This window comes from Foetidibacter luteolus (genome assembly GCF_009650435.1).
In the GTDB taxonomy this organism is placed as follows: domain Bacteria; phylum Bacteroidota; class Bacteroidia; order Chitinophagales; family Chitinophagaceae; genus Foetidibacter; species Foetidibacter luteolus.
On record NZ_VVIP01000089.1, the window covers coordinates 1 to 57,671 of the forward strand.

Here is a 57,671-nt window from a genome sequence, read left to right on the forward strand (position 1 = left end):
ACCGTTAGGTGCAAGCAAAGCCACAGTCAGATTTCCTTGTTTTGCCCCAACTCTTAGACTGACCTTATGACAGAAAAAGATTTTATAGACGTAGTAGAATCAACTAACTGGAAAGCATTTAGAGGACCAGAATATTTTAACCCAGACAGTGTCGCTCCAGCGTTATCAAGCCTTATTCACTTGAGACAGGACAATGATAAATGGAAAGTCTATAATAACGTCTTATTTGCCATCGGAAATAATCATGGAGGAACATATTACCCAGCAGTTTTGTCTGCCCTTCCGCTACTTGTGCGACTATTGAAAACTACCGAAAATGAAGTAACTCGAAACTGCATTTTTGAAATATTCAGTGAATGGTATTACAGTTTCGACCCTGAAATAGGAACATACAAACTCATGACAGAGATTCAATTGGAGAGTTATGTCAGGACAAATATTAAAAGCTGTATAGCTGGGAATGTATGGAATGAGAGTGAAAGAAATATGATACTTATTGCTGACTTCCTTAACTACTTCAACGAAGAAGCAAGCACCTAACATTGGGCTTTACGCAAGTTAGGCAAGACATTTTAAAATCAGCTAATTGCAAATCCAGGCTGTAGTTCGTGCAGGACAAACACTTTCAACTTTACTTCTTAAATTCAACTTTATATTTTCAATCAGCAGCGGTTGTGGGCAGACGGAATGCTAATTCCCAACCTGCATAAAGCCCTGTTCGTTGTGTGATATTTTATGACCAATCCCGAACTTCTAAAGAATATTAAAGCAGCTGTTAAAAACAGCGGATACTCCCTTGAACAAAAGGCAGGACATCTTCTTCAGAAAAGAGGATGGATTCCCTTTTATTCAACCAATTATATTGACCCAAGTTTTGGCAAAGAACGAGAGTTAGATATTTTGGCATATAAAATTATTAATCAACGTCGGGTTGAATTGCGAATTTCTTGCAAACGTAGCAATACAAAGCCGTGGATATTATTTACTGAAGACTCTTCAAGATATGTTGAACATTCAAGTATCTTAAAAATCACACCTGTTGTATCTAATCAACACCAAAAGAGAAAAATCCTATACGCTTTACGACCATTGCCATTTTTTTCTCATAAAAGAAGAGCAATAAATTACACATCATTTACCAAAGCTGAATTTAATAATGAAGCTCGCAGTTTAATAAAGGATGGAATATTTTCTGCCTTGAATAGTATCTACCATAGAATCTTCCCAGGACAACTATTATTTGACACAAGAGGTACAATATATTTTTTCATTACACTATTTGAAGGAAATCTTTTTGAATCATATTATGACCCGTCGTTAGATGATGATGTAGTGAATGAAATTGATTATGGCATTTATGATACAAGGTTGACACTTCTTACAGAAAGACAAACTATTTCAAACGAACACGGTGCTCCAGTTCAACTATCTGACGTGATGTATTGGTTTTCCGACTGGTTTAGACTTGAAATAATTACTTGGAAAGCTTTTGACAATTATTTATCAACACTTGACAAAACTTTCAATGAAATTAGTCAAGAAGATATAACATGTTTTGGGAAATCATGGAGCGAAGAGAATTTTCCCAAAATAATTGGTGAAGCACCCAAAATATAAAAACATCACACAACATTGGTATTGCCAATAGTGGGGCTGGACATTGGAACAATCAGCAGCGATAATTCTGTTGTACTGCGGTTCGGGGCTCGACGAATAAAGCCCAGCTTTAGTTCTTAATATTTAACTTTATCAAAAAGCCAGGCAGCGGTTCCGGCGGACGAATATAAAATTCCCCACCATCGGCAATACCTGCTCGTTGTGCGTAATTATGGGACTTGATTACAGATACATAACAATTATTGAAAAATCTAACAGAGAAAGATTAATAACCAAACTTTCTATCGACGCAACAGAACATAAGAGTAAGTTTGGAAATTGTACCGTTATTCACTTTAAGTTGGACAAGGATATATTACATTACTTAAAACGCGAGATACAGCAAAATGAAAGACTAGGATACTGGAAAAATCTGTTTTTTCGAAAGTCTCGATTTAATGATTATTTCTTGGGTGACAAGGTCAAAATTGGTTGCATTTATATCGAAGAGGAAAACCTATCCGATTTCGATTACCTAATTGTGTCTTTCAAGGCCGCAAGCACATCCATGAGTATTTTATTCCAAAATTCTAGATCGATCAAAGAATGGTTTGTTGATTTAAGTAAAGAAGTGAATGCTGCGGTTACTTTTTTAGATATGGAAGATGATGGTTACAGGATTATTTATAAAAATGGGATGGAAATGGAAATGACATTTCCTGAGGATGCTGAGAAGATTTTAGACGAACAAAAATTCTATTTGAAAATATTCGAAGATTTTGGTAGGGCCAGGAATGTCTAGAGCAACTACTACCCATAATTACGCACAACATCGGCCTCTGCGGAATACGGGCTGACGAATATATCCTGATCGACATTAACACGGATGAGCTGCAGTTCAGGCGACAGGAACACGGATCGGCTATTGGAATTTAACGTCGACGACATAACTTTACTCAGCTGACGGTCCCGGCAGCCGGAACATGAAATTCCCGTACTGCGCAAGGCCGTGGGCGTTGTAGGCAACCTTAAATGACACTACCAGACAGTATGGATTTACAAAAGTTTATTGAAATCGATGAAACGAAGGAAAGCATAATTGCTAAGTTGGAGTATCTTAAAAGAGAAGGACTTCACGACTATTTGCAGTTTGGTATTTTTGAAATGGGGTTAAAACGATTACCAACAAAAAAGAGCGACCAGATTTTAGAGCAAATCATAGCTAAATCACCTAATGACTTAAATGTAAAAGTCAAAAACGCGGAACATTACAAAGCCCACCTTTGCTGTATTAAGCATGTGTTAGAAGAGATGTTCTTGAATGAACCTTTTTTGGAGAACCTTAGAAAGTATAAGGTTGAAGAAGAAAAGGATATGGTTGTTTACAATTATTACAACCTTCTTCGTGAGATTTTATTTGACATGGCTTTATTGATACAGGACTACAATCAAACTATCAAAGGAGTTGCACCGACGAAATTTTCACTGGGGAAAAACCTTTATCAAAGAGATTTTACGCTTTATCAGCTATTGCCGCAAGTTATCTTTGGACAAGCATCTTTCCATTCATTCATTGAAAGAGAACCAAACGTTTCAATTGCGATTATTAGACAGGTCATTGAATTAAGGATTAGGAAGGCATTTGGAATTATGGGCACGTACGACAAAGTGAAAGACAGTTTTGAACCTTTGCCGCTTGGACAAGTGTTTGACGAAATAAAAAAACATCAGAAAGAAATTGACTTTGCAATTCCACTTGCCAATATTGTTCGCATTAACGGCTGGTCAAATATTTTCATGCATTCAGGAATGAAAGACTACACATGGACTTTGATTTTTGTTTATCGCTATTTGCATGAATTCGCCAAAGGTAGAAAAGATGGAAAGTCATGGAGTTCAAATTCCGGCATCCGATTAAAACAGGAAACTTTAGATAAAATTGTCAACGGATTAGAACAGACATTGAAAAGCTACAATGCCAATTTAGAATTGTTTAAAACGAAGCCAGACGTTTATATTACGACATAGAAAGACTGCCTACAACATGGGTATTGCTACAACTTGGGCTGGACATTATAAACATCGGCAGCAGTAATAAATTCATCTTCGGTTCCGGCTTGATATTATAAACTTGGCTATTGAACAAAACATCAACAAAAGTTCAGCTATCAACAGCAGTTCCGGCGTGACGAATTCAAATGCCCAAACTGCAGCAATACCTGTTCGTTATGTGCCATACTGCCCAACAGTTTCACCAGCGTTGGGGCGACAGTAAAAATGTTCTTTATCATTTAGTTTTGACTTGACCCAAAGCCCACATCAGCTTGACGTTCTTTGTTCATCTTTTGTACATTTTTTGTTCTTTTGTTTTTCAATTTAGCATTTGTATCGGGTGGACTTTGGCTCAAGTCATAAGCAAGCGGACACAGTACACGGTTTAACAATCACTGCAACCTTGACAAAAACTATTGAGCAGCACGACACATAACATTTGAAAAAGCAAACAGCTATGCCATCTTACGCACCAAGGACGGAGCCAGTCAAAAAACAGGAAGAATTAGCAAAGAGAGGAATAGAGTTAATATTAGGGATTAGAAAAAATGTTGAGGCTGACAAATTATTAAAGCTTGTTGACAAATACAGAAAAGCTCAATTATCAATGCTCAAAGCTAAAGTTCATACGTTTAAAGAAAATGAATTTCAGAAAAAGCCAAACAATGTAACGTTTGAAAAGTTAGAGAAATTGACAACAGAGTGGACAGACAAAACCAATGACGACATTATTAAAGAAGTAAAAAAATCCAACAATCTTTAATGTTGCAGTTTTCGGTGGACACAGAAGCGTTTGACAACTCTGAAAATATTACAAGCTTTGGTAGCGACAGTTTTTAAAACAAAAAGTTCTTTACAAAATCAAGCACCTAATTCCAGACACGAAGAAGTACGGCACATAACAGGCGGTTTGGCAATATGGCGGGGCGACGAAAATATTCTCAACTTTTTGTTCGCTAATCGGCTTCAGTTCCAGCAGACGAATAACACCGAGCAAAAGAATAAACAATGAACTTTTAGTTATAAATTTAGCAGCGGTTTCGGGCTGACGATTTTCAAATACCGCCACATCGCCAAGCCGTGTCCGTTGTGCGCAACATAAAACCAGCCTGACCCGTTTTTGATTTATGCTGAAACTGTTAATTACTCTCGTATCATTTCTTTTTACCACCAGTTTTCTTCATTTCAGAAGATAACTGACTCCCTACAAATTGAAATAAGAGTTAAGAAAGAATATTTAGCGACTCATGACAAAAAGTATTACGAAGTGATATATCGATACGAAAACTTCGACATTACCAAGGACACTGTTGCTGAAAAAAGATTTGATATTGATTTGACAATTAAGAATACTGCAACAAATTCAATATTTATTTGGTTAATGTCTTGTTCATGGGAAGACAATTTTTTAGTAAATAATAACTACATTTTTATAGCAGGACACGATTGCGACAAAAACATTCCGACAATTGTTGAAATTAAGCCGGGTGAAAGTAGACGATATAACATTACTCTTATTAAATCTATCAAGTTTGACTATCCGTGTCGAAATTGCATTTACGGTCGACAAGTTGAAGAAACAAAGCTTGGACTCATTTTAATCAGTGATATAACCAAACGAGACTATATTGATTATCTCTTGAACATGGAAGATAGAAGCAAGTGGATAATTGTTTGGAGTAATTCAATATCCTTACTCGGAAAACAACCAGAACCTAAAACGATTAATATTTACAAAAACTGAAGAGCTGCGCACAACAGCCGCATTTGTGCTATTGGGGTGCGACGCAAAGCGTCGTTCAACAGCAGTAACGCTGTTCAGCTTTTTGTCCCAGCTTGACTTTTAAAATTAAGCAACAGAATATGTTTTGTACTTTAGTTCATCGTTCGGCAGCCGTCGCCGGGGGCGACGAATAGATGAAGTCCCCAACAGCACAAATGCCTTACGTTGTAGGCAACCCGAACCTTAAACATTGCACAATTTCGTATCGACAATTCGCAATATGAACGGCAAAGCAGTCCTTATTACTTTACTGATTGGCTTAACAACATTTATAGCTGGTTGGTATTTAAGTACTAGGCTTCGATTAAATGAAGAAGACGTTAGGTCTCAAAGAAATCAAAGTATTGTTGGTAAGGTATCCCGAGTCGAAACTACCTCTAGTAATAACCTTTCTAGCTCTATTTCTGGACGTTTTGTTTTAGCCGAATCTGGCTGTGCTGGATTAAACTTTATCAGTCACGATTTGGTGCTTTGGACAAACGAAATTTCATGTGACGATCCGGACACTCTGAAAATTCGTTGGTTGAACGACTCAAGTTTTATGACTCGGAATATTTTACGAATCAACAAGGATTGTCCCCCAAGAGTTGATATCTATAATGTTGTTTCATTCGACGGAAAGCAATTAATATTGCGAGATATTTGGACAGGGTGGAATGATTCGAAAGACGAAATTTTTGAATTTTTTAGACAACCTGATTAATCATGGGTTGCCTACAACATCGGCCTGGCGCAATACGGGCTGACGAATAAGTCCTGATCGACATCAACACGGATAAGCTGCAGTTCCGGGCGACAGGAACACGGATCAGCTTTGGAATATAACATCGACAATATATCTTTACTCAGCTGACGGTCCGGGCAGACGGAACCTGAATTCCCGTACTGCGCAAGGCCGTGGGCGTTAGGCGCAACTTGAACAACAGTGATTTGATATGCCAAACCAATTAAGCAATTCATTTAGTGGTGCACTTAGAACGTTCGCCTATTTTATGGCGAGTGGAACACAAAATACTTTAGAAGGTGTTGACTACCTCTCTCTTTATGGGAACGAGCCAAGTGCAATTGAACAGGTATTTGCCATTTATGTCAATGTCATCCAACTTGACGAAGAAGGGACGGTTTTAAATTCAAAGTATGCCGAGAAAAGAGCGACAGATTATTTGAGGGCTTATTGCGACCCAACCTTTGAGGTAACGCCGGCTTATGAGGATTGGGAAGTCGCCTTACATGCTCCGCCACCCTTGCAAGACTTAATCTGACAATAAAACTTCATGACCGATACACAAAAGCGTTTTCAAGAAACGTTCGATAGGCTCATCGCCCTTTCCACCCAAGACAAAAAGTTGTTTTTAGAGTTGCTTCTTTTTTCTTTCACGATATCAGCACGAGGGATATGGTCGGATGAGTTGCCATCCGACAGGGACAAGGTCGAAGCGTTAAAGTGGTTGAATGAACTTAATCATCGGATTTGGAACATAAGATTTGAACTGGAGGAAGGAGTTGACAGCGACAGTATTAGCCGCCTCTACGAGAACTTAAACTTTTACGGTGAGCAATCTGCTTTATTACGACAGCATGTTATGCCGACACTTTTATCTGCATTTGAACTGTTCAAAAACATTAGTGCGACAGCATAATGCGCCTAACATTCAGTTTTCCGTCAGCAGGGGGCGACGAATAAATTCTCATCGTTAGTGCTACTATCAGCTACATATCAGGCTGACCGAACGCAGATGAGCAGCAGAATATGTTTTCAACTTTTGTAACTTCGGTCGGCCACAGTTCCGGGCTGGACGTTTTCCAAATGCCCTGCCGGACGCAAAGCTGTGGCCGTTAGGCGCAATCACAACAGCTTACCGTTTTTGACAATGAAGAACATAGTGACCATAGCTTTTATAATATCAGCAGTAAATGTTTTTAGTCAGAAGAATATTTCGGGAATATATTATCACAACTTCGGTCATACTCTTATTCTAAAGAGTGACAGTACCTAGGACTTCAAAACTGGTTTTGATTTATCCTCCTCATGGTCACAAGGGCATTGGTCTTTACAGAGAGACACTGTCTATTTATTTTATGTCCCAATACTTGACACTCTCAAAGTGGGAAAAGAACGTGACACACTTGTTCTTTCGTCAGACCCAAAATCAGAACGCATTGACAGCTTAACATACATTGCTACGCTTTTATCTGGTGGCGGACAAAACAGAACACCGCACCCTCAGAAGCTATTGGTAAAGAAAAATACTTTATTGATAATAGACCCAAACGGTAAAGTTGTTGCGAAGGACTTATATGATCCGATGAGACAAAAATACTTTTCGACAAAATTTTACAAATCCAAAGACTGACGAATGCGCCTAACAAAAGTATTGCTAGCAAATGGGGCAGACGGAAGAACAATCAGCAGCAATACGCTATTGTACTGCATCTCGGCTTGACGGAATTCTCCTGATCTATTAGTCGTAAACTTGTGCATTTAATTCATTATTCTGCTGCAGTTGCGGGCAGACTCAGCATCAAATATCCCATCTGCAGCAATACTCTGTCCGTTATGCGTAACCATACAACGACATACAACAATGTTCGGACTATTTAAAAAGACAAACTGGAAAATTGAAGGAAAGCCACTTATTTTTTTCCGACAAGTTTTTTCGCAATTACCTGCCGACTTCAAATTTTTAGCAGACGGGCTTGACAAAGGGCTTTATAGAAGATTTTCTGTAAATCACGCAATGAAAGGGCACTTTTATTCAATCGGTTTTGACCCATCACAGTCCGACAAATCAATGACTAAGGGGAAGCAATTTGAGTTAGAAAACATAATAATTAAACAAGATGGACAAGCATTCAGGCTGAACATCACAATTTACGACGGACTTTGGATAGGCTTCGAAATTGAAAAAGACATTTTGGAGTTCCACAATTATCAAGTTGACTTGTCATCATTTAAGAAAAGTAAAAGCAAGTTTGCCGCAGACTCAAAAATTGAAAACCTTGTCAGCGGACTAATCTGTGAACATCTTGATTTGACAAATCTTAGCGAATTTGATGTTGACGGCAAAACCTACTATCAAATAAAGGACCTTGAAGATGGCAACTACATAGCAATTGACAATAAAGGAAAGGTATTCGGATTAATTCACGACCCATATAAAATCGAACTAATCAACAAATCTGTCAAGCAATTCGTAGACGACATTAACAATAGAAAGTTTGATTTTGACAAATACCTTAATGGGACGAATGGCTACGCATAACATGGGGTTTTCTGCTATGCTGGCTGACGAATGAATACTGATCGTCCCGTTCGCTTATCATCTGCAGTCCGGGCTGGACGAATAAAGCCGGGCGACAGAATGTAATATCATCTTCATTAACTTTACTCAACTTCGGTTCCGGGCTGACGAATCATGGAATATCAGCACAGCAGAAAGCCCTGGACGTCAGACTGTGAAAAAACTTCAAAATGCCTAAAATTTGGCTAATAGCATTTCACTGTAAGGCAATAGAGCTTATTTTAAGCGGCCTTTAAAAAGGGAGAAGAGCAGTGAGTGTTAGAAAAGGTTTGTTTAATCGGCATGTATAAAGCGCTGATAAGCCGCTTTTTTGCAGAACAAACTACCTTATCGTAGTTTGGTTTCCAGTTTTGGATCTGTTTGAGCATTTTACTAAACCCTAATATATTCTTTGTGCGCATAAAGTTGTAGCAGAACATGATCAGGTTCATTTCCCCATTTACCTTTTGCAGGCCTTTGAGTAAAGTATGAGTATACCCCCAATGTCGCTTAATGCTTCCAAATGGATGCTCACAGATGGCCTGACGTCTTTTATAGTATTGTGGATTTTGCTTTATGTTATTATCATTAATATCTACCGCATTCTGGTATTCACTTCGCTGTATGATTCGTTTGGGAAGCTTGGTGCATTGGTCTTTTAATTTACAGGTTTTACAGGCATCTGTACGATAGGTTTTAAAGCGGTAGCTGGTCTCATTGGCTTCTCCCTTTTTATGATGCCAGGTTCCCAGTGTAGTAAGTACAGCTCCCGCCGGACAGCTATAAGTATCGGTCAATTGGTTGTATTCAAAACTTTCTGCAAGGAACGCTTTGTCTATATGCTTTACTGTGGGTTGCTCTTTGTAAGCTACATGTGTTATCATGTTTTCCTGCTGGCATAGGTGCAGTTCGGCTCCTGTGTGATAGCCTTTGTCTGCAAGCAGCGTAAGATTGTCCTGCTTTTGTAACTGCAGGTTCTCTTTGGCCTGTATCGCTGCTTTGTATAAAGCTTTGCCATCATTGGTATTGGTTGCCTGTGTATGCACAATCAGGTTATGTTTGTCATCCACTGCATTTTGTGTGTTGTAAGCAACCTCCACTATGTTCTTAACAATGATGATGCTACGGCTGTCCGCATCAGTGGTGCTGATTTGTTTGTCGTTTGTATTGTTTAGCTGTTGCTGAAGGTTGTCATATTTAATGCTACGTTCTTTTAATTTGGCAAGGCCTTCGGTGATCTTTTCTTTTTTATCTGGAGGTCATCATTATCAGCAGCTGTATTTTCCTGTTTATCCAGTTCGTCCAGTTCCTGTAAATACCGGGTTGTTTTTTCCTCGATAAACTACAGGTGCTTATCAATCTTTTTCTGATTGTAATTATTCTTACTGCTGTTCACAGCTTTGAACTTGCTGCCATCAACACCTATGGTTGTTTTGCCCAACAGGCCTGCATCGCCGAGAAATTGCACGTAGAGCTTAAACATAAATTGTAAAGGCTTTACATGAACCTTGCGAAAGTCAGCTATAGTATGATAATTTGGCTGCAATTGTTGAATTAACCATTGCAATTCAATATTGCGAAGGCATTCTTTTTCCAGTTTACGGCTACTGCGTATTTTATGGAAATAGCCATAGAGATAAAGCTTTAAAAGCACACCTGGATGATACGGGGGGCGGCCTTCACTGTGGTGGCTTGTTTTGGTGAAGCCGAGTTTTTCCAGTTCCAGCTTATCTACAAAGGCGTCTATAAGCCTTACAGGATTATCTGGCGATAATTGATCATCCAGCGTAGCAAAATAAGTTTGATGACGGTTGGTGCCTTGTATAAATTGCATAAAGGTATCAAGCAAAAATCATACGCCATTTAGCTTATTCACAACCTGTGTATATTTGATTGGCAAACTGGTTTTTTCACAAACTGCCGTTAGGTGCAATTCAAGGCGCAGCACACTTTATTGGAAAAGATGATTGAACGCTTATTATATGATTTAGGAGAATCTCAGCTGGAAATTTTTCATTTTGCTGAGATGACAACTCTAGAAGTAACAGGCTTGTTAAATGACAAAATCAAAATTAATTCTGCTAAGATTGTCACATACCATAAGAACGACTATTTAGGTGAAGACGTCATTGACAATTTTAAAACTATAGAAGAATTTAATCGGTTCTTTATTGATAATCGAAAATACTATTTGCATGACTGTGACTTTGCTTGGAAGACAATATGAAAATAAATAGTCATGACGATGGTGAAGTTAGTATCTACATGCCAATAGGACATAAAGACCGAGAATTAATTAGAAGTATCTTTCGTATGAAGGGTTTGACAGAGACACTCATTGGGGAAATAATGAAAATGCCTGGATATTATTTTTCAATCACGGACGACGGCAGGATTGAATCAGTTCATAAAACTTTTGACGATTACCTAAATCGAGGGAAATGAACTGCACCTAACAGGGGGGGGGTCTGCTATGCTGGCTGAAGAATATATACTGATCGTCCCGTTCGCTTATCATCTGCAGTCCGGGCTGAACGAATAAGACCAAGCAACAGAATACATTGTCAACTGTATTAACTTTACTCAGCAGCAGTTCGGGCTGACGAATCACAGAATATCAGCACAGCAGAAAGCCCTGAACGTTACATACCACTTTATGCAAACAGCCTACTAATGGCATCAGTTTGAAAAAAACATGAATAAGACTACTTTCATTGCGACACTTTTTCTTTTATTTGTTTGTTCAGACGGAAGCTGTGTTTAAACTTTTGTTTTTCAATTTGGCTTCATATCCGGCAGACGAATAACTATTTAGCGATGTACAAATCATCAACTTTTATTTATGAATTTAGCTTCAGGTAGCCGGGGTGGACGTAAGTCTATTTCCCAGCCTTCGCAAATACCTGTTCGTTATGTGCCATACTGCCCAACAGTTTCACCAGCGTTGGGGCGACAATCACGGAATACCAGCACGGCAGAAGGCCCTGGCCGTTGGCTGAAACCGTATTGGGACACAGCGTTCATAAAATAGAAAATGAAAACTACCACACTAACGCTTATTTTGACCTTGAGCTTTTTTTCAAGTTGTCAGTCTCAAACCCAAGCGACACAAAACCCGAATGACTTGGAGCAAATCAATTCCATCTTTGACCGAATTGAAGTACAAGGGGTAGACACAAAGCAAAATCTTTTGTACGGCTATTTCTTTTTTGACAAAGACAAATCAAAATTGGAGAAACTGAAAACCGATTTGGTTGCCCAATCCTATCGGTTCGTTGAACTCGGTAAGAAAGAAAACGTCGAGTATATGCTCCATGTTGAAAAGATAGAAAAGCACACAAGACAAAGTTTGCAAAAGCGGGAAGAGGACTTACGAGTATTAGCAGGAAAGCATAACATTTCCTCATTTAACGGCTTTGACGTTGGCAATGCAGACCCGACTAAACCTTTGGTGTCTAACGAGGGCTTTGCAAGGTTTATGGCAACAAAAAATGGTAACGACCTTTTTGACTTGGGAATAAAGCTGTATGACCTTGAAATCAACGACAAAGCGGAACTTGTGTTCAGAGAATGTTTGAAGCAAAGCGTAAAGCCCGATACTTCTGCTTACAAACTTGGCAACACGCTGATAAATGAAAATAGAGTACAAGAAGGAATAAATCACCTGGTGCAGGCGACAAATTACAATCCGAACTACTTGAGTGCATTTTTTAATCTCGGAGCAACGTGTTACGACAATGGACAATTTCAAAAATCAATTGACTATTACCACCAAGCAGACAAACTAAAGCCAAACGACGACCGAATAATCTACGGAATGGCAGCTTCACAATATGCTATTCAACAGTATGATAAATCATTGGCGAATTGCAAGAAAGCATTGCAACTTAATAAAGACAATGATAACGCAAAGCAGCTACTCCAAATGCTTAATGGCAAAACCAAGTGACAAAAAACGGCTACAGCCAACAAAAGTATTTGCAAAAGTTTGGCAGACGGAAAAACAATCGACTAAAAATCGCTACTGTACTGCGTCCGGGTTGGACGGAATTCTGCTGAACAGTTGCTGCTAACTTTTTCTTTTAATCTTTATTCAACATCAGTTCCGGGCCGGATTATCAACAATTCCCTGCCTTCGCAAATACTCGAACGTCAGTTTGTGAAAAAACTACCTTTTGAAGCTGAAAAATTCGGGTACCTGATGGAGGTACATTTCATATAAGCGATTCTAAGCGTCTTCGTTTTAGTTTTTTCACAGTCTGACGTTAGCGGTAATTCTTATGGAAGCCCCTTTCTCTGATATAACATTGTATGCCCCGACACCTCATGCTGTCGGAACAGCTGGATATTGGGAAGACACTTCGCTTAAAAATTTTGTTAGTGATCTGTATGTTCAAAGAATGAATGGCTATAAGCCTCCGAACACAACCAGAATAACGCTTGAACCATCTTTTCATAAGATTTGGAATCGAACATGGAAGGATGGCTCTCTCGTATCGATAGCCCCTTTTTTTAGCTATGACGAGTATGCTTCGCTTGACAAGAAAGGAAAGTATAAATATGTTCTTGATGTTATTCATACGGCAGTACTTCAATTGAGTGACGAGTATAAATGGGACAGAACTGTTTTTGAAAAAGCCTATAAAGAAATAATCGAAAGTGATTTTGAATTTAAAATCATATATCCAACAAAAATGTCGAGAGATAAAAAGAAGGTTGGACAAGTATTGATTGAAAAGACCCAAAAAGTAACGACATTAAATTTACTATTTACTATTGGCAATGATATAAAGAAGGTTACACTTTTCGAGAACAGGAACTGGTTCTGGTATGATATCGCATATGAGATAGCAAAAAATTCGAAATGGCTCGACAATAACACATTCGGAGTTTATTCAAAGAAAAGTGATAGGTACGGCTACTATTCACTTCTTGACGATGTTGTAATTGGAAAATTGGACTTTAAAGAAGACGAATTCATAATCTAAATAAAAAACTACCGCTAATATGGGGTTTTCTGCTATGCTGGCTGACGAATATGTACTGATTGTCCCGTTCGCTTATCAGCTGTAGTCCGGGCTGGACGAATAAAGCCGAGCAACAGAATATAACATCATCTGCATAACTTTACTCAGCTTCGGTTCCCGGCTGACGAATTACGGAATATCAGCACAGCAGAATGCCCTGGACGTTAGCGGTCAGGCTTAGGCAATCACTCCTACATTATGAGAAGAATAATCACGGTCATACTTTCTGCATTTTTGCTATCTAATTGCGGTGACATCAAGAAAGTCGACACTTCTGAAAACAATAGCCGTGAACTTGTTCCTGAGCCGGACAAGGCTGAACGATTAAGGTATGAAGCATTACAAAGATTGCGGACCTCGGGTTGCGAATTTTTAAATCCAGATACTTCAATATTGCCAATAAAAATCAGAGATGCCAAAAGCGGCAAGAACTTCATTGGAAATGAAAAGCCTGGAAGTGGAGACGAGTATCGTTTCTATTCAAACAATTTCCAGCAGTTATTATCACTAACGCAACATTCAGGTGACGGGCAATACCAAATAAGCATTTTCAAAGTTGGCTACGCAAAAAAGGAGGACTACCGATACAAAAGGCTTGATGTTGACACCATCAAAACGGAAAAGGGAATAAGACTTGGAATGTCAAAAGCGGATGTTGTTAGCCGATTGGGCAACTGCTACGCAGCTCTTGACAGTTCAAAAAATTACATCGAGCTATATTACAGAATAGAAACTCCGAAGGACACAAAAACTAATCTACTTGGTCGTCATAACATGCCCATTTATTATGCATCATACAAAATCAGGAATGGTGGACTTGAAGCGTTTGAATTTGGTTTCGACTACCCTTAAAACCGTAGCCCGAACCGCTAACCTCGGTTTGCTGCTATACCGGCAGACACAAAGCGGGATCAACTTTTTATTCGTTTGTCAGCAGCAGTTCCGGCTGACTGAACGCAGGTGAACAACAGAATATATTTTGTACTTTGGTTTTTCAATCGGCTTTTGTTCCAGGCTGACGAATATAAAATCCCGTTACAGCAGCAAGCCGTTAACCGTTGGTGGCAATTAAATTTGACGCACCCTAATATGCAAAGTGGGATAAGACAGCACCACTACAGAAAATGCTCATATACTCCAACTTCAGGCTGTGCAAAACTTCAACGTTTAATATATAACATAGGGAAAATGAAATTTGAATGCAGAAAAATATCAGTATTTGATGACGAATTTGGCTGCACCGTTACCCTATCAGAAAATGAAGATAAGTGGTCATCGGTACTGGACATAAAAGCTGTCAGCGTAATGGCTTCAGTGGAACAGTATGTTTTGCTCCAACGGACTTTTTCAGAAGACGAATTTGAGAGTGATTATTATTACATCGAAACAAATGACCCTGAGATATCAGGTGAGCTTACAATATTTAGTATCTACTTATATCGTACACATTTATCAATGACTTATGGAAATGAGCTGATTGAAATCAGTTTTAATGTAAACGACAGCGAATTTGAAAGTTTGAAGAAAGGGTTAAAGAAATTTACTGGTGGCATTGGTCACTTAATTTTTCCTGAACAATGAAAAATACTATCAAATGTTTTTTTCGGATATAGGCATTAAGCTTAAAGTAAACGCGTTTTTGCTATTGGATATTGCCTCTATAAGGCCGTAAAACCAATTAGTGCATTGACCTACACTTTGATCAAATCATATTTCAAATTTCATAATCCGATGGTTATTGACGTCAATTGATTTTCCCATAAACTGAGAGTTCATTTCGGGAAACATCCGATTGACAACTTTTTACCGTAGACCGCTGTCTTTGCATTAAGCAAAACTCTGAGAAGGTATGCAGGATAACCACCAAGTCGACAACAATGCTCACCTGTCGTTTCTACTAATATTTCCCAATCCCTTCACTCCAAGCGATTCCGGGGATGGATACAACCCAGGCATTAGAAAAATAATGTTTAAATCTCCGTAGCGTCAGGGGTAACTGATTTTAGTTCCAATATCTTTTTACTTACATTCTAAAGTCTTAATGCACAATGTATATCCGATAAAACAACGTTATTCAGAGTTTTCAATGGTAGGTACTGTTGTGGATACAAGTAAGGTGGCGGAAAAATAAGCGTACCTTTGTACAGATATGCTATTCTTTGTAAAGGTTTATAAGGAACAAGGTGAAAATCAATTTCTGTTCGGCGAAAAATTCGACCAAAAATATAGGTAATTGATTTGCAATAAGATAGATTCTTGTAAGTTATCCCTCTGGAACATATTAGACCTTAAACGGCTATTCTACCCACAATATGTTCCTCAGGAACATAACAAGCGCCTGCGATTATTCTACTTGATTCTATCTTAAAACCTTATTACCACATTGCCGTTTACCGGGTAACCCTGGCAGGTTAATACCCGGCCTGCGGCCACTTCATCATCGGTAAGAATTTCGTTGTAAGCCATCCACACCTGCCCGCGGGTACATGTGGCGGCACAACTGCCGCAGCGCCCAGCCTGGCAACTATAGGGCAATTGTATTTGCTGCTTTTTGGCGGCGGAAAGTATATTATCAGGATATTGAACAGTTAGAATGTGCACCCTGTTGTTAATGTGAATTTCCGCTTCATGCGGGGCTGTATCCGGCGGTTTGGGTTTATGAATACGGGGCAGCATGCTAAAGTCTTCCTTGTGCAGGTGCTGTGGCGGTACAGATTCCGTAAGCAGCGTAATCATTATCATTTGCATATACACAAACGGCCCGCACATGTAAAAAAGGGTGTGCTTCCTGTCAACATTGTACTCCTGCAGTAATTGCAATAGCAACCAGTTGCTCAGCCTGCTTTTGTACACGTCACGGATGTTACTGAACAGGTAACGTACCTTAAAACGGCCGGTAAATTCTTTTTCCATTTGCTGCAAACGCTCGTAAAAAATGGCATCCTGCGGGCTGCGGTTGCTGTACACCAATACAATGGGCAACTGGGTTGTATGCAATGCCGTTTTTACCAGGGAAAATACAGGCGTTATACCACTGCCTGCCGCGAAAAAGAAAAGGCAACTGGTACCACTAAAATTTTCCGGCAGCCTGAAGTACCCGGAAATGCCTGACGTGGTAAGGATATCGCCTGGCTGCAAATGGTTCAGCATGTGGCGTGAGTATGCGCCGTTTTCAACCCGCTTTACCGTCACCTGCATGGCTTCCTGCAGCGCCGGCGACGAAGAGAAGGAATAGGAACGCCTGTCCTGTCCGTTGGCTTTTTCAAAAACAAACGTTATGAACTGCCCCGGCGAATATGCCGGCTGCCACCCGTGCATGGGCAATAACTCAAATGTTTTGGCATCGTTTGTTTCCTCGATTATTTTGGTAATGGCTACCTGTTGGTATATAGATGTATCGCCGCTCATAGCAGCCTAAAAATAAACGGTTTTATTTATTCCATCCTGCGTGTAATTAACTTCCAGCGGAAAATGCTGCGCTTTCTTATCGCTCATAAACCATACCCGTTCTTCGGGCACAGTTATAAAAAGGCCATGCTCATCGCCGAGGGCGTTAAAGTTTTCATGGTTACCTTTCCAAAAAGGTATTTGCAGCGTTTGTGTTATGTAACTATAAGTGGTGGCGTAATCTTTTGCCACTACGCCTGTTTCACTTATTTCAAGAAAAGAGCCAGGGTTAAAATCTTCTGCAGAAGTGTTGCCAAGGTTATGCCTCGCAATCAGCTCAACAAGATTGCCGGCCGGGTCATAAAAATACATGGCATGGGCGTTCCAGTCTGTAAAGTCAAGTATTTCATTGCTGGTACCTGGTTCTGTTAGCAGGGTGATATTCTTTTGCTTTAACCAGTCCGCGGCCTGCAAGTACCGGTTCTCAGGAATGTTCCAGGCAAAGTGATAGAAAGGGTGGCCGGTATCAGTAACCTCAAAACGTAAGGTGCTTGCGCCGGTAAGCAGCTCAAAAGAGCGGTCATCCCTATAGTGAATGTACAAGCCCAGCACATTGCTGTAAAATTCATGCAGCTCTGTTAACCTGCTTGTTTGCAGGGTTATTTTTTGAAAACGCATAAGGCTTATTTTATCAGCCAAGTTATGGTTTATCCCGCGTTGCTGCCTATGGCGGCAACAGATTATCTACCCGGGGCTGAAAAGCCGCCCAAGGGACCAACCGATGAAAGGATTGCGACGCAACGAAGTTCCCACAAGGATATATCGCTGGTACCATGATCGTGAATGGTGAATGGTGAGTGGTGAATGGTGAGTGGGGGCAAAGTTGTCACGTCCAACATCTTACATTCCAAAGTACTTCGTACTTCGTAACTCGTACTTGCTCACATCTACCCCTTTATTTGGCGCCCATTTTTGTGTTATAAATCTCGTCTGTAAGCCCATCTGAGGAAGCGTCATCGCCCAGTTGCCAAAACATTATGCCGTTGAGGCCTTTGTCGATGGCATATTGTGTTTTTAAACGGATGGAATGCTTGTCATCAAAACTGGCCAGTTCTTTTTTAGCCGCGTTAAACATAAAAGGCGCCTGGGCCACTTCGTCCCAATGATATGTGAAACCATTGGCAGGGCTTAATTTGGTAACGAACTCTTTATAGGACACACCATAGATGAATTTTCCCGGGCGGTATAAGCCGTTATTAACGGTATCGTTGGCCTGGTAAACACGGGCATACATAGCTGCGCCAACCACCAGTTTGTTTTTGGGTACCCCCATAGATTCCAATATGGTTACACAATGGTCTGTTGACTCAACCTGCTGCGGCGATGAATACAGGGGCGTATGGTGACCTGTAACAGTAGTATAGCCATTCACCAGGTCGTACGTCATCAGGTTAACTTTATCAATCAGTGGCATTACCTTATCCCACTCAATAGATTCCTGCAAAAATTTGGTAAAGCCGCCTGCCGCAAAACTAATTTCATGCTTAGGGCCTAGTGATGAACGCAAAGCCTGCACCAGCTTTGTAAAACTGGGCTTGTCTTCCGGCAGGTACTGGTGACCAGGATGGCCTTCAATTGCGGGATATTCCCAGTCCAGGTCTATGCCATCCGTACCAAAGTAATCGTTGACTTCTTTGGTGGATTGTGCAAATTCTGTTCTGCCCTCTTCGGTATTAAAAACAGCCGAACATTCCTTGCAACCGCCCCAGCCACCAAGGGAAAGGATTACTTTAAGCGAAGGGTTTCTTTTTTTAAGCCCTACCAGGTGTTTGATGGTAACTGTATCACGGGCATTATCTACATTAAGGCGGTTACCTTTTAAATGGCAAAAGCTGTAAATGATATGCGTAAGCTTTTCAACAGGGTAAGCATCTATGCGCTTATCATCTCCATCGTAATAAGCAATAACACAGATGTTCTTGTTTTTCTGGGCTAAACAGAAAAAAGGCGTAGCGAAAATGAACAAAGCCAGTAAAAGCTTTGGGTTAGCAAATATTTTCATGAAGGAAATTTTTTGCGAAAATAACGCAGTGCAGTTTAGGGCTGCATATTTTTTTAAGCAAGGTATATACAACATAACCAACCTGTTATACCGGCAGCCGGGCACAGGTTGTTTTACAATACATGCGGTAAAAAACACAGCCCAAAACATTTTTACATCATTTCGGTCAGGCCGTGGCGTGTTCGCCTTAAGGCGATGCTACTTTTGTACTTTAATCATTGTGCGCATGATTGAGGCCGCAGTACCAGCAGCAACCAAAAAAACCAAAACTGCACCATTCAATCCCTGCACTTTAAAAAAATTATCATGAAAAAGATTTTATTGCTAACGTTATTCTGTAGCATTGGCACACTGCTGCACCACGAGGCGCAGGCACAAGGCTTCTTAAAAAAGCTGAAAGACAAAGCCAACAAAGCGGTTGACAAAGCCCTGGACAAAAAAGTAGAAGAAAAAACAGGCATCCCTTCTGACGACTCTACCGACAACACCAACCCCTCCTCCCCTTCTTCAAGAAAAGGCAAGCCCACCAACAGAACTGGTGAGGGCTTAAAAAATTCCACACCGCCTGATGTGCAGGCACAGATTACTGATGCTGAAAAAGCCCATACAGAAGGCAACTTCAGCGATGCACGCTACGCCATTCAGCAGGCCTTGCTGGGCGTTGAAATACAGATTGGCAGGGAGATACTTGCTTCGCTGCCGGCTACCATTAACGGCATGGCCAAAGACACCATGGAAAACCGTGTGGTAAGCACTCAATGGGGCTGGAGCAACCTTACCATACAAAGCGCTTACAAAAAGGGCGAAGACCAGCAACTGAACATTTCCATAGGCAACAACAGCTTTTACTCAGGCCTGGTTAATGTGTACTTCAACAACACTTACATACAGGGCAATGGCGAACAACAGAACGTAAAACAGGTAAAGGTAAAAGGCTATAAATCATTGATACAGTTTGACGAAAGCAAGGGCTACACCTTACTGGTGCCCCTGGGCCAGACATCTTTGATAGCTTTTGAATGCATCAACTTTGCCAACGAGCAGGAAGTAATGACCGCGGCCAGCGCTTTTGATATTGACGGCATCAAAAAAATGCTGGGGGAACAGTAAAACAGCCGCGAGCCTTTAGCCACGAGCTATGAGCTACGAGCTACCGGTTACAGGTTTTGGCTCATAGCTCGCAACTCATAGCTCATAACTCACAGCTCATCATCAACCATACAAACTTATTCAACATGAAACGCATTATAATAGCAACAATAACCATGCTGGCCACTTATACAGTACAGGCGCAGCAGGATTTTAAAACCTATGTATCCACGGCAAAAACATCTTACAGCGCAGGCAAGCTGGAAGATGCCCACTTTGCCCTTCAGCAAATGCTGCAGGATGTGGAGGTAACCATTGGCAAAGAAGTAATTAAATTATTGCCCGCTAAAATGGACACGCTTGAAACTGATGCCCGTGAAGACCGGGTTACCGGCAACGTTAGTTTTGTTGGCGCTACCATACACCGCACTTATGGCAAATTTGATAAAAGGGCAGAGCTGGATATTGTAAACAACTCCCCGCTGCTGGGTTCTCTCAACGCTTTTTTAACCTCGCCTATGCTGGGCGGCCTGATGAACGATGGCAAATCTAAAACCGTAAAAGTGCAGGGTTACAAGGCCAGGCTGGAAAAAGAAGACAATGGCGACGGGCAGTTACCTTCCTACAAACTTGAAATTCCGTTCAACAATGCTTTGGTAACTTTCCGCATTGACAAAAGTTCTGAAACGGAAATACTCCACCTTGCCAACACCATTCCTTTACCGCAAATTGCCAAGCTGATACAGTAAACAACAATGGGGGGATTAAATATAAAAAGCCGCACGATTTAATCAAGTGCGGCTTTTTTATTTTTTACCAGTTAAGGTTTTTTATCCTGCGGTTGTTTTTGCGGTGGCTTTTGTTGTGGTGGCCGTTGTTGAGGCGGACGCTGCTGCTGCGGGGGCCGTTGCTGTTGTGGCGGCCGCTGCCCCTGGGGCTGATTGGATTTTTGTTGTTGTGGTGGCCTTTGCTGTTGCGGGGGCTTTTGTTGTGGTGGCCGCTGCTGGCCGCGTTGGTTATTGCCGCCTCCGCCCTGCCGCTGCTCCCGGCTTTCGCGGTTATCGCCGCCACGTTGCTCACGCCCTTCATTGCCAGTGCCACGTTGTTCCCTTTCACGGTCTTTTCTTTTTTTGCTGCCCCTTTCCAGGCTGCGCAGGCTTATTTGCCCAACCAGTTCTACAAACTGGTGTTCCACTTCTTTGGTTTTACTGCTTACCAGCTCTACCGGTTGTAAAGCTTCTACCTTTATTCCCTGGGCGTTCTGGCGTTTAATTTCCTTTACGCGGGATATACTTAATGGGTACTGCTTATTGCTTTCCGGCAAAATATACCACATCAGGTTTTTAAAAATATCCTTCTTTATCAGCGTGGCATTGCCTTTTATGGTTTCCAGAGATTCTGCGTTGTCAGGAAAATGCTGCAGCGCATCCAGGTAAGTATCCAGCTCGTAGTTAAGGCAGCATTTTAAACGGCCGCACTGTCCGCTTAATTTAGTTTGGTTGATAGACAGGTTCTGATACCTGGCGGCAGTAGTGGTAACGCTCTTAAAATCGCTTAACCAGGTGCTGCAGCAAAGCTCCCTGCCGCAACTGCCAATGCCGCCCACTTTGGCTGCCTCCTGGCGTATGCCAATCTGTTTCATTTCCACTTTCACCTTAAACTCCGAAGCGAAAATTTTAATCATTTCCCTAAAATCAACCCTGTCTTCGGCGGTATAAAAGAAAGTAGCTTTTTTGCCATCGGCCTGAAACTCCACTTCAATCAGTTTCATTTCCAGCTTTAACTGCCGGGCAATGGCACGGCTGCGCATCAACGCTTCCTGTTCCCTGCTTTTATTGTAACGGTAAAACTCAAGGTCTTTATCGCCGCTGCGGCGCAATATTTTTTTAATCTCGTTGTTAAATTCGTCAACGCCTTTTTTCTTCATTTGCAGGCGCACCAGTTCACCCGTAAGCGATACTTCTCCCACATCAAAACCGCTTACGCCTTCAACGGTAACATATTCTCCCTTATCAAATTGCTGTAAACTAACATTCCTGAAAAATTCCTTTCTGCTGCCGCGGCTAAAGCTTACTTCCACAATCTTGCAACTGCTTTCCGCATCGCCAATAGGCAGGTTCCTTAGCCAGTCGTGTACATTCATCCTGTTGCAACTGCCTGTACTGCAGCCGCCATTGCTCTTGCATCCGTTAGGTTTGCCCGTTCCGCAACTACCACATCCCATAACTATCCTGTTTTTGAGATTCGCTGATTCAATAATAATTGTTCCGTTACGTGGAGAATATTTATGAGACGGACGGCAGTGCTGCTATTGGACTTCGTTGTGTCACTCACTTGTACGCCTTGTCCTTTCCTGAACAGGAAGAACACCTGGCTACGGTTTGCATTAACAGGTAATGCTATAATGTTTTAATATTCAATATTCATTAGATGAACGCGGGGCTGCTGCCACGGGTTCAATCAGTACAAGAGTGCGACGCAAGGAACGATGCCATGCGCACAAAAGCCGGGTTCCAAAAAATCTCTCTCCACTTATATATGTTGAAAGCCCGTTATAGCCTATAAGTTTCAGAAACTTATGTGGCCAGGCAGGGCCTAATCTGCCAAAATTAGGGCTTTATCCTGAATGATATGGTACAATTTAATGGTAAGGGCATGAAAGAGCATTTTGGCGTTGGCATTGCGCTCTATGTAGTAGGCGGCCTTGTCAATTTCCTCAATCATTACCTGTTGCTGGCTAACGGCTGCTATTTTGTTAAGCCGGGCGGCAAAATCCTTTTCATTGTCGGGCATTTGAACGCGTTCAGGCCCCATTACCCTAAGCCTGATGCTTTGCTCCAGCAAATGGTTAAAATAACGCAGGAACTGTTTTTGCTTTTCGCGGCCGAGCTTGCTTACATCATCAATCCATTTTACCTGAGCCACGGGCCCACCTTTTAGTGTAGCATTCAACCAGTCACGCAACAGACCCTGCCAATCCTCTTCCGCATGCTGCAACATTTGCAGTGCATCATGGTAATTACCTTCGGCAATACCTGCTACCTGCCGGGCTTTATCTGGCGGCGTACTATTGCGGGTTATCAGCGCCTCTTCAATATCTTTCGCATATAGCAGCGGCACTTTTACCAACTGGCACCGGCTTAAAATGGTGGGCAGAATCTGCTCCTCGTTTTCAGCCACCAATATGAACAAGGTATTCGCCGGCGGCTCTTCAATTAATTTTAACAGCTTGTTGCCTTCCTTACCCAGGTATTCCGGCATCCACAGCACCAGTATTTTGTATTCGCTTTCAAAACTTTTAAGGCTAAGTTTACGGATGATGTCGGCACATTCTTCAGAAGTAATGTTGCCCTGCTTGTTTTCTGCGCCAATAAACTGCAGCCAGTCGAAGGCATTACCGTAAGGATATAGTTTTATAAACTCCCTCCATTCGCTGATGTAATCTGTGCTGGTAGGCTTGTCGCCGCTTTTTTTGGGTATAACAGGATATGCGTAGTGGATATCCGGGTGTACCATGCCCTGCGCTTTAATGAATGCCGTTTGTTGCTGCATCCAGCCATCGGCAGCCTGGGGTGTGGCAGGCAGCACTACCTCAGCCGCGGCATCATCACCAAACAGAGATGCGCCGGCAGGTTTGGCTGCAGCAGCCCCCGCAGGATTTAAACTTACATAACTGGCAAAAGCCAGGGCCAGCGGTAAGGCGCCGGTGCCTTCTTTACCCAAAAACAGCAGGGCATGGCTTAGCCTGTTCTGGTTAACCATTTCTACCAGGTGCTGCTTAACTTCCTGCTGGCCTACAATATTTTGAAAAAGCACGAATAATTTGTTTTAGAATGCATAGATAGGGAATTTGTTTTTGTTGCCACGGAGGCACGGAAAAATTATTTGCGGAGTAAGAGATGGCGCCAAGCGCAAAGGAATGCACTTTGAAAATACGATGCCAGTGAGGAGTAAGGTAATCTTTGCTCTCTTTACTTGAACTGAAAAGATTAAACTTAGAGGCTTTTACAACTTTTACATCATCCGTTTACCTGAAAACCATGACAAAAATTAACCTGGACTATTTTCCATTAAAAAAAGAAACAGAGCTTATCATCCGTACCGGAATTGAAATACACAAAACTCTTGGCTTTGGGTTTCTTGAAATTGTTTACAAAGACGCGTTTGAATATGAATTTACACTGGAAGGGTACCCTTATGAAAGAGAAAAACGATTTGAAGTAGCTTACAAGGGTATTCTATTACCACATCCTTTTAATGCAGACTTTGTAGTATTTGATTCGGTAATACTTGAAGTAAAGTCGAAAGAAGGTATAGCCAACGAAGACCTTGCACAAACAATAAATTACCTGAAATGCTCCGGTTGCAAAGTTGGCCTGATTTTAAATTTTGGACGCACCAAACTTGATATCAAGCGGATGGTTTTATAAGCAGAAGACAATTTCCAATAAGAATGCCACAAAAGCTTGGTTCTCTGTGGCATTCTTCAATTCTGTGCCTCCGTGGCATACCATTCTACTTCAGGTACTTCAATATATCTTCGCTGTCTGGTGTTACCTTGCTGTCAAAATGCGCCAGCAGGTTACCGTTTTCATCAATCATGAATTTGTTGAAGTTCCAGGAAATGGTGGCATCCAACACACCGTTTTCTGATTTGTTGCAGAGGTATTTGTAAACGGGTGTTGTATTATCCCCCTTCACATCAACCCTTGTGGTTAGCGGGAACTTTACACCAAAATTTTTCTGGCAGAATTCCTGTATCTCCCCATCATTTTGGTATTCCTGGCCGCCAAAATTGTCTGAAGGAAAACCTACAATCACCAGTTTGTCTTTATGGTCTTCGTACAGTTTCTCAAGGCCGGCATACTGCTTGGTAAAGCCGCATTTGGAAGCCGTATTTACTATCAGTATCTTTTTGCCTTTATATTTCGAAAAGTCAATGGTACCACCATCCAGCGCTTTGATTTTAAAAGAGTAAATATTCTTTTTGGCTACCGGCCTGAAAGCGATGGCTGCTATGGAAAATATCGCAACGGCCGCTACGAGTAAGTATTTCATGATTTAATTTTTACGGTTAACAACCTTTACATTACGGGTAAAGTTATCGCATTTAACCACATTCATCATCACGGCTTTTGGTAAAAAAAGAAAGACACGCCTTTTTGGCGGTGCTAACTTTTTAAATAGTGTAAGCTACAGTAGCGATGCTAAGTTTTACACCCGGCGTTTGCAACATGGCCTGGCCGCAGGCCTCAAGGGTTGCGCCTGTGGTTATAATATCATCCACCAGCAAAACATGTTTCCCCTCAATAAGCAAAGGCTGCGAAACGGAAAACACTGCTTCCATGGTTTGCCAACGGCTAACCCGGGTTTTATGTGTTTGGGTATCAGTAAAAATGTTCCGGATAACAGCATTGCTAATAACAGGCCTGCTCCATACCTCAGCAATACCCTTTGCAATTTCTTCTGCCTGGTTGTACCCCCTTTTTCTTTGCTTTTTTGGGTTCAGAGGCAAGGGGACAATAACATCCACTTCTTCAAAACGCCGGCAACTCTGCAGCCTCTTACCCAGCAATCGTCCCAGGTATTGGCCCATAGCTTTGTTGCCTTTGTATTTAAGCTCTACTGCCAGTTTTTGTACCAGTGAGTCTTTGGTAAAGTAAAAGGCACTGCCTGCTTTTTGTACCGGTAGCCTACCGTAGAAAATCTTCTCTATGGTGTTGCCATCAACGCCTATAAACCCGGTTTCGGGAAGCTGCAAAAAACATTTTGGACATAATAAACTTTCATCATTTAATGAATCTGAACCACAACCTGCGCATAGATGGGGAAAGAACAAATGGGAAAAATCTTGAAGTACGGACAGGATTTTATTCATAGTGCTGTACAGATTATAAAACACTAAGATACTGGGATATAAAAAGAAATACGAAGTATTGCCAAGCCTGTAATTAAATTACCGGGCAATACTTCGTACCAGTATTATGAACAGATTAGATATCTATTGCTTCGCCGTAGGCAACTGCCGTAGCTTCTTTTACAGCTTCGCTCATGGTTGGGTGCGGGTGCACGGCAGCCAGTATTTCATGCGCTGTTGTTTCCAGCTTGCGGGCAACAGATACTTCCGCAATCATTTCGGTAACATTGCTGCCAATCATGTGCGCCCCCAGGAACTCACCGTACTTGGCATCAAAAACCACTTTCACAAAACCTTCCATAGCTCCGGCCGCGCTGGCTTTACCACTGGCTATAAAAGGAAATTTACCCACTTTAACTTCATAGCCCGCGTCTTTGGCAGCTTTTTCAGTAAGGCCAATGCTGGCAATTTCCGGGCTGCAGAAAGTACAGCCTGGGATATTGGAATAGTCCAGTGGCTCTGGCTGGTGGTGAAATTTCTTTTCCAGGTAACCAATGTATTCAGCAGCGTTAATACCTTCTTTGGTGGCTTTGTGCGCCAGTGCCTGGTTAGGTGTGCAATCGCCTATAGCGAATATGCCGGGCACATTGGTTTGAAAATATTTGTCAGTTATTACTTTACCTTTTTCGGTCTTAACGCCCAGTTGCTCCAGGCCAATGTTTTCAATATTAGCTACCACACCAACGGCGCTCAACACTATATCGGCTTCAAGGGTAACTGTGCTGCCATCCTGCTTCTTAACAAATGCTTTTACACCATTGCCGCCGGTATCAACACTTTCCACGGTTGAGTTGGTCATTACATCAATACCCTGTTTCTTAAATTGCTTTTCCAGCTCTTTGGAAATATCCTCATCTTCAACAGGTACAATACGTGGCAAAAACTCAACTATGGTAACTTTTGTGCCCAGGCTGTTGTAAAAATAACCGAACTCCACACCAATGGCCCCACTGCCTACTATGATCATGCTCTTGGGCTGCTGCGGCAAAGACATGGCTTCGCGGTAACCAATTACCTTTTTACCGTCTATTTTAAGGTTAGGCAATTCTTTTGCACGGCCACCGGTAGCAACAACAATGTATTTACCCTCTACCACCTGTGTTTTGCCATCAGCGCCGGTTACTTCAACCTGGCCTTTTGCTTTTAATTTGCCGTAACCCATAATCACATCAATCTTGTTCTTCTTCATCAAAAAGGTTACGCCCTTATTCATTTTATCGGCCACTCCCCTGCTGCGTTTAATAACAGCCCCAAAATCAGCCTGCGGATCGCCAAGGGTAATGCCATAATCTTTACTATGCTTGGCATACTCGTACACCTGTGCACTCTTTAACAGAGCCTTGGTTGGGATGCATCCCCAGTTTAAGCAAATACCACCCAGGCTTTCTTTTTCAATGATAGCTACTTTAAATCCTAACTGGGAAGCGCGGATTGCGGCAGGATAACCACCAGGACCGCTGCCCAAAACAATAACATCGTATGCCATAGTAATGATGATTTTATAAATTAGTAATGCGTCATGAGGCCGGTATGCGGCAGAGCAAACGTAAACACTTTGCAGCTTGCCTGTTACAGCGGCCTAAAGAATTTACAAGGTTGCGAAATTACTGGCAAAACCTTAAAGAACAAATTTCTAATTGAGGGCGGAATGTTAAAGGGTATGCCGCAAAACATTTGTTGCGTTTGGCCCAATAAAAGCAAGCTGTTCAAACCTGCCGTGATGCCCTGCCGGGCCAGCATTGGTAAAGCTAATTGGCTGCCGGATTGAAACGGAAACCCCGAAGCCGCCGTAGCACAGCGAAGGCGGCGAGGAGTTGCAGTGAAAAGCCGGGACCACAGTTGCCATGAAATACCATTGCCGAAAGCCCCTTATCTTCTTTTGATAACATTATCATAACAGCAATGCATGCAAGACAGGTTGTAAAACACTACACTCATTAACAGTGAAAACCCAACATTAAACTATTACCCCGTTTACCAAAAAAAAATTACATATTTGAGGAGCCAAACCAATGTAAAAGCCTTTTTGCCATTACTCGTAAAATAGTTTAGTTAAAAAGGCGTTATTGCATTATAACTTATGAGGCATACAATTATTACAGTATGGTTTGGCCTGTGTTTTATTTTAACGCAAGCGCAAAACTATCACGCTGTTAACGGTTCTTTACATTCAGGCAGTCTTGGGGTGCACAACAACCCGGCATCTATTGTGAACAGCCCGCTAAAATGGGATATGGCGTTGTTTGGCGTACAGGTTAAAAGCGCTACCAATGCGGTTACCCTCCATAATTTTTCCGTTCTTAAGTTTACCGACACTGTAAAGTACAGCTTTAAAGATGGCGATTTTAGCCGCAAACTGCTGCTGAACGATAACGTCAACCTTTTTAATACCCGTATTGCTATTAACAAAAGAAACAGCATAGCTTTTGGCCTTAACATAAAAAATTACGCCTGGATAAATACCGGCCCTTACAACTACATTGATACGGTAGAAACCTTATATGGCTTTTTGAGCCTTAACCAAACCAACCGGGAATTTACTGCCAACCTGGTACAAAGTGCCTGGGTTGAAATTTACGGCGCTTATGCCCGCACCATTTTTGATAACGAAACAGGTAGGCTTAACGCAGGTATTACCGCTAAAATAAGCCGTGGCGCATCCGGGGCTTACGGCAGGCTTACCGGTGGCAGGTTTGCCAATGCGGGGCAGGATTACAATATTACCGGCGGCGCATTACAGTATGGATATTCTTCTAACTACGACAGGTGGGATGAAAACAACAGCACCGGAACCAACCTGTCTAATTTTCTGCGTGGTACCGAACGTGGCTATGCTATTGACCTGGGCCTTGAATACCTGGTAAAACCGCTGGAGGTTACAGATATTTATGATGAGGACAACTATTACGATTACGACTGGAAGATTGGGCTTTCTGTTTTAGATATAGGGGCCAACAGCTACAGGTATGGGCGGTACAGCCAGTTTGCGGCCGGTGTAAAATCGGGTGTTACCTCTGCTATGGCGGAAGCAAAATTTGATACCGCCATCAACTCCCTAAAAGACTTTAACGACAGCCTTGCCACTATTGTAAACGAAACAAGGGCGTTGCGTGGCCGTTTCAGGGTATTAAACCCCACGCGGCTGGTATTGAATATTGACCGCTTTATACACAAGAATTTTTACATTAATGCGGAGCTTTCTTTGAGCATGCCTTCCTCCGCATTGGAAGATTACCTGCATGTGCGGGATTTAAACCTGCTGACCATTACCCCCCGGTGGGAAAACAGGAAATTTGGTTTCTACCTGCCCATACATTACAACAACCAGCAACAGTTTTGGGTTGGCGGGGCCGTTAAAGCCGGCCCCGTATTATTCGGCTTGCACAACTGGGGTTACCTGTTTACACAAAGCAGCATGCAAAATGGTGGCGGCTATATATCCGTAATTATAAAAAGCCCGCAAAACAGCGAACATGGTAAAAACCGCTCTCCGTGGGATTGCCCACCCTGATTTATAGGTTTTTTAAAAAATCCATTGTATCCACGCCATCTGCATAATCCGTTAACGAAGGCTGCTGGGCTTGCCCAAAAGCAATAAAACCCTTGCCTGCAATGCACTGTATATTATCATCGCCGTTAAGTTTTTGCAGCACCTGCTCCCTATCTGTATAGTATTCAAAATTTACCTGGCTAACCGGGGAAAAAACAGGTTCATTTTCTGTGAGTATAACGGCGCCGCTGCTCATATAATAGCGGTTATTTAATAACAGCAGGGCTAACTGGTAATCAAAGTTGTTTTTGTACTTGTGAATGTCCAGGAAGTAGTTATACTTTTTCAGCGCACCCAGCAGGGGCAGAAAATCATAATCTTTAGGTACATACAACTTGGTAATGTTACGGCAGCCGAGGCCAAAGTATTGCTGCATATCATCAGCAAGCAGGTCAAGTTCCTGTGGGGTTTCTGTAGCATCCAGCACTGCCACAGAAGTTCTGTTTTTACGGATAATATTCGGGTATTTGCTGAAGTAGTATTCAAAATAACGGCCGGAGTTGTTGCTGCCCGTAGCTATATAGGCATCGCAGCTTTTCAGCATTTCAGCAAAAGAAACGTAGTTCTGCACGGTAACCTCCCACTCATACAGTTTCTTAACCAGGTGCTTTATTAAAACCGCGTCTTTAGATGATGCTTTTATTACCTGTATATGGCCGGTAATAAAAACAGCCAGGAAATCGTGAAAGCCCACCAGCGGAATATTGCCTGCCATAACCAGGCCTACCGTTTTTGGGTTGGCATTCTCCTCCGGCAGGTTGTATTGCTTTACCCAGCTTTCCAGCTTTTCACGTTCAAGAAAAAATCCGGCAATGTTACTGGTAGCCATATTGATAAAACCCGGCACAAACCAGCCATTTTGTACGTAAGCCTGCTGCTTGGCCGTCTGCCACTCTTCATTGTCAGCCTTTATATAATCGCCAAGTCGTACCAGTAAATCTATGCGTTGCGCTAAAGTCATCTCAAAAATTTGCCGCTGTGGTTTATATTTGCCAGCGGAACGCAAAATTGCGGAATTTAAAATCACAAAAAACAGGTAATATGGCAATCAAAATAACAGAAGAATGTATTAACTGCGGAGCTTGCGAACCTGAATGCCCCAATAACGCTATTTATGAAGGCGGTGTGGAATGGTCTATCGCAGATGGGACAACCGTAAAAGGGTCTTTTACGCTGATGGATGGCACAGTAGTTGATGCCAGCGACCGCCTGGCGCCCATAAGCGTAGATACGTACTATATAACTCCTAATAAGTGTACTGAATGCCAGGGCTTTCACGAAGAGCCGCAATGCGCAGCCGTTTGCCCGGTTGACTGCTGTGTACCTGACGAAATGTACCAGGAAACCGTGGATGAACTGATGGGCAAAAAGGAACGTTTGCACATCTAATGCACATATAGCTGTGCGAAACTCCATTTTGCAAACAAGTGGCTGGCGCATTACCTTTATTTAAATGATTGTTGCTGTAACATGCGACATTTTTAACGGCGGGTGATATTTCCCGTTCAAGTGAGGTGAAGTAAATAAGATTGCTTCACCTTTTTGTTTGCCCCCATTCAGGTGAGAAGCTGGCGCCGATTGAAGTACGGGTTACGAAGTACGAAGTACCTGACGCAAACAGGTTACAAGTGTGCTGCACACCGTACATCCCACATCAAACATCTTACATAAAAAACTACTTCGTACTTTTTTACATCGTACACCCCACATCTAACATCTTACATAAAATGGCACTTCGTACTTCCAACCTCGTACTTGCTTTGGGGGTGTCCCCAAGCTGCGCAAGGGGTCGGGCTTTCCGCTCATACTCCGGCACAAAAGCCAGGCTGCGATGGCCTCACCGGGGTATCCGCTTCAATCCCTCACCCGAAAGCCGGTTGCCGGTTACCGGTTACAGGATGCCGGTCTGTTGATGGGTAAAATGCAGGCATTGGTCGGTAATTGATGATGTTCAAAAGCAAGGATTAAAACTTAATGCCCGAAGGAAAGTTGCCGGTTACCGGTTGCAGGATGCCGGTCTGTTGATGGGTAAAATGCAGGCGTTGTTTGGTAATTGATGATGTTCAATAGCAAGTATTAAAACTAAATGCCCGAAGGACAGTTGCTGGTTACAGGTAGCTGGTTGCCGGTCTGTTGGGTTTTCTATGCCAAGCTCCGTGGGAGCGATATGTTAGTAGCAAGCAGGCACTGCCTGTTTGTAAAGCCTCGTAGAGGCGGTATGTTGAGCGGGTTTTTGTAACAAAGCCCGGTAATCATCAACCAGCCGGTTACACATCATCCTGCCTAACATATCTCACCCGCGGCGCTCCGGGAAACCTTGTTTTCGTTGATTACTAACATGCCGCCTCTAGGAGGCTTTGGCTGTTCAATGTTAACGGCGCTGGCACCCCGCAGTACTGGCACTTCAAAACAACAGGATTACCTTACACAATCAACAGACCGGCAACCTTCCTTCGGGTGAGGGATTGAAGCGGTTACCCCGCTGAAGGATATGTGAGTGGGCTTTTGTGGCGGAGTAATAGCGGAAAGCCCGGCCCGAGGTACGAGGGACACCCCCTAAAAAATCTTACTACAGCACACCATTACTTAGCCTTTCACAGCCCCATTCTGGCGCATAAAATCAACACAGGTGGCGGAATGTATAGCTATATGCCATGCCAGCAAAAACTGCCGGGTTTTTGCATTGTATAAAAGAATAACCAACGAGGTTAAACAAAATAAGCAGGTTGCCTATGCACGCCTGGCCAGGGATACACAGGGGCCTAAATAAAAATTTGGATGGTAAAATATATTTTGTTTAACTTAGTGCATATAAAAATTAAACAAAAACGGTGACATGCAAACCTTTGAATTTAACCAGATGCTGGAAAAAAACGCTGAGTTTTTAAAGCCGTTCGCCATAACACTCACACGGGATATGGAAGCAGCCAAAGACTTGTTCCAGGAAACATTGTATAAAGCGCTGGCCAACCGCGAAAAGTACAACATGGGCACCAACATAAAGGCCTGGCTGTACACCATCATGCGGAATATATTCATCAACAATTACCGCCGGCGCAACAAGCAAAACACCATTTTTGATAGTTCGTCTACAGAATTCCTGCTAAACCATAACCAGGCCGTAACGACCAATACCGCCATCAGCAATATCAACACCCGGGAAATACAGAAGGCTGTACACAATCTTCCGGAAATATTCAGAACCCCTTTTATTTTGTACTTTGAAGGATATAAATACAACGAAATATCCGGCATGCTGCGTGAGCCGCTGGGCACCATTAAAAGCCGCATACACTTTGCCAGGAAGCTGCTGAAGACTGAGATAGAACGATTCTAAAATATTTACTTTTATTATCATTGAACAAAGCAATTGTTATAGGTAGTGGCTTTGCAGGCCTTTCTGCAAGCTGTTTTCTGGCCCAAGCCGGCTGGCAGGTTACTGTATTGGAAAAACATGCAACCCCGGGTGGCAGGGCAAGGCAATTATCAGAACAGGGTTTTACTTTCGATATGGGCCCAAGCTGGTATTGGATGCCTGGAGTTTTTGAACATTTCTTTGGTTGCTTTGGCAGAAAAGTAAGTGATTATTACAGCCTTACCCGGCTTGACCCTTCCTACCGTGTTTACTGGAGCAATGGCCCGGTGGATATTCCGGCCGGCTATAAGGAGTTACAGGAACTGTTTAACAGCATTGAGCCTGGCAGCGGCCTGCAACTGGATAAATTTTTACAGGAAGCTGAATACAAGTATGAAGTTGGCATGAACAAACTGGTGTACAAACCAGGGCGTTCGCTTAGTGAATTTATGGATGCGGATGTTATTAAGGGCATAACAAAACTGGACATATTCAGCTCCATGAAGCGGCACATTGGCCATTACTTTAAAAATCCCATGTTGCGGCAACTGATGGAGTTCCCTGTATTGTTCCTTGGCGCTTTGCCGGAAAAAACACCTGCCCTCTACAGCCTCATGAATTATGCTGATATAGTTGGCGGCACCTGGTACCCTGAAGGCGGCATGTACAGCATAGTGAAAGCCATGCACAGCCTGGCGGAAGAACTGGGCGTACAGTTTCGTTTTAATGAATCTGTTAAGAGCATCCAGGTAAACAATAAAAAGGCCAGCGGGGTGGCTACATCTAATTGCATGCCCGGTTCCGTACATTATTATGATGCCGATGTGGTAATCGGAGGCGCTGATTATCATCACGTGGAACAGCAGTTACTACCACAGGCTTACCGCACTTATACCCCGGCCTACTGGGATAAGCGTGTAATGGCGCCCGGATGTCTTATCTATTACATAGGTTTGAACAAAAAACTTAACAACATAAGGCATCATAACCTGTTTTTTGATACATCGTTTGAGGAGCATGGCAAAGAAATTTATATAAGCAAACAATGGCCTCGCAACCCGCTGTTTTATGTGAGTGTTACATCAGTTACAGATAATACAGTTGCACCTGCCGGTTGCGAAAACCTGTTTATATTAATACCCGTTGCCGCGGGGCTTGATGATGATACCGAAGCAAGGCGGGAACATTACCTGGACATGGTGCTAAAAAGAATGGAACATCATCTGAACCAAACTATAACCAATAGCATTATATATAAAAGAAGCTTTGCCCACAGTGATTTTACCAGCGAATACAATGCTTTTAAAGGAAACGCTTATGGCCTTGCCAATACCCTTGCTCAAACGGCCATATTGAAGCCGTCGTGCAAAAGCAGTAAAGTAAAAAACCTTTATTATACAGGGCAGCTAACGGTTCCCGGGCCGGGTGTGCCACCCAGCCTTATCAGTGGAGAAGTGGTGGCTGGTGAAATTTTAAAGGCTTACAGCAAAGGATAAAACAAATACCATTAAATTATTTACCATATGATGCAACTGTTCAGTGAAGTTTGCGAAGAATGCAGCAGGATAACCACCAGGAAGTACAGCACTTCGTTCGCTTCTTCCATTCAACTGCTGCACAAAAGTATGCGTACGCCCATACACAATATTTATGGTTTTGTTCGTTTTGCAGATGAAATTGTTGACACTTTTCACCAGCATAACAAAGCTGAACTGTTGCAGGAATTTAAAACAGAGACCTTTAAAGCTATAGAAAGGGGCATTAGCCTTAACCCGATCCTGAACAGCTTCCAACACACCGTTAACCATTATAATATAAGCATTGACCTGGTTACTTCTTTTCTGCAAAGCATGGAAATGGACTTAACCAGGCAGTACTACGACAGGGCTGGCTATGAAGAATACATATATGGCAGTGCAGAAGTTGTGGGGCTTATGTGCCTGTATGTTTTTTGCGAAGGCGATGAAAAATCTTACCATAAACTGCGGCCTTACGCCCGCAGCCTGGGAGCAGCCTTTCAAAAAGTAAATTTCCTGAGGGATCTGAAAGCTGATTGCAACGACCTTAAGCGCATGTACTTTCCAGGTTGCGATTTTGGCAACTTTTCCAACCAGGACAAATTATTGATTGAGAAGGATATTCAGCAGGATTTTGCAAATGCGTACAGAGGCATTATTCAACTGCCGGTAAAAGCCCGTTTTGGGGTATATGTGGCCTATCGTTACTACCTATCACTATTCAAAAAGATTAAAAAACTAAGGCCCCAGCGCATATTGCAGCAGCGCATACGTATACCGGATTATGGCAAGGCCTTTATCGTTGCTGAGGCCGGCATAAGAAGCCGGTTGAATATTTTATAAACAGGCCGTTGTACCCTTTTAAAGCTTAGTGGTATTGCTTATATTTATACTATGGAATTAGTGATTTTAGTGAATGAACATGATGAGGAACTTGGCGCCATGGAAAAAATGATGGCACACGAAAAAGCCGCCCTGCACCGTGCTTTCAGCGTGTTTATTTTCAATAGCCGTGGCGAGATGCTGTTGCAGCAGCGTGCCCCTGAAAAATATCACAGCGGCGGGCTTTGGACCAACGCCTGCTGCAGCCACCCAAGGCCGGGTGAAAGCATAGAAGCGGCAGCCCACCGCAGGCTTTATGAAGAACTTGGCTTTAAAACCCCTCTTGACAAAATATTTGAATTTACCTACAGGGCCGTATTTGACAACGGCCTTACCGAATACGAATTCGACCATGTATTTACCGGCACCCACGATGGCACTGTTACCCCAAACAACAACGAAGTAAGCAACTACTGCTACAAACCTGTTGAACAGATAATACAGGAACTGCAAACGCAGCCTCACCTTTACACCGCATGGTTTCATATAGCGTTTTACAAAGTGGCTGACTGGATTAAGCTGCAAAGGGCCTGACCACTTTGATTCTGCCCCGAATGTGTCAGAATCATTCATCTATTCCCTCTGCAAAAGTGCTTGCTTTACGGTCCAACTAACCGGGCTAAAAAGCCGCCCAATGAACCGGACGATGAAAGGATTGCGACGCAACGATGATGCTACAGGGATATGTCGCCGGTATCCAAATACTCAATAAAAAATACGCAGGACCACACATCAAATACAGTTGATACTTTTACCCGATGCCATTACAACAAAAAGCCATTATTATTGGAAGCGGGGTTGCAGGGTTGGCAACAGCCATACGGCTTGCTGTGCTGGGCCTGCAGGTAACCGTATTTGAAAAAAACAGTTACCCCGGCGGCAAGCTAAGCAGTATACAGCAAGATGGGTTTTATTTTGATGCCGGCCCAAGCCTGTTTATACAGCCATCCAACATAGAAGAGCTTTTTTTACTGGCAGGAGAACCCATTGAAAAATATTTTACGTACAGGCCTGTAGCCATAGCATGCAGGTATTTTTATGAAGATGGCACCGTTATAAATGCCTACACCAATAAGCAGGACTTTGCGGAAGAACTGCAGGCCAAAACCGGTGAAGCACCGGAGCGGTTGTATAATTACTTATCAAGGTCTGAAAAACTGTATCAAAATACGGGAGCATTTTTTTTACAGCATTCGTTACACAAAGCAGGCACACTTTTATCGCCGGGTATAGTAAAAGCTTTATATGCGGTACAAAAAAAATACTTGCTCAATAACCTTAACCAGGTTAACAGCCATGCTTTTTCGCAGCCTCATGTTGTTCAGCTATTTAACCGATATGCAACATATAATGGCAGCAACCCTTACAAAGCGCCGGGCATGCTTAGCCTCATACCCCACCTGGAACATAATGAAGGGGTTTTTTATCCTGAAGGCGGCATGATAAGCATTACCAATGCCTTGTACAAACTGGCGCTAAAAAAAGGGGTGACATTCCAGTTTAACACCGCTGTTGAAAAAATAATGATCAGTAATAACCATGTACAAGGTGTAAGCACCCCTACCGGCAACCATGATGCGGACATCGTGGTGAGCAATATGGATGTGTATTTTACTTATAAAGAATTATTAAAAAATTCGGCAACAGCGGCCAGGCTGCTTAAGCAGGAACGCAGCAGCAGCGCTCTTATCTTTTATTGGGGTATGGCCAGGGAGTTTCCGCAGCTTGACTTGCACAATATTTTTTTCAGCGCTGATTACCAGGCCGAGTTTGAGCACCTTTTTCGGTATAAAACGCTGTACCATGACCCCACTGTTTACATTAACATCACTTCAAAATATCAACCGGCACAACATGCACCCCAGGGCATGGAAAACTGGTTTGTAATGATTAACGTGCCTGCCAACAACGGCCAAAACTGGCAGCAGTTAAAGGCTGATGCCAGGCAATACGTCTTATCCAAACTGAGCAGGTTGCTGCAAACCTCGCTACAACCGTTGATTGAAACTGAAGCCATTCTCGACCCCATAATGATTGAAGACAGAACATCCTCCTTTATGGGCGCCCTGTATGGCACCAGCAGTAATAGCCGCTATGCGGCTTTTCTGCGCCACCCCAATTTCTCCAAAACAATTAAAGGGCTTTATTTTGCCGGCGGCAGTGTGCACCCGGGTGGCGGCATACCGTTGTGCCTTAAAAGCGCGGCCATTGTAAGTAACCTTATTGCTGCGCATACAAGGCAGCATAACTAACTTATCTTATGAAGTTCTCCATCTCCAGGCTGGCATTGTTCATAGCGCTGCTTTTTCATGTATGCGGGTTAATTGGCATATTGTTTACCCCTTATAAAAACTGGTTTATCAGCCACACACCGTTAAACCTGTTGCTCATGTTTATTTTGGTCGTACTTACGCAGCCACAAAAAAACCTAACCTTTTTTCTGTTCCTTACACTTTGCTTTATTACCGGTTTGGCCGCTGAAATTACAGGTGTTAATACAGGTTTGCTGTTTGGCAGCTACAGTTATACCAGTCTGATGGGGCTTCAGTTTAAAAATGTACCATTGCTTATAGGCGCCAACTGGTTTGTTACCGTGTACGCGGCAGGTGTAATTATGACGTTGCTTGACGAATGGGCCGTAAATAAATACCGGGAAGCCGGCATAAAGATTTCTCCTTTATATGGCGCGGCCGCCGTAATAATGGATGGCGCTTTGCTGGCCACACTTTTCGATTGGCTTATGGAACCCGTAGCCGTGCAACTGGGTTTCTGGAAATGGCAAAATGCTGAAGTGCCCTGGTACAATTACCTGTGCTGGTATGTTATCAGCCTGTTATTGCTCGTAATATTCAGGGTTTTAAAATTCAACAAACACAACTATTTCGCGGTACATTTGTTCATTATCCAGGCATTGTTTTTTCTTGCACTTAGAACTTTTTTATGAGTTGGATTATTTATCCTTTCATCGCTGTTGCAACCTTCCTGGTAATGGAAGGTATTACCTGGCTTACCCATAAGTATGTTATGCATGGCTTTTTGTGGTACCTGCACGAAGACCACCACAAAAAAGGTCCGGGTTTTTTTGAAAAAAACGACTGGTTTTTTGTCATTTTCGCCATACCCAGTTTTTTAAGCATTATGCTGGGCAGCATATACCAGGTATGGTGGGTGGTAAGTATTGGCGCAGGTGTTGCCATGTACGGCTTTGCGTATTTCCTGGTGCATGATATTATTATTCACCAGCGCTTTAAACTATTTACCCGCAGCAATAACCGTTATGTAAAAGCCATACGCTGGGCACACAAAATGCACCACAAATACCTGGAGAAAGAAGACGGCGAAAGTTTTGGCATGCTGCTGGTGGCAAAAAAATATTTCGATAAGGTTAGGCGTGATGAAGAGATGCAAAAGAAAATTCATACCGGCAATCCCGAAAATAAAATTGTATAGGGGGTGCCCCCAAGCTATCGCAAGGGGTCGGGCTTTACGCTCATACTCCGCCACAGATTCCGCCGCACCAAGCCTCAGCGGGGTATCCGCTTCAATCCCTCACCCGATGGGTAACCTGCTGTTTTTCCCGCAGGACTGTTGCCCGCAGATACACAATGCGTGTGTATCCGCAATCAACCGCACCTGCAATTTATTCTGCAATATCTGCCCAACCATAAAACGCATATACCCGCTATTTACGCTAAATTCGCAATGGTTACCTTTTTAAAACCAATTGATTGCTTTTCATGACTTTACGATTTTGTGCGATACTCGTACTTATTGCTACCCTGCAAAGCGCTTTTGCTTATCAATACAGCTACAGGTTTTCTTCACTCAATATAAGCAGCGGCTTGTCCAACAACCAGGTTAACTGTATTTATAAGGATGCAAAAGGCTTTATGTGGTTTGGTACCATGAGCGGTTTAAACAGGTACGACGGCTATAGTGTAAAAGTATTCCGCCATAAGGTTGCCGATTCCCTCTCCCTGCTGGATGACTACATTACAGCCATTTCGGCGGCGCCGGGCAATAAAATGTTTGTACAAACCCGCAATGGCAATAACCTGTTTGATCCTGTTACAGAAAAATTTCTCGATGCACAGCCCTGGCTGGCCCAAAATGGCATTCCTGTTTTTGGCAATCTCACGGTGTTAAGAACAGGCAACATTTTTTGGTTTGCCCATGTAGATTCCGGCCTGTACCGTATGGATGCCAATGGTAAAACCACCAGGATAAAAACAAGGCCCGGCAATATAACAGACATCAAGGCTGACTCTAAAAATCAGCCGGTATTAGTTTACAACAACGGCCTTATTGAAAAACTGAATGCAGAAACCGGTCAACCTGTGGCCAGCTACACAGCGGTAAACCGGCTATTGGCTGCAAGGCAAGGCTCCTTTTTCCTGTACAACGATGCACAGGATGATATATGGGTGTATGCCGCTGGCCTGGGCGCCATCTACTTTAACCCGGTAACCAATACCACCAGGGAATTCTCTCAAAAAAACGGCGTGCTTAATAATGATGTGGTGCGCAGCATAACACAGGACAATAACGGCCTTGTTTGGATTGGTACCGACCACGGGGGCATTAACATCATCAACAAGAAAAATTTCAGCAGCGGGTTTGTAACCCACAAGGACGATGATAAAACAAGCCTTGCTGAAAACGCAGTTTACAGCCTTTACAAAGATGATATGGGCATTATTTGGGTGGGTACCTTTAAAAAAGGCGTAAGTTATTTTGCCGAAAACATGGCTAAGTTTAACCTGTTCCGCAGCAAACAATCTGATGTGGGCGGGCTTAATTACGATGACATAAACCGCTTTGCAGAAGACAAAAAAGGTAACCTTTGGATAGGCACCAACGGCGGGGGGCTTATCTATTTTAACCGGGCAGATAACAGCTTTACGCAATACAGGCACCAGCCGGGCAACCCCAACAGCATCAGCAGCGATGTGGTAGTTAGCCTTTACATAGATAAAAGCGAAAAGCTCTGGATTGGCTACTTTTTCGGCGGGCTTGACTGTTTTGAAAACGGCAGGATCACCAACTACCGCCACAACGACACCGACCCATCCAGCCTGGCCGACAATAGTGTTTGGGAAATTTACGAAGACAACCAGGCCAATCTTTGGGTGGGCACGCTGGGTGGCGGCCTTGACAGGTTTGACAGGGAAAAGAAAATCTTTTACCACAATAAAGTTGGCCTGCGCAATTCTGTACATTCCAACTTCATATCCGCGTTTGAAGAAGATAAAAACGGCAACCTGTGGATTGGTACCGCTTATGGCATTGACCTGCTGGACAAATCCAAGGGCATCTTTATCCAGATGCTAAGCGCCACACATAAGTTAAGCAATGATAATGTAAACGCCCTGCTCCGCGATAGCAAGGGCCGCATGTGGGCAGGCACACGCGAAGGCCTTAGCCTTTTCGATGAACAAACCCAAACTTTCAAATCATTCCGCATGGAGGATGGCCTGCCGGATAACACCATCTTTACCATACTGGAAGACAATAACCAGCATTTATGGGTAAGCACATCCAATGGCATCAGCAAAATAACCGTTACAGAAAACAAAAACGGCATAACCATCAATTGCCGAAACTTCGATGAGGCCGACGGCCTGCAGGGCAACGTATTTAACGACAACGCAGGCTTTAAAACCAGGGCCGGGGAATTGGCATTTGGCGGCGCCAATGGCTTTAACCTGTTCAATCCCGCCGATATAAAACGCAACAATAACGTACCCACCATCGTATTTACCGGGCTGCAGGTGTTTAACAAGCCCGTTTCCGTTAATGAAAAAACAGGCAACCACATCATATTGAAAGAGTCTGTTTCAGAAACAAAAGAAATAGCGCTCAGGTACAACCAGAATGATTTTTCTATTGACTTTGCCGCTCTCAACTTTTTAAACACGGATAAAAACAAGTACGCCTACCGGCTGGAAGGGTTTAACAAAGAATGGCTTTTAACAGATGGCAAAACCCGCCGGGCCACTTATACCAACCTTGACCCCGGCAGTTATACCCTGCATGTAAAAGCTTCCAACGAAGACGGCGTTTGGAACGACAAAGGCATTGCTTTAAAAATTACCATACTACCCCCTTTCTGGAAAACCCCGCTGGCCTATGTACTCTATATCATTATCATTGCGGCGGCGCTATTGTTTGCCCGGCACATTACCATACGCCGTGCCCATGCCCGTTTTGCACTGGCGCAGGAACGCAGGGAAGCCCAGCGGCTGCATGAACTGGATATGATGAAAATTAAATTTTTTACCAATGTAAGCCACGAGTTCAGAACACCGCTTGCATTGATATTAACCCCCCTTGACAAGATTATAAAAAACGCTGCCGGCCCCGATGAAAAAAAGCAATTCCAGCTAATACACCGCAATGCCAGGCGCCTGTTAAACCTGGTAAACCAGTTGCTGGATTTCAGAAAAATGGAAGTGCAGGAACTAAAGCTAAACCCCATGCCTGGCAACCTGGTTAAATTTATCAAAGATGTGTCGTACTCCTTTACAGACCTTGCCGAAAAAAAGAACATCAGTTTTTCCTACAACAGTAATACAGATGAGTTGCATACCCGTTTTGATCATGATAAAATAGAACGCATACTCTTTAACCTGCTCTCCAACGCGTTTAAGTTTACGCCTGAAAATGGCGCTGTTTCTGTCGAGGTAAGCGCAGGCATAAAAGATGGTGAAGCGCTGATGGAAATTAAGGTACGTGATACGGGCATAGGCATACCCGCCGAAAAGCTGGACAAAATATTCGACCGTTTTTTCCAGAGCGAAATTCCCGGCACGCTGGTAAACCAGGGCAGCGGTATTGGCCTGGCCATCACCCGCGAATTTGTTAAGATGCACGATGGCATTATTAACGTGGAAAGCGAGGTTGACAATGGCAGTTGCTTTACTGTTCTGCTGCCCTTTAAACCCGTTAGCGAGGTTTCTGATATGGCTGACACCCCCCTGCTGACCGAAGAAGATGAAGCGGGGTTGCAGGTAATACCCAGCGCCGCAGCCAGCGAAGATGCCAAGGCAGGCAGCCACAGAAAACCCACACTGTTGCTGGTAGAAGACAATGAAGATTTTCGCTTTTATCTTAAAGACAACCTGAAAGAATTTTTTGAAATAGTGGAAGCCGGCGAAGGCAAAATAGGCTGGCAAAAAACGCTGTCCTCCCACCCTGACCTGGTGGTAAGCGATGTAAGCATGCCGCTGATGGATGGCATTGAACTCTGCCGCCGCATTAAAGCCGATACCCGCACCCGCCACATACCCGTAATACTCTTAACCGCCCTTGCCAGCGAAGAGCACCAGCTAAAAGGCCTGGAAACCGGCGCTACGGATTACATGGTAAAGCCGTTCAGTTTCGAGATCATGCTTTCACGGGTGCGCAACATACTCAGCCAGCAAAGCTCGCTCAAGAAAACCCTTTCCCGCCAGGTTGACATCAAAAACCCGGAAATTAAAGTAGAGTCGCCCGATGAAAAATTCATTATGCAGGTTATGACGGTGGTAGAAAAAAACCTTTCCAATGCTGGCTTTTCGGTAGAAGAGCTTAGCCGGGAAATGTGCATGAGCCGCGTTTCCGTTTACAAGCGCCTGTTTGCCCTCAGCGGCAAAACGCCGGTTGAGTTCATCCGCTCCGTGCGGCTAAACCGTGCGGCGCAGTTGCTGGAAAAAACGCAGATGAATGTGGCCGAAGTGGCTTACGAAGTAGGTTTTAACAACCCCAAGTATTTTGCCCGGTATTTCAAGGCCGCTTTTGGCGTGCTGCCCTCCGTTTATGCCAGCGGCAAAAGAAAAGAAAACCTGGCCGAAAAGGCCAATGAATCAACCGCCATTTAATAACTAATGATCATTCCCTTCAGGGGGTGTCCCTCGTGCCTCGGGCCGGGCTTTCCGCTATTACTCCGGCACAGGGCCCTGCTGCAAAGGCCTCACCGGGGTAACCGCTTCAATCCCTCACCCAAAGTGCAACACGCTGATTTTTTGCAGGCAATGCTGTTGTTTAAGTAAATGTCGCTGCAAGCAACATAATAGCCCGCGGAACTACAAGTTCCGCAAAGCAACATTGAATGCCAAACACCTGCCACCCATGAACAAACCAATATTAAATTAAATACCGATGATCCGCCTTTGCCCGAAGGGCATAAATATCAATAGCCACGGGTGAAACCCGTGGTTAAATAACGATAAGGAATCCAACCCAGCTTTTGGTAAAATATGCTAAATTAAAGCGTGATGCTATCCAAAGAGTTAGCGTTAAGCGGCTCTTTGGATTTTAAATAGGAGGCGGTCTTCGGACTGCCCCAAGGCATTATACTCATTGTCATCAAGTCTACCCTGCGGGCAAAGCCACATAGTAATTCTGTCGCCAAATGGCTGCCGGATTGGAGCGGAAAGCCCGCAACCACGAGGCACGAGTGGTGAGGACTTGCAGCGTAAAGCCGGAACTGCTGTCGCAAAATGTTCCTGAGGGGAAAGCCCCAAAAATTTCTCCGTTTCACCATTGTACATTAGCTTATGCCCCTGTTTATGGGGCTTTTTTGACTGTATAACGGCCCCGGTTAACAAATGATACCCCTTTTTTATACAAACCATACCCAACACTTAACATTTTATCACCCATACATAAACAATATACTCCCCCTTACAGCGGCAGGTGGCTATAATTTTAAGGGGATTATAAGCCAGTTATTTACTAACGATTAAATTGATTGCTATGTCAGAAAAAAATGCCAGGCACACCCGGCGCCTGCCGTTGTGGCCAATACCAAAACTAAAATACTTGCCAAACCCCATCTTTTCCAATTAAACCATTTAACCATTAACTGTTTGCGTATGAGACATCCCAAAACAAAGAGGAAGCTATGGTATATTGTATGCGCCATAGTCTCTTACTGGGCACTTGCCCTGCCCTCTTATGTACAGGCCCAGCAAAGCGGGCCAAGAAAAATTTCCGGAGTTATCGTTTCAAAAAAATCAGGCCAGCCCATTAGCGGGGCGAACCTTACCGTTAGGGGCACCAAAAATGTAGCCACTACCGATAACGAGGGAAAATTTACCATTATGGCCGAAACCGGCCAGGTAATAGAGGCCACGTTTGTAGGTTTTGCCAATACACGCATCACGGTGGGCAATTCTTCCACGGCCAATTTCTCAATGGAAGAAGACTACAGCACCCTGAACGACGTGGTAGTGGTGGGTTACGGTAAAATGAAGAAAACTGATCAAACCAGTGCGCAGGTATCTGTTTCCGCCGCGGATATTAATAAAACCGTCAACACCACGATAGACCAGGCACTGCAGGGCAGGGCCGCTGGTGTGTATGTTACCCAGAACTCCGGCCAGCCGGGTGGGGGTATTTCTGTAAACATACGCGGCGTAAACTCGCTTTCCGGCACTACAGAACCACTGTACGTAATTGATGGGGTGCAGATACAACCCAATACGGTAAGCTATGGCAACAGCAGCTCAATCAATCCGCTGGCAGGTATTAACCCATCTGATATTGAATCTATGGAGATACTGCAGGGCCCTTCGGCTACAGCCATTTACGGTTCCCGTGCCACCAACGGCGTAATACTGGTAACTACCAAACGCGGCAAAGCGGGCCAGGTAAAAGTTACCTATAATTACATGTATTCGCTGCAGGATAAGCCGGAAGCGCTGCCTACCTTAAACCTGCAGCAGTTTGCCATAATGAACAATGAAATAGCCACCCTGCTTAACCGCACCCCCAATGCTGATTTTAAAAACCCGTCTGTATTGGGAGAAGGCACCAACTGGCAGGATGCCATGTTTAAAACCGCGCCGCTGCAAAAACACCAGGTAACCATGAGCGGCGGCATGGGCAATACTACCTACTACATGTCTGGCGAATACTTTGACCAGGAAGGTGTGGCCATCGGCTCTAAGTTTGGCCGTTACTCCTTCCGCCTTAACCTGGATAACCAGGCATTTAAATGGCTGAAGTTAAACACCAGCCTTAACTATTACCAAACAAAGGAAAAGCTGGCATCTACCAGCGAAGATGTTATCAGGAATGCCCTTACCCTGGCGCCCAATATTGCGGTTAAAAACCCTGACGGTACCTGGGGCGGCGCTACTGAGAATGAATACGGCGGCAATGCCAAATATGCGCCGGTTAACCCCATAGCCATTGCCAACCTGGTAAATAACGACTTTAAGAAAACCGGCGGCCTGGGCTCGCTGGGTGCAGAAATAACACTGATGAAAGGGCTTGTGTTCAGGGCCAGCTTCAACGGCAATTTTGAAAATGGCGAAGGCACCAAGTTTACCCCTACTTACAGGCTGGGCTATATTTCCAACGAAAAAGCCAGTCTTTCCTTCAGCACGTCTAAAAATTATTACTGGAACCTTAACCAGTTGGTACAGTACAACACCAATATAGGCAGGCACAGCATTGGCGCCATGGCCAGCCACGAGGCACAGTCTGGCAGCTACCAGGGCTATTCAGGCACCAGGATTGGTTTTGTAAGCAACGAAATACCATCCTTTAACCTGGGCGATGCGCAGGGCCAGACTACCGGAAGCTACAAAGGCTCCTGGGCAATGGAATCTTACCTAAGCCGCATCAATTACTCGTTTGATAACAAGTACATTGTACAACTGGCGGGCAGGGCCGATGCCTCTTCCAACTTTGGACAGGCCAACCGCTGGGGCTACTTCCCTTCTGTATCGGCCGCATGGCGTGTAACAGAGGAAGGTTTTATGAAGGGCATTGGCTTTATCAACGACCTGAAGATAAGGGCAGAATGGGGCAAAACGGGTAACAACGGCGGCGGTGGCCAGTTCTCTCCACTGGGGCCTGTTACTACACCGCTGGGGACAGGGTTCCGCACTACGCAGTATGGCAACCCTAACATACAGTGGGAAGCCACTACCACCAAAAACATTGGTTTTAACCTGAGCATGCTGAAAAACCGCGTTCAGTTGGAAGGCGATTATTACATTAAGCATACCAATAACCTGCTGATGCCGCTGGGCCTTCCAGCCTACATGGGCACATCCGGCGAAGGTGCGGTGGGCGCCCCCAACGTAAACATAGGCACACTGGAAAACAAGGGATTTGCCATAACGCTTAATACAGTTAATATAGACAATAAAGCCGGTTTTTCGTGGAGGACCAACTTCAATATTTCCTCTTTTAAAACGAAGATCACCAAGCTTAATTCCGATGCGGCGTTCCTGAGAAAATCAGCCTGGTACATGAACAATTTTGAAGAACGTTCTGTGGTGGGCCAGGCGCCCTGGCTGATGTATGGCTACATTTCAGAAGGGGTTTTCCAGTCAGTGGAAGAAATTAATAACAGCGCCATACCTACACAGTCAGACGGCAGCAGGCTGCCCGTGCAGCAGGATGGCGGCGTTTGGGTAGGCGACCGTAAATACAAGGACCTTAACGGCGATAACGTAATAGATTCCCGCGACCAGACCTTTATCGGCAACCCCTGGCCAAAAATCACTTTCGGTTTTACCAACACTTTCTCATTCAAAGGTTTTGACTTAAGCATATTGCTTACAGGTGCACAGGGCAACGATATCTACAATTACCTGCGCTACCAGAATGCAGACCCGAACAATATCAACCTGGGCCGCAACCTGTTCAGCGAATCATTTAACTATGCCCGTGTTACTACTGATGGCGATGGCAAAGTATCACTGGCCAACCCCGGCACCAATGTAACCCGCATTGTAGGTTCCGATGTTAACGGCAACTCCAACAGGTTTACAGACATATATGTGGAAGACGGTTCTTATATCAGGATCAAGAATATACAACTGGGCTATAACCTGCCGGGACAGTGGCTGAAAAAGCAGGCGGTTGTTAAAGGAATACGCCTTACAGCCGGTGTGCAAAACCTGGCAACGTTCACCAAATACAAGGGCTACGATCCGGAAGTGGGCGCTTATATAGGAAAAGAGGTGCAGCTAAGCAGCCAGTTTATTGGTGTTGATGCCGGCCGTTACCCGCTTACCAGGTTGTACACCTTCAGCATCGGAGTGGATTTTTAAAGACCTTAAAATTTTGCCTAAATGAAAAAGCTTAATTATAAAAATTTTCTTACCAGCCTTGCAATTCTTGGGCTGATAACCGGCTGTAAAAAAAGCTTCCTTGACAGGCCGCCGGAAGATTCGATAGTGGATGCCAACTTTTATAAAACCGACGACCAGATACTGGCAGGTACCGCGCCATTGTACAACATTGTGTGGTTTGCTTACAACGACAAAGCCTCTCACGGCATTGGCGATGGCAGGGGCGGTAACCTTATGTCTGGCTCTTACCAGGTAGAGAACATACGCATGCAAACCACCGATGTTACAGGTGAAGTGTACAATTCGTGGACTTCTTTCTTTAACATCGTAACGCAGGCCAACCTGGCCATCAACAATATAGAGAAATATGCAGGGCCTGCTGTTTCTGAAACGGTAAAAAAGGCCGGCATAGCCGAAGGGCGTTTTATGCGTGGCGTGGCCTACTCCTTCCTGGTGCAAAACTGGGGGCCCGTTCCCGTAATTACAGACAACTATGCGCTTTTAAACGATACCAGCGTTACCCGCAATACCGTTGAAACCATCTGGGAGTTCATCATAAGAGACCTGACCTTTGCTGCCGAAAACCTGCCTGCTGCACCTTTACAAAAAGGCCGCATTACCAAATGGGCTGCAGAAGGTATGCTGGCCAAAATGTATCTTACCAGGGCTGGTGTAGGCGCATCATCCGGCGCCAGGAATAAAGCCGATCTTGACAATGCTGCCCGCTACGCCAAAAGCGCCATTGACAACAGCGGCGCCAGCCTGATGAGCAATTATGAAGACCTGTTCATTATGAAGAACAACAATAACCCCGAAAGCCTCTTTGCCCTGCAATGGAAGTATGATGGCGACTGGGGCACACAGAACAGTGTGCAGGCCTTCCTGGCTTATGGCTCTGAAATTACAGGTTTTGCGGATGGCTGGGGCGGCGACCTTGGCGCTTCTTACGACTTATTGAAAAAATACGCCACTACAGACAAGCGCCGCAAAGGCACATTCATGTTCCCCGGGGATCATTATGCTTACATTACCCAGCAGATTGACGACCCCAATAATCCCGGCAAGAAAATATCCCAGCAGTTGCAGGTGCCCTGGAATTATGTTGGCGCGGAAAGGTACAATACCCGTGCCTGGGTTAAAAAGTATGTAGTAGGCCGCCCGGAAGACAACGACGGCAAAGTTACCCAGCAGCATACAGAAATAAACACGTACATGTTACGCCTGGCAGATGTGTACCTTACGTATGCCGAGGGCCTGCTGGGCAATGCCGGTTCAACAGCCGATGCACAGGCGCTTAAATACTATAACCTGGTTAGAACAAGGGCAGGCCTGCAGCCTAAAACATCCATTACGCTGGATGATATTTATGCTGAACGCCGCCTCGAATTTGCCATGGAAGGCCAGGCCTGGTACGATATTGTAAGGATGCACTACTTTGATCCCACCAAAGCCATCGGCATCCTTAACGGCCAGGACAAAGGCACTTACCGCATCGTTCCCAATGCAGCGCAAAATGCCGTATCGTGGACGGTTACTTCCGACGTACCGGCCTTCTACCCGGTAACAGAAAGCAATTTTTACCTGCCTTATCCCGCCGCGGAACTATCGGCAGCGCCTAATTTAAGAAAGCCTCCGGTGCCTTACGAGTTTTAACCAACCAATAAACTGTCATTAACATGATACAACATAATTTAACCTTCACCGGGCGCCGGGGCATACAAATGCTCTGCGCCATACTGCTGGGCATCCTGCTGTTCAGCGCCTGCAAAAAAGACAGCGTTTCCGGCCCGCCGATTATCCAGCAGGTAAGCTTGTTAGACTCTTCCAAACTGGACAGCACTTTTACCAAAGCGCTGCCGGGTACGCAGATATTGATTACCGGCCAGAACCTTAACGACATTGTGAATGTGTACTTCAATAATGCTGCTGCTTATTTCAATCCCACACTCAGCACATCCACACACCTTATAGTTGAAATACCATCTAATGCCCCAACAGAGGCTACCAATCCTGATGTGCCCAATGCCATCCGCATCGTAACCACCCATGGTGAAGCATCTTTCTCGTTTGTGATAGATATTCCGCCGCCATCTATTGAGTCTGTTTCTAATGAAAATGCATTGCCGGGTGATTCCGTTATCATCTGGGGTTCCAGCCTGTGGCTGATAGATAAGATAGTACTGCCCGGCAACAGGGAGATAACCGATTTTAATGCCGACGATAAAGGCTGGAGGGTTGGCTTTGTAATGCCCGACCTGGGCAGCGATACCGGCCGCCTGGTGATACATGCAAAGTACGGTACAGCCATGTCAAACGGCCCGTTGAATGACCATGAAAGCGGTGATGTGATCAGTAACCTTACCGGCGATTGGGAAAGCGGCGAAAAAAGCATTTTCAACTGGGCCTGGTGGGGCGCCAACAGAACCAACGATGCAGCTCTTTTTCCCGGCACCCGCGGCGCATACCTGCAGAATGTATTTGGCGGTGTAGGCTCTAACGATGGCGGCTGGTGGAACGGCAACCGCTCCGGCAACTTTAACGATGTGCCGCTGTTTACCGCGGCCATCATGAGCGAACCCGCAGCCAATTACGGCCTTAAGTTCGAAATAAACACCAAAGAAGCCTGGAAAGGCGGCATTTGCGTTATCAGGTTAAAAGGCGATGGCGGCTATGCTTTCCGTTACATGCCGTGGCAGGGCACTACAGATAAGGTATTTAACACCGATGGCAAATGGACTACTGTTACCATTCCTCTTTCTGACTTCAAGAAGGCCGAGGGTGGTGTTGAAGGCACCGGCGCCGGCGCATCTTCTATGGGCGATGTACTCAATGCAGGTGGCGTGGTATCCTTTGGCTACCGTTTTATTTCAGAAGACGATCCCATTGACCTGTTCAATGCGGCTTTCGACAATTTCAGGATTGTAAAAATAAAATAGCTCATTGCGGGGGATGTCCATCCGCCTGCAGGATAAGCAATCAATTATAATCAAATGCCGGCCCCTGCACGCCCGCCTGCTTCTGGCGGGCTGTACAGGGCCGGTGTTTTAAAGTTTTTCCACCGGGTATTTTTTATGGGCCCGGCTGCAGTTTTTTATGGCATCGCCTGTTGCGTCGCACAGCGTGTACTGCAATGCATGTGGCAGCTTGCAGCCCGGGTAGATAAGCATGCCTGCGCACCCCCCATCATTCAAACAATTGAATATTCATCTATGTATATTATTCCAAGACTGGTTACCCTGCTGCTCTTACCCCTTGCGCTGGCCTGCAGCAAGAAAACCACCGGTGGTGCCGGCGGCGATGGCAATGGCACAGACACCACGGGCAACACCGTAGTAACCCCTGCCGATCCGGCCACAGAAAACTCTATCGGCTTTTTTCTTAACGAGTGGACAGCCAAAAGCTTTACCCCGCCATCTTACACAGAAACCGGTGTACCATCCAACCCCATCACCACCGTAACCCTGGATGCGTCTACAGTTGTAACAAAAATTTCCCCGGCGTTATTTGGCAACAACAGCAACCCTTATATGACACAGATGGTTACCGAAACCACGCTGCTTAAGCATATTACCAACCTGCACCCCGGCATTATACGTTTTCCCGGCGGCAACATCAGCAGCGTTTATTTCTGGAACCGGAACCCCGGCAACCCGCCCCCTGATGCCCCAGAAAAGTTGCTGAATGCAGATGGCGCAGCCGGCGATGCCGGTTACTGGTATGGCGGCAACACCGCGGGCTGGACGCTATCCGTTGATAACTATTACAGCATGCTGCAGCAAACCGGCAACCAGGGTATCATTACCATCAACTATGGCTATGCACGTTACGGTACCGGCGCCGATCCTGTTGCCGCCGCCGCACACCTTGCGGCAGACTGGGTGCGCTACGATAACGCCCGTACCAAATACTGGGAAATAGGTAACGAAAGCAATGGCACCTGGCAGGCCGGCTACCGTATTGACCCATCGCAGAATAAAGATGCACAGCCCGCCATTATCACCGGAGAACTATATGGAAAACATTATAAGGTTTTTGCAGACTCTATGCGCAAAGCCGCCACGGAAATTGGTAAAACCATTTACATAGGCGCACAACTGCTGGAGAAGCCGACAGAATCCTGGCAAACCGCAACAGACAAAAGCTGGAACAGCGGTGTTTTAGCCCAGGCCGGCAATGCCGCAGATTACTATATTTTGCATAGCTATTATACCCCCTTTAATGCCAACTCCACCCCTTCTGAAATACTGGCTTCTGCGCCCAAAGTAACAGCGGAAATGATGCAGCACGTTAAATCGTCTGCCACTGCCGCAGGTGTAAGCATGAAGCCCGTTGCACTTACCGAGTGGAACATTTTTGCCATTGGCTCTCAGCAAATGGTTTCTCAAATAGCCGGCATACACGCGGTTATGGTAATGGGCGAATTGCTTGGAAATAAATTTGGTATGGCCAGCCGCTGGGACCTTGCCAACGCCTGGGAAAATGGCAACGACCATGGGCTCTTCAGCCAGGGCGAACCTGCTTCCGGCGAAGCCAAATGGGCGCCAAGACCGGCTTTTTATTACCAGTACTTTTTTCAGAAGTACCTGGGCGACAGGTTTATCAACTCCTCGGTTTCGGGCGCCAATTCCGGCATAAAAACTTACGCATCCACCTTTAGTTCGGGGCAGGTAGCCGTTACACTCGTTAATACTTTATCTGCCGCGCAGGAAGTAAAACTGGCCTTTAAAAATTTTAATGCCGGTGGCCGTTATTACTGGTACGAAATAACAGGCGGTCCAGGCAATTTTTCCCGGAAAGTAATGGTAAATGGCCAGGGCCCTGCCGGGGAAATTGGCGGCCCTGGAAATTATACAGATATTAAACCTTACGCTGCATCTGTACAGGGCGGTGTAAGGGTAAAACTGCCACCGATGGGCGTTGTATGCCTTGTGGTGGATAAGAAATAAATGATTCCCCCCAATGCATGAACTGCCCCGGTGTTTATGCCGGGGACGGTTTATGCCAGAAATAAACCTGTTACACCGCAGCCTGAAGATGCCATGAAAAACTGAACGATAAAGTGCTTGCGACGCAACAGGCGATGCCATAAAAAACCAATGCCGGTATCATAAGCGAACGGGGTCAAAAGATTATACCAATGAAGATGCATAACAATATAGCTTACAGAAAGATAGTCGCGGCGATAGCTGCCGCCATGTTGTTTGCATGTTCGCCTGGTGAAAAAAAAACTGGCCTGTTCTTTACAAGCCTTACCCCTGCACAAACCGGTATTGATTTTGAAAACCGCATTACAGAAAGCGACAGCCTTAACCTGCTGGTAAACGAATACACTTACATGGGCGGCGGTGTGGGCATAGGCGATTTTAACAACGACAGCCTGCCGGATATTTTTTTTAGCGCAAACCAGTTAAGCAGCCGCCTGTACCTTAACAAAGGCAGCCTGCAGTTTGCTGACATTACCCAACAGGCAGGAATTGCCACCAATGCATGGTGTACAGGTGTAAGCATTGTGGATATTAACCAGGATGGCTGGCAGGATATATACCTGTGTGTATCGGGCACTGTGCCGGGCAGTAAAAGAAAGAACCTGCTGTTTATTAACCAGCATAATCTAACGTTTAAAGAAGCCGCTGAAAAATACGGGCTGGCCGATACCTCTTACTCAACCCAGGCTGTTTTTGTTGACTACGATAACGATGGCGACCTGGATATGTACCTGTTGAACCACAGCCTTAACGGGGAACTGAAAAACAATATAAGGCCCAGGAAACTGGACGGCACATCCGCATCTGCAGACAAGCTGTACCGCAATGAAGGCATTGCGCAAAACGCAGGCCACCCTGTGTACCAGGATGTATCCGCACAGGCAGGCATACTGGAAGATGGTTACGGGTTAGGCATAGCGGTAAGCGATATTAACCGGGACGGCTACCCGGACATATATGTGGCCAACGATTACCTGGCCAACGACTTTATGTGGCTGAACAACAGGAACGGAACTTTCAGCAACCGCATAGCCACTGCGGTAAAGCACCAGAGCTACTCCAGCATGGGCGCAGACATAGCCGATTACAACAACGACGGCCTGCCCGATATTGCCACGCTTGACATGCAGCCCGAAACCAACTACCGCAAGAAAATGATGTACTCCTTTCTAAGCTATGAACGCTACCAACTGGAAAGGGATACCGGCTATGAGCCTGAATTTATGCGCAACATGCTGCAGCTTAACATGGGCACAAGAAGCTTACATGGCTACGAGGAACCCTTTTTTAGCGAAGTAGGCCAAATGGCCAGCATGTTTGAAACAGACTGGAGCTGGAGTGTGCTAATGGCTGATTTTGATAACGATGGCTGGAAAGACATGCACATAACCAACGGCATGGGCAGGGATATGCTTAACGCCGATTTTATTTTGTACCGTGCCAGTTATCCCAAAGACCCGGATGACCCTGGTGGCATTAAGAACAACAGGGTTTTCAGGAGCCGGCTGGACTCGCTGGGCAGTGCACCCCTGACAGACTACCTGTACCGCAACAAGGGAGACCTGACTTTTGAAGATATTTCAGCAACAGCAGGCATAAGGGAAAAAGCAGTTTCCAACGGCGCTGCCTATGCAGACCTGGACAATGATGGGGACCTGGATATTGTTACCAACAATATCAACAGCAAAGCCTCAATATTGCGAAATGACAATAAACCCGCTCAAAATTACCTTACCCTGCAACTTGCCGGCGACAGCATGAACCGGAATGGCTTTGGTGCGGTAGTCTACGCATATAGTGATAGCCTGGAGCAGGTAGCAGAACAAAATCCGGCCCGGGGCTATTTATCGTCTGTAGACAGCAGGCTGCATTTTGCAACTGGTAACAGGCCGGTTGACTCCCTTAAAATAATATGGCCCGGCGGAAAAACACAGGTTATACGCCGGCCTGCTATGAATGGAATACTTATGCTGGATTACACCCAGGCCGTAACACCTGCTGTACCGGCAGCGAAACCAGCTAACCAACTCTTTGCCGATGTTACCGCGCAGGCGAAAGTAAATTACCGGCATACTGAGTCATTTTTTTATGACTATGGCTTCCAGTTCCTGGTACCGCAAAAATACTCCCAAGAGGGGCCGTTTACCAGCACAGGCGATATGAACGGCGATGGGCTTGAAGATTTTTTTGTGGGCGGCGCATACGGCCAGCACGGCCAGCTTTTCCTTCAGCAAAAAGATGGCAGTTTTACGTTAAAACCGCTGGGCACAGGCGAGAAGAATGAAGAAGACATGCAGAGTGTTTTGTTTGATGCGGATGGCGATGGAGACCTTGACCTTTTTGTAGCATCCGGCAGCAGCGAGTTTGATTTAAACAGCCCTTTTTACCTGCCACGGCTTTACATAAACGATGGCAAGGGCAATTATAGAAAAGACAGCCTTGCCATACCGGCACATATTACTACCACCGCCAAAGCCATAGCCGCTGCCGATTTTGACGGGGATGGGGATACGGATATTTTTATGGGTGGCAGGGTATCACTTGGCCATTACCCGGAAGCGCCCCGAAGTTTTTTATTACGCAACCACAAGGGAAGGTTTACGGACGTGACGGGGGAAGTTTGCCCTGCCCTGCAAACGCCGGGAATAATAACATCTGCCATTTGGCAGGACATGGATGGCGACAAGCTACCCGAACTGATTGTTGCAGGCGAATGGATGAATATTAAACTGTTTAAAAACAGTAAAGGCCTGTTAAACGAACAAGCAGGTACAGGCCAGCTTGAACAACTGAAAGGTTACTGGCGTTATGTAAATGTTGCTGACATAGACGGCGATGGCGACATGGATATACTGGCCGGCAACATGGGACTGAACAACCCCTACCACGTTACTGAACTACAGCCTTTAACATTATATGCCAAAGACGTAGACGGCAATGGCGTTACAGACCCTATACTGTGCAGCTATATAAAAAATGAAGAAGGCCGCTACGAAATGTACCCTGCCATTACCCGCGACCAATGGGCCGGGCAAGTACCTTCAGTAAAGAAAATGTTTAACCGTAATGAGGATTATGCAAGGGCATCTTTCAGCCAGGTGTTACCTGCCGGTGAACAGGAAGGTGCGCTGGCATTGGAAATAAATGAATTGCGCAGCGGCTGGATGGAAAATAATGGCGACGGCACTTTCAGTTTTCATGCTTTTCCACTGATAGCACAGTCCGCACCGGTTAATACCATGCTGGTTTACGACTTTACCGGCGATGGTATTGCAGATATACTTGCCGCGGGGAATGAATACGAATTTAACGTAAATGCAGGGCGTATGGATGCTTCTTATGGCTGGCTGCTGCAGGGCTACAGCAACAAAACATTTACCGTTTTACCATCCGCCCATACGGGATTAATGCTTGATGGGGATATTCGGGATATAAAAATAATTGCCGGCACAAAAGGAAAACGCCTACTTATTACAAGAAATAACGAAAAGGTTGTGTTGCTAAAGATAAATACCCGTTAAAAGACCTTACCAGCGCTTGCACGTTAATGTTGTGCCGCCTTAATAAATGTTCAAATTTCCTTAAAGCCTGCTTAACTGCCACATCTTACCCGGCATATAGGCTTAGTTTTGCCCCCACGTTGCGTAACTACTTTTAAACCATCCAATAAGCGCTGTAAACCATGATGAAAAACCGTATTATACTTTCCATTGCAATTGTGCTTAGCTGTTCTGCACTTCTTTCATTTTACACCGGCGATGGCAGCTATACAGCAGGCGATGAACCCGAAAAGAGTGTACCGCCAATGCTTGTTTACGATAGCCTGCAATTACAGCAAACAGGCCTTTGCAGAGAAGCTTTTGAGCAAGCGGTAAACGGCTATCAAAAGCTGCTGAAATCGGGCAAATTGCAAAATAGCGGCATACTTACCATCGTAGATTTCAGCCTGCCCTCCTCGCAAAAAAGATTGTTTATCATCAACATGCTTTCCGGCCAGCTCATCATGCAAACTTATGTGGCCCATGGCCGCAACTCAGGCATGTTAAAGGCTACCAGTTTTTCCAATGCAGCCAACAGCTTTAAAAGCAGCCTGGGTTTTTATGTAACAGGCGGTACTTATTATGGCGCCCACGGTTATTCCTTACGGCTATCAGGGGAAGAAAAAGGCATTAACAATAATGCCCTTGCCAGGGCCATTGTAATGCACAGCGCAGCTTACGCTAACGACGCTGTTGTAAATACACAAGGCAGGCTTGGCCGCAGCCTGGGTTGCCCAGCCATACCGGAAGATGTACACCGCGAAATAATAGGAACAATAAAAGACGGAAGCTGTCTTTTTATTTATGCGCCTGATAAAAAATATATAGCCAAATCAAAACTGGCTTGTACCAGCCCCGCATAAAAATAAGAGCTGTACTACTCAGGTAGCACAGCTCTCTTGAACGCTTATCCTTTTCACTTTATTTTTCCGAAAAAAACATAGGGTTTAAAGGAATCACCGTTCTTGTACTTATTATTATCAAAAAACCATGCCGGCAAGTTTACTGCCTGTTTTCTACTGAAGAATAGCTATTTCAGGGGCTAAATATCCCCTTATCGTGTAAAAAAGCGGCAATGACCTTTTTTTTATATGGCACTTAACTGAAGTGCTGCTATTAGGCTTCTGTTGTGTCACTCACTTGTACGGCTGGATTCGCTATTCAGCTTTTCCCGCACTGTAGGTAGTTTCTGCTGCCTCTGGCAGCAGAAGCTAAGTGCCATCAAATTAAGCTGTCAGCCTGAGTCCGCCGAAGGCGGATTGGTGAAAAAGCGACCTGGATAACCCGGTTTCTGCAATGCTTCGATACACTCAGCAGGACAATACTCAACCAGGCATTCGCTGCTTAAATTAAGCACATTGTAACGCACCGTGCAGCAATTTTACATCTATCATGACTGCGCATCATGAAAGATAATGCCCGCAGCATAACGCTCCCCGGAAAGCACTTCACTTACACCATGCTTCATATTAACCCTGTAGTAACCCCTGGCGCCCTTTACAGGGCGAAAATTGGTGGTAAATACCAGCATATCACCCTTGCCAGGCTTTAATACTGTGGCTTTGGATTGTGCCC

Annotated in this window: 46 protein-coding genes (1 of these 46 running past the window's edge); 34 read left to right on the forward strand and 12 right to left on the reverse strand. The window is 44.4% G+C overall.

Going from position 1 to position 57,671, the window contains the following annotated elements; translation table 11 throughout:
- The first annotated feature begins 66 nt into the window (after positions 1-66).
- The 10 genes from F0364_RS26315 (at position 67) to F0364_RS26360 (ending at position 8,694) form a co-directional block, all read left to right on the forward strand.
- Positions 67-540 carry a hypothetical protein gene (locus tag F0364_RS26315; protein WP_153798776.1) on the forward strand — a complete coding sequence of 158 codons (474 nt, stop codon included), beginning with the start codon at positions 67-69 and terminating at the stop codon, positions 538-540.
- A gap of 195 nt (positions 541-735) precedes the next feature.
- A complete protein-coding gene (locus F0364_RS26320) occupies positions 736-1,617 on the forward strand; it encodes a hypothetical protein (RefSeq protein WP_153800807.1) in 882 nt (293 codons plus the stop codon).
- Positions 1,618-1,828: 211 nt separating this feature from the next.
- A complete protein-coding gene (locus tag F0364_RS26325) occupies positions 1,829-2,398 on the forward strand; it encodes a hypothetical protein (protein WP_153800808.1) in 570 nt (189 codons plus the stop codon).
- A 248-nt stretch (positions 2,399-2,646) separates the two neighbouring features.
- Positions 2,647-3,624, forward strand: a complete 978-nt coding sequence (locus tag F0364_RS26330; protein ID WP_153800809.1) for a hypothetical protein — start codon at positions 2,647-2,649, stop codon at positions 3,622-3,624.
- A 463-nt stretch (positions 3,625-4,087) separates the two neighbouring features.
- Positions 4,088-4,411 carry a hypothetical protein gene (locus F0364_RS26335; protein WP_153800810.1) on the forward strand — a complete coding sequence of 108 codons (324 nt, stop codon included), beginning with the start codon at positions 4,088-4,090 and terminating at the stop codon, positions 4,409-4,411.
- A 357-nt stretch (positions 4,412-4,768) separates the two neighbouring features.
- Positions 4,769-5,392, forward strand: a complete 624-nt coding sequence (locus F0364_RS26340; protein ID WP_153800811.1) for a hypothetical protein — start codon at positions 4,769-4,771, stop codon at positions 5,390-5,392.
- 259 nt (positions 5,393-5,651) lie between these two features.
- Complete coding sequence (locus F0364_RS26345; RefSeq protein ID WP_153800812.1) at positions 5,652-6,134, forward strand: hypothetical protein; 483 nt, start codon at positions 5,652-5,654, stop codon at positions 6,132-6,134.
- 232 nt (positions 6,135-6,366) lie between these two features.
- On the forward strand, positions 6,367-6,693 hold the full coding sequence (locus F0364_RS26350; protein WP_153800813.1) for a DUF7677 family protein: 327 nt from the start codon (positions 6,367-6,369) through the stop codon (positions 6,691-6,693).
- Positions 6,694-6,705: 12 nt separating this feature from the next.
- Complete coding sequence (locus F0364_RS26355) at positions 6,706-7,071, forward strand: hypothetical protein (protein WP_153800814.1); 366 nt, start codon at positions 6,706-6,708, stop codon at positions 7,069-7,071.
- Positions 7,072-8,016: 945 nt separating this feature from the next.
- Positions 8,017-8,694: a hypothetical protein gene (locus tag F0364_RS26360; RefSeq protein WP_153800815.1), complete on the forward strand. Its 678-nt coding sequence runs from the start codon at positions 8,017-8,019 to the stop codon at positions 8,692-8,694.
- Positions 8,695-8,954: 260 nt separating this feature from the next.
- Here F0364_RS26360 and F0364_RS26365 read toward each other — a convergent pair whose 3' ends face one another.
- Positions 8,955-9,812, reverse strand: coding sequence for a transposase (locus F0364_RS26365; RefSeq protein ID WP_262885420.1), 858 nt, complete (start codon positions 9,810-9,812; stop codon positions 8,955-8,957).
- A gap of 242 nt (positions 9,813-10,054) precedes the next feature.
- Positions 10,055-10,546: a transposase gene (locus F0364_RS26370; protein WP_153800817.1), complete on the reverse strand. Its 492-nt coding sequence runs from the start codon at positions 10,544-10,546 to the stop codon at positions 10,055-10,057.
- Between the two features lie 129 nt (positions 10,547-10,675).
- Between F0364_RS26370 and F0364_RS26375 the strand changes: the two genes are divergently transcribed.
- From F0364_RS26375 to F0364_RS26395, 5 genes are all read left to right on the forward strand, one after another.
- Entirely contained in the window at positions 10,676-10,939 is a 264-nt protein-coding gene (locus F0364_RS26375) for a hypothetical protein (RefSeq protein WP_153800818.1), read from the forward strand.
- 807 nt (positions 10,940-11,746) lie between these two features.
- On the forward strand, positions 11,747-12,661 hold the full coding sequence (locus F0364_RS26380; protein ID WP_153800819.1) for a ribonuclease E inhibitor RraB: 915 nt from the start codon (positions 11,747-11,749) through the stop codon (positions 12,659-12,661).
- A 331-nt stretch (positions 12,662-12,992) separates the two neighbouring features.
- On the forward strand, positions 12,993-13,700 hold the full coding sequence (locus F0364_RS26385) for a hypothetical protein (RefSeq protein WP_153800820.1): 708 nt from the start codon (positions 12,993-12,995) through the stop codon (positions 13,698-13,700).
- Positions 13,701-13,937: 237 nt separating this feature from the next.
- Positions 13,938-14,591 carry a hypothetical protein gene (locus F0364_RS26390; RefSeq protein ID WP_153800821.1) on the forward strand — a complete coding sequence of 218 codons (654 nt, stop codon included), beginning with the start codon at positions 13,938-13,940 and terminating at the stop codon, positions 14,589-14,591.
- A gap of 108 nt (positions 14,592-14,699) precedes the next feature.
- Entirely contained in the window at positions 14,700-15,320 is a 621-nt protein-coding gene (locus F0364_RS26395) for a hypothetical protein (RefSeq protein ID WP_153800822.1), read from the forward strand.
- Between the two features lie 783 nt (positions 15,321-16,103).
- Here F0364_RS26395 and F0364_RS26400 read toward each other — a convergent pair.
- The 3 genes from F0364_RS26400 to F0364_RS26410 all read right to left on the reverse strand — a co-directional run bounded on the left by F0364_RS26400 (position 16,104) and on the right by F0364_RS26410 (position 19,188).
- Entirely contained in the window at positions 16,104-17,147 is a 1,044-nt protein-coding gene (locus tag F0364_RS26400) for a flavin reductase family protein (protein ID WP_153800823.1), read from the reverse strand.
- Between the two features lie 6 nt (positions 17,148-17,153).
- Complete coding sequence (locus F0364_RS26405; protein WP_153800824.1) at positions 17,154-17,804, reverse strand: VOC family protein; 651 nt, start codon at positions 17,802-17,804, stop codon at positions 17,154-17,156.
- Between the two features lie 277 nt (positions 17,805-18,081).
- Positions 18,082-19,188 carry a glycoside hydrolase family 18 protein gene (locus F0364_RS26410; RefSeq protein WP_153800825.1) on the reverse strand — a complete coding sequence of 369 codons (1,107 nt, stop codon included), beginning with the start codon at positions 19,186-19,188 and terminating at the stop codon, positions 18,082-18,084.
- Positions 19,189-19,494: 306 nt separating this feature from the next.
- Between F0364_RS26410 and F0364_RS26415 the strand changes: the two genes are divergently transcribed.
- Together F0364_RS26415 and F0364_RS26420 are read left to right on the forward strand one after the other, a co-directional pair.
- Positions 19,495-20,298, forward strand: a complete 804-nt coding sequence (locus F0364_RS26415) for a hypothetical protein (RefSeq protein WP_153800826.1) — start codon at positions 19,495-19,497, stop codon at positions 20,296-20,298.
- A 125-nt stretch (positions 20,299-20,423) separates the two neighbouring features.
- Positions 20,424-21,026, forward strand: coding sequence for a hypothetical protein (locus F0364_RS26420; protein WP_153800827.1), 603 nt, complete (start codon positions 20,424-20,426; stop codon positions 21,024-21,026).
- A gap of 71 nt (positions 21,027-21,097) precedes the next feature.
- On the opposite strand, the gene F0364_RS26425 is transcribed toward F0364_RS26420, so the two are convergent.
- Complete coding sequence (locus F0364_RS26425) at positions 21,098-22,501, reverse strand: PSP1 domain-containing protein (RefSeq protein ID WP_153800828.1); 1,404 nt, start codon at positions 22,499-22,501, stop codon at positions 21,098-21,100.
- Between the two features lie 371 nt (positions 22,502-22,872).
- A complete protein-coding gene (locus tag F0364_RS26430; RefSeq protein ID WP_153800829.1) occupies positions 22,873-24,093 on the reverse strand; it encodes a DNA polymerase III subunit in 1,221 nt (406 codons plus the stop codon).
- A gap of 224 nt (positions 24,094-24,317) precedes the next feature.
- Here F0364_RS26430 and F0364_RS26435 point away from each other — a divergent pair, with 224 nt between their 5' ends.
- Complete coding sequence (locus F0364_RS26435) at positions 24,318-24,707, forward strand: GxxExxY protein (protein WP_153800830.1); 390 nt, start codon at positions 24,318-24,320, stop codon at positions 24,705-24,707.
- An 85-nt stretch (positions 24,708-24,792) separates the two neighbouring features.
- On the opposite strand, the gene F0364_RS26440 is transcribed toward F0364_RS26435, so the two are convergent.
- The 3 genes from F0364_RS26440 to lpdA form a co-directional block, all read right to left on the reverse strand.
- On the reverse strand, positions 24,793-25,335 hold the full coding sequence (locus tag F0364_RS26440) for a glutathione peroxidase (protein WP_153800831.1): 543 nt from the start codon (positions 25,333-25,335) through the stop codon (positions 24,793-24,795).
- Between the two features lie 121 nt (positions 25,336-25,456).
- Entirely contained in the window at positions 25,457-26,038 is a 582-nt protein-coding gene (locus F0364_RS26445; RefSeq protein WP_235921303.1) for a ComF family protein, read from the reverse strand.
- Positions 26,039-26,270: 232 nt separating this feature from the next.
- Entirely contained in the window at positions 26,271-27,680 is a 1,410-nt protein-coding gene (lpdA, locus tag F0364_RS26450) for a dihydrolipoyl dehydrogenase (protein WP_153800833.1), read from the reverse strand.
- 594 nt (positions 27,681-28,274) lie between these two features.
- Here lpdA and F0364_RS26455 point away from each other — a divergent pair.
- The gene (locus tag F0364_RS26455) at positions 28,275-29,705 is read left to right on the forward strand and encodes a hypothetical protein (RefSeq protein WP_153800834.1); all 1,431 of its coding nucleotides are present in this window, start codon (positions 28,275-28,277) and stop codon (positions 29,703-29,705) included.
- Position 29,706: 1 nt separating this feature from the next.
- On the opposite strand, the gene F0364_RS26460 is transcribed toward F0364_RS26455, so the two are convergent.
- The gene (locus tag F0364_RS26460; RefSeq protein WP_153800835.1) at positions 29,707-30,705 is read right to left on the reverse strand and encodes an acyl-CoA reductase; all 999 of its coding nucleotides are present in this window, start codon (positions 30,703-30,705) and stop codon (positions 29,707-29,709) included.
- Positions 30,706-30,785: 80 nt separating this feature from the next.
- On the opposite strand from F0364_RS26460, the gene F0364_RS26465 reads away from it, so the two are divergent.
- From F0364_RS26465 to F0364_RS26535, 15 genes are all read left to right on the forward strand, one after another.
- Entirely contained in the window at positions 30,786-31,133 is a 348-nt protein-coding gene (locus F0364_RS26465) for a 4Fe-4S dicluster domain-containing protein (RefSeq protein ID WP_153800836.1), read from the forward strand.
- Positions 31,134-32,580: 1,447 nt separating this feature from the next.
- Positions 32,581-33,081, forward strand: a complete 501-nt coding sequence (locus F0364_RS26470) for an RNA polymerase sigma factor (protein WP_153800837.1) — start codon at positions 32,581-32,583, stop codon at positions 33,079-33,081.
- A 20-nt stretch (positions 33,082-33,101) separates the two neighbouring features.
- Positions 33,102-34,595 (forward strand): bifunctional phytoene desaturase/3,4-desaturase, encoded by a 1,494-nt coding sequence (gene crtID, locus F0364_RS26475; RefSeq protein WP_153800838.1) that lies wholly within the window; start codon positions 33,102-33,104, stop codon positions 34,593-34,595.
- Positions 34,596-34,622: 27 nt separating this feature from the next.
- Positions 34,623-35,459: a phytoene/squalene synthase family protein gene (locus F0364_RS26480; protein ID WP_153800839.1), complete on the forward strand. Its 837-nt coding sequence runs from the start codon at positions 34,623-34,625 to the stop codon at positions 35,457-35,459.
- Positions 35,460-35,510: 51 nt separating this feature from the next.
- Positions 35,511-36,032, forward strand: a complete 522-nt coding sequence (gene idi / locus F0364_RS26485; protein ID WP_153800840.1) for an isopentenyl-diphosphate Delta-isomerase — start codon at positions 35,511-35,513, stop codon at positions 36,030-36,032.
- A gap of 224 nt (positions 36,033-36,256) precedes the next feature.
- Entirely contained in the window at positions 36,257-37,750 is a 1,494-nt protein-coding gene (gene crtD, locus F0364_RS26490; RefSeq protein ID WP_153800841.1) for a 1-hydroxycarotenoid 3,4-desaturase CrtD, read from the forward strand.
- Positions 37,751-37,758: 8 nt separating this feature from the next.
- Complete coding sequence (locus F0364_RS26495; RefSeq protein WP_153800842.1) at positions 37,759-38,442, forward strand: carotenoid biosynthesis protein; 684 nt, start codon at positions 37,759-37,761, stop codon at positions 38,440-38,442.
- Positions 38,439-38,948, forward strand: a complete 510-nt coding sequence (locus F0364_RS26500) for a sterol desaturase family protein (RefSeq protein ID WP_153800843.1) — start codon at positions 38,439-38,441, stop codon at positions 38,946-38,948. Before F0364_RS26495 ends, F0364_RS26500 begins: the two co-directional genes overlap by 4 nt.
- Before the next feature lie 287 nt (positions 38,949-39,235).
- Positions 39,236-43,357, forward strand: a complete 4,122-nt coding sequence (locus tag F0364_RS26505) for a hybrid sensor histidine kinase/response regulator transcription factor (RefSeq protein ID WP_153800844.1) — start codon at positions 39,236-39,238, stop codon at positions 43,355-43,357.
- A 996-nt stretch (positions 43,358-44,353) separates the two neighbouring features.
- On the forward strand, positions 44,354-47,551 hold the full coding sequence (locus tag F0364_RS26510) for a SusC/RagA family TonB-linked outer membrane protein (RefSeq protein ID WP_153800845.1): 3,198 nt from the start codon (positions 44,354-44,356) through the stop codon (positions 47,549-47,551).
- 21 nt (positions 47,552-47,572) lie between these two features.
- Positions 47,573-49,225 carry a RagB/SusD family nutrient uptake outer membrane protein gene (locus F0364_RS26515; RefSeq protein ID WP_153800846.1) on the forward strand — a complete coding sequence of 551 codons (1,653 nt, stop codon included), beginning with the start codon at positions 47,573-47,575 and terminating at the stop codon, positions 49,223-49,225.
- A 23-nt stretch (positions 49,226-49,248) separates the two neighbouring features.
- The gene (locus F0364_RS26520; RefSeq protein WP_153800847.1) at positions 49,249-50,508 is read left to right on the forward strand and encodes a glycan-binding surface protein; all 1,260 of its coding nucleotides are present in this window, start codon (positions 49,249-49,251) and stop codon (positions 50,506-50,508) included.
- A 273-nt stretch (positions 50,509-50,781) separates the two neighbouring features.
- Positions 50,782-52,518: an alpha-L-arabinofuranosidase family protein gene (locus F0364_RS26525; protein WP_153800848.1), complete on the forward strand. Its 1,737-nt coding sequence runs from the start codon at positions 50,782-50,784 to the stop codon at positions 52,516-52,518.
- A gap of 191 nt (positions 52,519-52,709) precedes the next feature.
- A complete protein-coding gene (locus F0364_RS26530; RefSeq protein WP_153800849.1) occupies positions 52,710-56,078 on the forward strand; it encodes a VCBS repeat-containing protein in 3,369 nt (1,122 codons plus the stop codon).
- Positions 56,079-56,239: 161 nt separating this feature from the next.
- Complete coding sequence (locus F0364_RS26535) at positions 56,240-56,959, forward strand: murein L,D-transpeptidase catalytic domain family protein (RefSeq protein WP_153800850.1); 720 nt, start codon at positions 56,240-56,242, stop codon at positions 56,957-56,959.
- A 527-nt stretch (positions 56,960-57,486) separates the two neighbouring features.
- Here the strand turns inward: F0364_RS26535 and F0364_RS26540 are convergent.
- Positions 57,487-57,671: the 3' end of a 2OG-Fe(II) oxygenase gene (locus tag F0364_RS26540; protein ID WP_153800851.1), read on the reverse strand. It continues 529 nt past the right edge of the window; 185 of the gene's 714 nt are visible here — the last part of the coding sequence; its start codon lies beyond the right edge, outside the window — the gene reads right to left on this strand; the stop codon is at positions 57,487-57,489.

Bases quoted from the DNA above. Each gene is read 5' to 3' on its own strand.
- F0364_RS26380 (WP_153800819.1), top strand. From the start codon at position 11,747: ATGAAAACTACCACACTAACGCTTATTTTGACCTTGAGCTTTTTTTCA.
- F0364_RS26515 (WP_153800846.1), top strand. From the start codon at position 47,573: ATGAAAAAGCTTAATTATAAAAATTTTCTTACCAGCCTTGCAATTCTT.
- F0364_RS26510 (WP_153800845.1), top strand. From the start codon at position 44,354: ATGAGACATCCCAAAACAAAGAGGAAGCTATGGTATATTGTATGCGCC.
- F0364_RS26460 (WP_153800835.1), bottom strand. From the start codon at position 30,705: ATGACTTTAGCGCAACGCATAGATTTACTGGTACGACTTGGCGATTAT.
- F0364_RS26455 (WP_153800834.1), top strand. From the start codon at position 28,275: ATGAGGCATACAATTATTACAGTATGGTTTGGCCTGTGTTTTATTTTA.
- F0364_RS26390 (WP_153800821.1), top strand. From the start codon at position 13,938: ATGAGAAGAATAATCACGGTCATACTTTCTGCATTTTTGCTATCTAAT.
- F0364_RS26435 (WP_153800830.1), top strand. From the start codon at position 24,318: ATGACAAAAATTAACCTGGACTATTTTCCATTAAAAAAAGAAACAGAG.
- F0364_RS26320 (WP_153800807.1), top strand. From the start codon at position 736: ATGACCAATCCCGAACTTCTAAAGAATATTAAAGCAGCTGTTAAAAAC.
- F0364_RS26345 (WP_153800812.1), top strand. From the start codon at position 5,652: ATGAACGGCAAAGCAGTCCTTATTACTTTACTGATTGGCTTAACAACA.
- F0364_RS26495 (WP_153800842.1), top strand. From the start codon at position 37,759: ATGAAGTTCTCCATCTCCAGGCTGGCATTGTTCATAGCGCTGCTTTTT.
- F0364_RS26360 (WP_153800815.1), top strand. From the start codon at position 8,017: ATGTTCGGACTATTTAAAAAGACAAACTGGAAAATTGAAGGAAAGCCA.
- F0364_RS26470 (WP_153800837.1), top strand. From the start codon at position 32,581: ATGCAAACCTTTGAATTTAACCAGATGCTGGAAAAAAACGCTGAGTTT.
- F0364_RS26520 (WP_153800847.1), top strand. From the start codon at position 49,249: ATGATACAACATAATTTAACCTTCACCGGGCGCCGGGGCATACAAATG.
- F0364_RS26385 (WP_153800820.1), top strand. From the start codon at position 12,993: ATGGAAGCCCCTTTCTCTGATATAACATTGTATGCCCCGACACCTCAT.
- F0364_RS26440 (WP_153800831.1), bottom strand. From the start codon at position 25,335: ATGAAATACTTACTCGTAGCGGCCGTTGCGATATTTTCCATAGCAGCC.
- F0364_RS26410 (WP_153800825.1), bottom strand. From the start codon at position 19,188: ATGAAAATATTTGCTAACCCAAAGCTTTTACTGGCTTTGTTCATTTTC.
- F0364_RS26420 (WP_153800827.1), top strand. From the start codon at position 20,424: ATGAAACGCATTATAATAGCAACAATAACCATGCTGGCCACTTATACA.
- F0364_RS26350 (WP_153800813.1), top strand. From the start codon at position 6,367: ATGCCAAACCAATTAAGCAATTCATTTAGTGGTGCACTTAGAACGTTC.
- F0364_RS26425 (WP_153800828.1), bottom strand. From the start codon at position 22,501: ATGGGATGTGGTAGTTGCGGAACGGGCAAACCTAACGGATGCAAGAGC.
- F0364_RS26500 (WP_153800843.1), top strand. From the start codon at position 38,439: ATGAGTTGGATTATTTATCCTTTCATCGCTGTTGCAACCTTCCTGGTA.
- F0364_RS26525 (WP_153800848.1), top strand. From the start codon at position 50,782: ATGTATATTATTCCAAGACTGGTTACCCTGCTGCTCTTACCCCTTGCG.
- F0364_RS26400 (WP_153800823.1), bottom strand. From the start codon at position 17,147: ATGAGCGGCGATACATCTATATACCAACAGGTAGCCATTACCAAAATA.
- lpdA (WP_153800833.1), bottom strand. From the start codon at position 27,680: ATGGCATACGATGTTATTGTTTTGGGCAGCGGTCCTGGTGGTTATCCT.
- F0364_RS26535 (WP_153800850.1), top strand. From the start codon at position 56,240: ATGATGAAAAACCGTATTATACTTTCCATTGCAATTGTGCTTAGCTGT.
- F0364_RS26315 (WP_153798776.1), top strand. From the start codon at position 67: ATGACAGAAAAAGATTTTATAGACGTAGTAGAATCAACTAACTGGAAA.
- F0364_RS26325 (WP_153800808.1), top strand. From the start codon at position 1,829: ATGGGACTTGATTACAGATACATAACAATTATTGAAAAATCTAACAGA.
- F0364_RS26370 (WP_153800817.1), bottom strand. From the start codon at position 10,546: ATGCAATTTATACAAGGCACCAACCGTCATCAAACTTATTTTGCTACG.
- F0364_RS26405 (WP_153800824.1), bottom strand. From the start codon at position 17,804: ATGCGTTTTCAAAAAATAACCCTGCAAACAAGCAGGTTAACAGAGCTG.
- F0364_RS26465 (WP_153800836.1), top strand. From the start codon at position 30,786: ATGGCAATCAAAATAACAGAAGAATGTATTAACTGCGGAGCTTGCGAA.
- F0364_RS26330 (WP_153800809.1), top strand. From the start codon at position 2,647: ATGGATTTACAAAAGTTTATTGAAATCGATGAAACGAAGGAAAGCATA.
- F0364_RS26505 (WP_153800844.1), top strand. From the start codon at position 39,236: ATGACTTTACGATTTTGTGCGATACTCGTACTTATTGCTACCCTGCAA.
- F0364_RS26355 (WP_153800814.1), top strand. From the start codon at position 6,706: ATGACCGATACACAAAAGCGTTTTCAAGAAACGTTCGATAGGCTCATC.
- F0364_RS26375 (WP_153800818.1), top strand. From the start codon at position 10,676: ATGATTGAACGCTTATTATATGATTTAGGAGAATCTCAGCTGGAAATT.
- crtD (WP_153800841.1), top strand. From the start codon at position 36,257: ATGCCATTACAACAAAAAGCCATTATTATTGGAAGCGGGGTTGCAGGG.
- idi (WP_153800840.1), top strand. From the start codon at position 35,511: ATGGAATTAGTGATTTTAGTGAATGAACATGATGAGGAACTTGGCGCC.
- F0364_RS26415 (WP_153800826.1), top strand. From the start codon at position 19,495: ATGAAAAAGATTTTATTGCTAACGTTATTCTGTAGCATTGGCACACTG.
- F0364_RS26480 (WP_153800839.1), top strand. From the start codon at position 34,623: ATGATGCAACTGTTCAGTGAAGTTTGCGAAGAATGCAGCAGGATAACC.
- F0364_RS26530 (WP_153800849.1), top strand. From the start codon at position 52,710: ATGAAGATGCATAACAATATAGCTTACAGAAAGATAGTCGCGGCGATA.